At 60.4% G+C, this 54,596-nt stretch carries 45 protein-coding genes; 28 read left to right on the plus strand and 17 right to left on the minus strand.

Annotated elements, in window-relative coordinates:
- From ACQ5SP_RS11645 to ACQ5SP_RS11685, 9 genes are all read left to right on the plus strand, one after another.
- On the plus strand, positions 1–236 hold a 236-nt coding region (locus ACQ5SP_RS11645; protein WP_430938548.1), incomplete at its 5' end, for a hypothetical protein.
- An 8-nt stretch (positions 237–244) separates the two neighbouring features.
- A complete protein-coding gene (locus tag ACQ5SP_RS11650) occupies positions 245–1,066 on the plus strand; it encodes a sulfotransferase family protein (protein ID WP_430938549.1) in 822 nt (273 codons plus the stop codon).
- A gap of 334 nt (positions 1,067–1,400) precedes the next feature.
- Entirely contained in the window at positions 1,401–2,465 is a 1,065-nt protein-coding gene (locus tag ACQ5SP_RS11655) for a glycosyltransferase family 2 protein (RefSeq protein WP_430938550.1), read from the plus strand.
- 245 nt (positions 2,466–2,710) lie between these two features.
- Complete coding sequence (locus ACQ5SP_RS11660) at positions 2,711–3,670, plus strand: glycosyltransferase family 2 protein (protein ID WP_430938551.1); 960 nt, start codon at positions 2,711–2,713, stop codon at positions 3,668–3,670.
- Between the two features lie 250 nt (positions 3,671–3,920).
- Positions 3,921–4,682, plus strand: a complete 762-nt coding sequence (locus ACQ5SP_RS11665; RefSeq protein WP_430938552.1) for a glycosyltransferase family 2 protein — start codon at positions 3,921–3,923, stop codon at positions 4,680–4,682.
- 30 nt (positions 4,683–4,712) lie between these two features.
- On the plus strand, positions 4,713–5,834 hold the full coding sequence (gmd, locus tag ACQ5SP_RS11670; protein ID WP_430938833.1) for a GDP-mannose 4,6-dehydratase: 1,122 nt from the start codon (positions 4,713–4,715) through the stop codon (positions 5,832–5,834).
- A 10-nt stretch (positions 5,835–5,844) separates the two neighbouring features.
- Positions 5,845–6,807 (plus strand): GDP-L-fucose synthase, encoded by a 963-nt coding sequence (gene fcl / locus ACQ5SP_RS11675; protein WP_430938553.1) that lies wholly within the window; start codon positions 5,845–5,847, stop codon positions 6,805–6,807.
- A gap of 103 nt (positions 6,808–6,910) precedes the next feature.
- Positions 6,911–8,326: a mannose-1-phosphate guanylyltransferase/mannose-6-phosphate isomerase gene (locus ACQ5SP_RS11680; RefSeq protein WP_430938554.1), complete on the plus strand. Its 1,416-nt coding sequence runs from the start codon at positions 6,911–6,913 to the stop codon at positions 8,324–8,326.
- Positions 8,327–8,495: 169 nt separating this feature from the next.
- Positions 8,496–9,320 (plus strand): class I SAM-dependent methyltransferase, encoded by an 825-nt coding sequence (locus ACQ5SP_RS11685; RefSeq protein ID WP_430938555.1) that lies wholly within the window; start codon positions 8,496–8,498, stop codon positions 9,318–9,320.
- A 364-nt stretch (positions 9,321–9,684) separates the two neighbouring features.
- On the opposite strand, the gene ACQ5SP_RS11690 is transcribed toward ACQ5SP_RS11685, so the two are convergent.
- Positions 9,685–10,596: a tyrosine-type recombinase/integrase gene (locus ACQ5SP_RS11690; RefSeq protein ID WP_430938556.1), complete on the minus strand. Its 912-nt coding sequence runs from the start codon at positions 10,594–10,596 to the stop codon at positions 9,685–9,687.
- A gap of 1,228 nt (positions 10,597–11,824) precedes the next feature.
- On the opposite strand from ACQ5SP_RS11690, the gene ACQ5SP_RS11695 reads away from it, so the two are divergent.
- From ACQ5SP_RS11695 to ACQ5SP_RS11735, 9 genes are all read left to right on the plus strand, one after another.
- Complete coding sequence (locus ACQ5SP_RS11695) at positions 11,825–12,085, plus strand: Flp family type IVb pilin (RefSeq protein ID WP_430938557.1); 261 nt, start codon at positions 11,825–11,827, stop codon at positions 12,083–12,085.
- Positions 12,033–12,629, plus strand: a complete 597-nt coding sequence (locus ACQ5SP_RS11700; protein ID WP_430938558.1) for a VanZ family protein — start codon at positions 12,033–12,035, stop codon at positions 12,627–12,629. The genes ACQ5SP_RS11695 and ACQ5SP_RS11700 overlap by 53 nt, the downstream gene beginning before the upstream one ends.
- Positions 12,630–12,672: 43 nt before the next feature.
- Positions 12,673–13,488 carry a YdcF family protein gene (locus ACQ5SP_RS11705; RefSeq protein WP_430938559.1) on the plus strand — a complete coding sequence of 272 codons (816 nt, stop codon included), beginning with the start codon at positions 12,673–12,675 and terminating at the stop codon, positions 13,486–13,488.
- Between the two features lie 417 nt (positions 13,489–13,905).
- Entirely contained in the window at positions 13,906–15,009 is a 1,104-nt protein-coding gene (locus ACQ5SP_RS11710; RefSeq protein WP_430938560.1) for a S8/S53 family peptidase, read from the plus strand.
- A 113-nt stretch (positions 15,010–15,122) separates the two neighbouring features.
- Positions 15,123–15,749: a hypothetical protein gene (locus ACQ5SP_RS11715; protein ID WP_430938561.1), complete on the plus strand. Its 627-nt coding sequence runs from the start codon at positions 15,123–15,125 to the stop codon at positions 15,747–15,749.
- Positions 15,750–16,104: 355 nt separating this feature from the next.
- Complete coding sequence (locus ACQ5SP_RS11720) at positions 16,105–17,646, plus strand: hypothetical protein (protein ID WP_430938562.1); 1,542 nt, start codon at positions 16,105–16,107, stop codon at positions 17,644–17,646.
- Between the two features lie 253 nt (positions 17,647–17,899).
- Positions 17,900–19,600 (plus strand): TadE/TadG family type IV pilus assembly protein, encoded by a 1,701-nt coding sequence (locus tag ACQ5SP_RS11725; protein WP_430938563.1) that lies wholly within the window; start codon positions 17,900–17,902, stop codon positions 19,598–19,600.
- A gap of 59 nt (positions 19,601–19,659) precedes the next feature.
- Entirely contained in the window at positions 19,660–19,935 is a 276-nt protein-coding gene (locus ACQ5SP_RS11730) for a hypothetical protein (protein ID WP_430938564.1), read from the plus strand.
- Positions 19,932–21,287, plus strand: a complete 1,356-nt coding sequence (locus ACQ5SP_RS11735; protein ID WP_430938565.1) for an O-antigen ligase family protein — start codon at positions 19,932–19,934, stop codon at positions 21,285–21,287. Before ACQ5SP_RS11730 ends, ACQ5SP_RS11735 begins: the two co-directional genes overlap by 4 nt.
- A 126-nt stretch (positions 21,288–21,413) precedes the next feature.
- Here ACQ5SP_RS11735 and ACQ5SP_RS11740 read toward each other — a convergent pair whose 3' ends face one another.
- Entirely contained in the window at positions 21,414–22,640 is a 1,227-nt protein-coding gene (locus ACQ5SP_RS11740) for a glycosyltransferase family 87 protein (RefSeq protein WP_430938566.1), read from the minus strand.
- Between the two features lie 238 nt (positions 22,641–22,878).
- Positions 22,879–24,126, minus strand: a complete 1,248-nt coding sequence (locus tag ACQ5SP_RS11745) for an O-antigen ligase family protein (protein ID WP_430938567.1) — start codon at positions 24,124–24,126, stop codon at positions 22,879–22,881.
- 462 nt (positions 24,127–24,588) lie between these two features.
- On the opposite strand from ACQ5SP_RS11745, the gene ACQ5SP_RS11750 reads away from it, so the two are divergent.
- A complete protein-coding gene (locus ACQ5SP_RS11750) occupies positions 24,589–25,473 on the plus strand; it encodes a hypothetical protein (protein WP_430938568.1) in 885 nt (294 codons plus the stop codon).
- Between the two features lie 117 nt (positions 25,474–25,590).
- Here ACQ5SP_RS11750 and terL read toward each other — a convergent pair whose 3' ends face one another.
- The 10 genes from terL to ACQ5SP_RS11800 all read right to left on the minus strand — a co-directional run bounded on the left by terL (position 25,591) and on the right by ACQ5SP_RS11800 (position 34,418).
- Positions 25,591–27,009: a phage terminase large subunit gene (gene terL / locus ACQ5SP_RS11755; protein ID WP_430938569.1), complete on the minus strand. Its 1,419-nt coding sequence runs from the start codon at positions 27,007–27,009 to the stop codon at positions 25,591–25,593.
- Entirely contained in the window at positions 26,996–27,421 is a 426-nt protein-coding gene (locus tag ACQ5SP_RS11760) for a DUF5681 domain-containing protein (RefSeq protein WP_430938570.1), read from the minus strand. The genes terL and ACQ5SP_RS11760 overlap by 14 nt, the downstream gene beginning before the upstream one ends.
- A complete protein-coding gene (locus ACQ5SP_RS11765) occupies positions 27,418–27,687 on the minus strand; it encodes a hypothetical protein (protein ID WP_430938571.1) in 270 nt (89 codons plus the stop codon). Before ACQ5SP_RS11765 ends, ACQ5SP_RS11760 begins: the two co-directional genes overlap by 4 nt.
- 467 nt (positions 27,688–28,154) lie before the next feature.
- Positions 28,155–28,961: a hypothetical protein gene (locus tag ACQ5SP_RS11770; protein ID WP_430938572.1), complete on the minus strand. Its 807-nt coding sequence runs from the start codon at positions 28,959–28,961 to the stop codon at positions 28,155–28,157.
- Between the two features lie 312 nt (positions 28,962–29,273).
- Positions 29,274–29,471, minus strand: a complete 198-nt coding sequence (locus ACQ5SP_RS11775) for a Flp family type IVb pilin (RefSeq protein WP_430938573.1) — start codon at positions 29,469–29,471, stop codon at positions 29,274–29,276.
- A 285-nt stretch (positions 29,472–29,756) separates the two neighbouring features.
- Positions 29,757–30,539 (minus strand): glycosyltransferase family 25 protein, encoded by a 783-nt coding sequence (locus ACQ5SP_RS11780; protein WP_430938574.1) that lies wholly within the window; start codon positions 30,537–30,539, stop codon positions 29,757–29,759.
- Positions 30,536–31,594, minus strand: coding sequence for a glycosyltransferase (locus ACQ5SP_RS11785; protein WP_430938575.1), 1,059 nt, complete (start codon positions 31,592–31,594; stop codon positions 30,536–30,538). Before ACQ5SP_RS11785 ends, ACQ5SP_RS11780 begins: the two co-directional genes overlap by 4 nt.
- Positions 31,591–32,343 carry a glycosyltransferase family 25 protein gene (locus ACQ5SP_RS11790; protein WP_430938576.1) on the minus strand — a complete coding sequence of 251 codons (753 nt, stop codon included), beginning with the start codon at positions 32,341–32,343 and terminating at the stop codon, positions 31,591–31,593. Before ACQ5SP_RS11790 ends, ACQ5SP_RS11785 begins: the two co-directional genes overlap by 4 nt.
- 147 nt (positions 32,344–32,490) lie before the next feature.
- Entirely contained in the window at positions 32,491–33,204 is a 714-nt protein-coding gene (locus tag ACQ5SP_RS11795) for an FkbM family methyltransferase (RefSeq protein WP_430938577.1), read from the minus strand.
- A gap of 185 nt (positions 33,205–33,389) precedes the next feature.
- On the minus strand, positions 33,390–34,418 hold the full coding sequence (locus ACQ5SP_RS11800; RefSeq protein ID WP_430938578.1) for a hypothetical protein: 1,029 nt from the start codon (positions 34,416–34,418) through the stop codon (positions 33,390–33,392).
- A gap of 792 nt (positions 34,419–35,210) precedes the next feature.
- On the opposite strand from ACQ5SP_RS11800, the gene ACQ5SP_RS11805 reads away from it, so the two are divergent.
- Entirely contained in the window at positions 35,211–36,344 is a 1,134-nt protein-coding gene (locus tag ACQ5SP_RS11805) for a glycosyltransferase family 4 protein (protein ID WP_430938579.1), read from the plus strand.
- Between the two features lie 74 nt (positions 36,345–36,418).
- Here the strand turns inward: ACQ5SP_RS11805 and ACQ5SP_RS11810 are convergent, their stop codons facing one another.
- Together ACQ5SP_RS11810 and ACQ5SP_RS11815 are read right to left on the minus strand one after the other, a co-directional pair.
- Positions 36,419–38,140 carry a polysaccharide biosynthesis/export family protein gene (locus ACQ5SP_RS11810; protein ID WP_430938580.1) on the minus strand — a complete coding sequence of 574 codons (1,722 nt, stop codon included), beginning with the start codon at positions 38,138–38,140 and terminating at the stop codon, positions 36,419–36,421.
- 17 nt (positions 38,141–38,157) lie between these two features.
- Positions 38,158–40,113 (minus strand): GumC family protein, encoded by a 1,956-nt coding sequence (locus ACQ5SP_RS11815; protein ID WP_430938581.1) that lies wholly within the window; start codon positions 40,111–40,113, stop codon positions 38,158–38,160.
- A 376-nt stretch (positions 40,114–40,489) separates the two neighbouring features.
- On the opposite strand from ACQ5SP_RS11815, the gene ACQ5SP_RS11820 reads away from it, so the two are divergent.
- From ACQ5SP_RS11820 to ACQ5SP_RS11840, 5 genes are all read left to right on the plus strand, one after another.
- Positions 40,490–42,112: a hypothetical protein gene (locus ACQ5SP_RS11820; RefSeq protein ID WP_430938582.1), complete on the plus strand. Its 1,623-nt coding sequence runs from the start codon at positions 40,490–40,492 to the stop codon at positions 42,110–42,112.
- A gap of 264 nt (positions 42,113–42,376) precedes the next feature.
- The gene (locus tag ACQ5SP_RS11825; protein ID WP_430938583.1) at positions 42,377–44,332 is read left to right on the plus strand and encodes a GumC family protein; all 1,956 of its coding nucleotides are present in this window, start codon (positions 42,377–42,379) and stop codon (positions 44,330–44,332) included.
- Positions 44,333–44,391: 59 nt separating this feature from the next.
- On the plus strand, positions 44,392–45,501 hold the full coding sequence (locus ACQ5SP_RS11830; protein WP_430938584.1) for a polysaccharide biosynthesis/export family protein: 1,110 nt from the start codon (positions 44,392–44,394) through the stop codon (positions 45,499–45,501).
- A gap of 64 nt (positions 45,502–45,565) precedes the next feature.
- On the plus strand, positions 45,566–46,579 hold the full coding sequence (locus ACQ5SP_RS11835) for an SDR family NAD(P)-dependent oxidoreductase (RefSeq protein WP_430938585.1): 1,014 nt from the start codon (positions 45,566–45,568) through the stop codon (positions 46,577–46,579).
- A 206-nt stretch (positions 46,580–46,785) separates the two neighbouring features.
- A complete protein-coding gene (locus tag ACQ5SP_RS11840) occupies positions 46,786–47,004 on the plus strand; it encodes a hypothetical protein (protein WP_430938586.1) in 219 nt (72 codons plus the stop codon).
- Positions 47,005–47,012: 8 nt separating this feature from the next.
- Here the strand turns inward: ACQ5SP_RS11840 and ACQ5SP_RS11845 are convergent, their stop codons facing one another.
- Positions 47,013–48,572, minus strand: a complete 1,560-nt coding sequence (locus ACQ5SP_RS11845; RefSeq protein WP_430938587.1) for a pilus assembly protein TadG-related protein — start codon at positions 48,570–48,572, stop codon at positions 47,013–47,015.
- The gene (locus ACQ5SP_RS11850) at positions 48,572–48,982 is read right to left on the minus strand and encodes a TadE/TadG family type IV pilus assembly protein (RefSeq protein WP_430938588.1); all 411 of its coding nucleotides are present in this window, start codon (positions 48,980–48,982) and stop codon (positions 48,572–48,574) included. Before ACQ5SP_RS11850 ends, ACQ5SP_RS11845 begins: the two co-directional genes overlap by 1 nt.
- 366 nt (positions 48,983–49,348) lie before the next feature.
- Between ACQ5SP_RS11850 and ACQ5SP_RS11855 the strand changes: the two genes are divergently transcribed.
- The 3 genes from ACQ5SP_RS11855 to ACQ5SP_RS11865 all read left to right on the plus strand — a co-directional run.
- Complete coding sequence (locus ACQ5SP_RS11855) at positions 49,349–50,305, plus strand: efflux RND transporter periplasmic adaptor subunit (protein ID WP_430938834.1); 957 nt, start codon at positions 49,349–49,351, stop codon at positions 50,303–50,305.
- The gene (locus ACQ5SP_RS11860; RefSeq protein ID WP_430938589.1) at positions 50,298–53,522 is read left to right on the plus strand and encodes an efflux RND transporter permease subunit; all 3,225 of its coding nucleotides are present in this window, start codon (positions 50,298–50,300) and stop codon (positions 53,520–53,522) included. The genes ACQ5SP_RS11855 and ACQ5SP_RS11860 overlap by 8 nt, the downstream gene beginning before the upstream one ends.
- Positions 53,523–53,893: 371 nt before the next feature.
- Positions 53,894–54,596, plus strand: a 703-nt coding sequence (locus tag ACQ5SP_RS11865; RefSeq protein ID WP_430938590.1) for a hypothetical protein, incomplete at its 3' end; no start/stop codon positions are given.

Genomic DNA, 54,596 nt, shown 5'->3' on the forward strand with positions numbered 1-54,596 from the left:
CATCATTCCCCCATTCGCTTGGGAGCTTGAATCATGCAGACAGTGCAGCCTCAAACGGGTTTACGGGTCCTGACCCTGATCTATTTCAACAAAAATCGACGCAGAAAATTTTTAAGGCCGAACGACTTAGTGCGGCCGGCCAAAAACTGAAATCCGAAGTTATTACCTTTCATAGTCTATGCCGTATTTGCACCACCAAAAAAACCGGGTTCTTACTTGGATTTTTCAATTTTTAGGGGAAAAGATGTATTATAATACTATCGCGGCATCGCTAAAGAAACAGCTTCCAGCCGCCTTCCTTAGATTATTCTACGAAATAAAATGGAGGGCGCAGTTAGGGGTGCGTTCATCGAGGGAATATCTTTACAGGTTCAAGTTCCGAAATATACCTAAAGATAAAAGAACTCCATTTGTAATATACATGACAGGCATGCCGCGAACGGGATCTAGTTTTTTGAAAAATTACCTCGGAGATTACCCGGGGCTTAAAATAATGCCTTTTGAAAGACGAGGTTTTTTCATTAGTTGGGAAAAAAGCTTTGAAATGGAGGAAATATTGGTCGATAAATCAACTCATTATATTAGGCATATAGAGAAAATTATTGCCACGTGTGGGGATAAAGTGGCTTTCTGCTGCATTGTAAGGGATCCGAGAGACCAATTAGTCAGTCTATTCGAGTTCGATCGGCACCCGGAGCTAGAAAGGGATGAGAGGTTTTGGAAGAAATGGGTTACTCAATATGAAAGGTATATGGATTTATCGAATAAAAACAAAAATTTTTACCTTATAAGGTATGAAGATCTAGTAAAAAATTCTTGTGTGGAAAAGATTAAATTTCTTAAGTGGTTAAACATACCTTTAAGTCGACCAGTTAAAAGCTCATATAAGGTTGCATACAAAAACGATATACAGGATGAAAAAGTAAGTGAGAAGAATGAACCCACACAAAATTCGATTGGCAGGTACCGGTCGGCTCGTGACACTAGGCATATTGAAATTTTGAATTATTATAAAAGATATGATGCTGCAAAAAAATTGATGGAAAAATTAGGGTATATTGAATAGTTTAATTTCATTTTTGGGATTTTCTGGCTCAATCCAGAAACATTTAAAACGCGAAGATATTATCATTCAAAATGAACTGAAATTCAGGTTGTTTGCTTTTAATAAAGGTTAAAAATCTTGGTTCGAGTTTTTCCATAGGGTTGGTAAAGTATGTGCTTGGATTTCCTATTTTTTTGTCAGGTGATGGCTTTGGATACACGACGATCATGGCAGGCTTCGAAGAATATCGCCATTTATTTTGGAAGATAGGCTATTTTAATTTGAAGCAATGTAAAACAGCTAGATCCTACTCCCATCGCCGTCAAAAATGTTTATATTTCATATTTTTTGTATTATGTTTTTCGACCGTGCCTATGATTTCGTAATTATCTGGCATATAAAATTAATCTTGGAGCGAAAAATGGTAGTTGAAATGAATGATCGATCGGAAAAACCGCTACTGACTGTTGCTGTCAACACTTACAACAGATGGGATGGATGTACTGAGGCAGTCTTGGCACTGCTTCGTACTTGGGATGAACGTGTCGAAATTATCGTGGTAGATGATTGCTCGAAATCATCTCCACCATTAGATTTACTAGGAATTTTTGAACGGTACGGTATTCGTTATTATCGGCACAAGGAAAACCGTGGGCTGGCAGCTGCTCGAAACACGGCAATTGGGCTAGCGCGGGGAAAGTTTTTTTCCTTTTGCGACGATGATGATGTTTGGACAGAAGACATGATCCCAAGGTTTCTTGAAGCCTGCGAGAGCGCCGGAGACGCGGGCGAAGATGTTGATATAATAATTGGTTATCCGCAATCTCGTCAACGCTGCTGCGACAGTCTGCGCGAACCGCAATCCCTTATCAATTTTATGGTAGCGGGCGTTACACCGCCAGTGGCGGCTCAAGTTTACCGACTGACGGTTTTGCTCCGCGTTGGCGGGTACCGTGAATGTGTCCGAACTGGAGTGGACCATGACTTATGGATAACTCTTTCCGGGACAGGGTGCCGGTGCCAGGTGCTTTTCGATGTGAAGCCGCGCATTAATAAGAATCTACTCGCGGATAGAATGACAACAAATGAGGAAATGCGTCGTTTGGGTATTGAACGGACGCTTGAGGTCTGGGAGCCTGAGGTGAAACGTGTGTTCGGAGAGGAATTTTTTGATCATTTACGCGATAGTTATCGTATGCATTTAAACTATAAATTCTTTAAGAAGTCGTTTTCGGCAATGAATTTTCGAGAGCTTCCTGAGCGAATGATTGCCCGTGGTGTTGTATGGTCAATTGTACGAAAACTATTTCAGGAAATTGGGTTCTTAAGATATTGTGGCGCGTTTCCGTGCTTTCATGGAAGACTAGAAAATCACGCATCTAGACCCGACAAAGACATCAATTCGAAAATTTTTTTTTAAATTTGTTTTGAGTAATTAAGTCGATGGCTTAAGGCGAAAATTTTTTGCCCCTGGCCATCCTGATTTATCTCGACTTAGTCAGTTTCTTTGAAGAAAAAGAATTCTTTGCGCCTCCAGCACAGACAAATTTTTTTCGTCGCGATGTGGTATAAATTTTCGGGTTAATTTCAACAATAATATACTTGAGCTGATTTGTGTTTTGTATATTCGTTGGTCGTTGAAAAATATTTTACGGACGCAAATTTTTGGAAAGCTTTTACCTTGAGCCAAGAGACGCAAATAAAAAGGGCACTACCAAAATGAGATTTCATCGCCAGAAACTTCGGATGGCGCTAGTTTTTACGGCACATAATCGAAAAGAAAAAACCAAGAAATTTCTGGATTTTTGGAGCAGCTTTGCCCATCCGTTTGTGGAGATTTCTATTTTTGCATGCGATGATGGAAGTGTCGATGGCACGAGAGATTTGATGGAAGAGTATTGTCAAAATTATAGCATTGGAAGCGGAGCGCTTTTTTGGGCTGGGGGAATGAGGCGTGCTTATGAGCTTATTGATATTGAGAAGTTTGATGCTCTAATCGTCGCAAACGACGATATATACCTAAAGGCCTCTGAGGTAAGGGCTATAATAGATCAATTTTGCAATGACATGCTAAGCATTCATATTGGAAAATTTGTTGATGAGAAAGGGCTGTATTCATATGGCGGACTTAGGCAAAATAAGTTTTTTAGAGCATCGTTTAAACTTTCGGAAAATGATGAGGAAGTAGACACATTCAATATGAATTTTGCCATTATTCCAACCCAACTTATAAAGAGGATTGGTTTTTTATCAAAGAGCTATACCCACTCAAAGGCCGATATTGATTTTGGTCTTCGAGCAAAAGTTGACGGTGTTAATTTCCGAGTATATCCTGTGCCGCTTGGTATTTGCAATCGGAATTCCGATTATCGAACCAGTAAAGATAGGTCTCTTGGTTTCGTCCAGCGATGGCGACTTTTACTGTCGACTAAAGAGCAACCAATTAAGGAGCGGATTGTTTTTTGCTCGAAACATGGCGGGTGGTTTTGGCCATTACTCGTGGTACAGCCGTACTTGGAACTGATTATTGATACAGCTTTCATGAAATCTGTAAGCTGGTGGCGTTGGTTAAAACATGCTTTTAGCTCAGTCCGAGCGTCACTAAAATTATTTTGGGGAGATTAAATTTCTTGCCCGGTTTGGAGTTTTATCGGTGGTATTGATAGTGTTAGTGTGCAATCGTTTTTTTATACGAGTTTATGGGGCAGCGAATAATCACGCTAAGGGTAATTTGTTGGCTTGGGGTAAAACGAGCTGTTATGAAATTAAATCTTGCTGAAGGTTAGGGTTGGTGAAGTGCGGAGGCGGTGTGAGGGATATTGTCAAAATTTTTGTTTAAGTAGGACGCGTTTTTTATAATTACCTTGGAGGACTCGTGACACCAAAAGTTTCAATAGTTACGCCATGCTTTAACTCTGATAGATTTCTGCGCCAAACTTATCGTTCGGTTCTGGAGCAAGATTATCCAAACTGGGAATGGATTATTCATGATGATGGATCGAGTGATGAAAGCGCTCGTATATTAGTAGAGATTGCGGATAGTGATGAGCGTGTAAAAATTTCTTTTGGCAAGGAAAATCGGGGGCCTGGGTGCTCAAGAAATATTTGCATCGATCGGGCTGAAGGTGAGTTTATCGCTTTTTTGGATGCTGACGACCTATGGCTAAGTAATAAAGTTAGTTCGCAGCTTGAGTTTATGGGTAACGAGTGTCTATTTTCTTTTTCTCCATATATGGTTATTCCAGAACATGCAGGGGGGGCTGACGATTTTGTTAGAGTTGTTGATGCGCACTCTCCTAAGTCAGTTTCCTATAATGACATGCTTAAAAAGAAGGCCACGTTGGGCTGTTCTACGGTTATGCTTCACCGTTCGGCGATTGGGGCTAGCCGAATGCCGAATATCCCTCGAGGACAAGACTACGCATTTTGGCTTTCCGTCCTAAAGCGTGGTATTGTTGCGAAGAGAATGGACAAGCCCCTTACTAGGTACAGAGTTGTTTCGGGTTCAGTTTCTAGGAATAAAGTTAGAAAGGCCTTGAGTCAATGGCAAATCTTACGAAATTCCGAGCGTATTGGTTTTTTCCGCTCGATTTATTTATTTTCGTTTTATGCAAAGAATGCGGTTTTTCGCCGTTGAGTTTAAATATGTAGCAAAATGGGGGGTGACATGCAAAAATGCGCGTTGATTTCAGGAATCACTGGACAGGATGGCTCATATCTAGCGGAACTCTTGTTGAAAAAAGGGTATGAGGTTCATGGAATTAAGCGTCGTGCATCGCAGTTTAACACTCAACGGATCGACCATATTTACCAGGACCCGCACGAACCAAACTCACAGCTACATCTGCACTATGGTGACTTGACAGATACATCTAACCTGACCCGTATCCTGCAGGAGGTGCAACCCGACGAGGTCTATAATCTTGGGGCTCAGAGCCACGTCGCGGTGAGTTTTGAGGCGCCCGAATATACGGCGGACGTCGACGGGATCGGAACGCTGCGATTGTTGGAAGCCATTCGCTTTCTCGGGCTCGATAAAAAGACCCGCTTTTACCAGGCCTCAACCTCGGAGCTTTATGGTCTCGTGCAGGAAACGCCGCAGTCCGAGACAACGTCTTTTCACCCGCGTTCGCCTTACGCCGTTGCTAAGCTCTACTCCTATTGGATGACGGTAAATTACCGTGAGGCCTATGGCATGTATGCCTGCAACGGGATCCTCTTCAATCACGAGAGCCCGCGGCGGGGCGAAACCTTCGTGACACGCAAGATTACGCGAGGACTCGCAAATATCGCCCAGGGTCTCGAGGAGTGTCTCTACATGGGCAATATCGATGCGCTTCGGGACTGGGGGCATGCGAAGGACTACGTTTGCATGCAGTGGATGATGCTCCAGCAGGACTCCCCTGAGGACTACGTGATCGCGACGGGTCAGCAGTACTCCGTTCGTGAGTTCATTCGCTGGGCGGCGGAAGACCTAGGCATTAATTTGCGCTTCGAAGGCAGCGGGCTTGAAGAGCGGGCCGTCGTTGAAGCCGTTACCAGCAACCAGGCGCCGGCGGTATCGGAAGGCGATGTCATCATGCGGATCGACCCGCGGTATTTCCGCCCGGCCGAGGTCGAAACACTTCTGGGCGATCCTTCGAAGGCCAAGCGCGAGCTTGGATGGGAGCCGCAGATCACCGCACGGGAGATGTGCGCCGAGATGGTGCGGGAAGACCTGAGGACCGCCCGGCGCCATGCGCTCCTGAAAGAGCACGGGATGGAGCTTCCCGTCTCGATCGAGACCTGAGCGAGGGGTGATGAAGTACTACGTAGCAGGCCATCGCGGAATGGTGGGATCGGCCATCCTGCGGCAGCTGAAAGGACGCGAGTGTGGCGACGTCGAAATCGTCACCAGGACGCATGCCGAGCTCGACCTGACAGATCAGGCCGCGGTGCGCGCCTTCATGGCCGATGAAACGCCCGGTGTCGTGATCCTCGCAGCGGCCAAAGTTGGCGGCATCCAGGCCAACAACACCTATCCGGCAGAGTTCATCTACGAGAACCTGATGATGGAGGCGAATATCATTCACCAGGCCTTCGCGTCCGGGGTGGAACGCCTCCTGTTTCTTGGCAGCTCCTGCATCTATCCAAAGCTCGCTCCTCAGCCGATGGCGGAAGACACGCTCCTGACCGGGACGCTGGAGCCCACGAACGAGCCTTACGCCATCGCGAAGATTGCCGGGATCAAGCTCTGTGAGAGCTATAACCGGCAATACGGGGTCGATTACCGGAGCGTCATGCCGACGAACCTCTACGGGCCGGGAGACAACTTTCACCCGGAAAATTCGCACGTTCTACCGGCGCTCCTGAGGCGTTTTCATGAGGCGGTTGAAACCGGCGCGGAAGAGGTCGTGATCTGGGGCAGTGGCACGCCACGCCGTGAGTTCCTGCATGTCGATGATATGGCCGAAGCCGCGCTCTTCGTGCTCGATTTGCCAAAGGAACGCTACGATGCTGAGACTGAGCCGATGCTTTCCCACGTGAATATCGGGACGGGCACCGATGTCAGTATCCGCGAGCTGGCCGAACTGATTGCGGAGGTTACAGGTTTCGAGGGACGGATCGTTTGCGACACGTCCAAGCCCGATGGCACACCTCGAAAGCTGATGGATGTAAGCCGTCTTAATGGGATGGGCTGGGAAGCAAGTATTCCACTCGAAGAGGGGGTACGAAAAACCTATGACTGGTTCCTGGAAAATCGCGAGAGACTAAGGGCTTGAAACCTGCCGGTGGAGCGCTGCGTAAGCCTTGCCCAATATGTGAGGTGGCCGTGCTAAGTGGTCCGTACAAAAATATGTTTCTGCCCTTTATGAGGAGTTTCCAATGATTTATCCCGTTATCCTCTGTGGCGGTTCCGGTACGCGGCTCTGGCCGCTCTCGCGGAAGAGCTATCCCAAGCAATTCACTGAGCTTGTCTCGGATGGCACCCTCTTCCAGGCGACCGCGCGGCGGCTGAGCGGTAAGGGTTACGCCGCACCTGTCGTGATCACGGGCTCCGATTTCCGGTTCATCGCGACACAGCAGCTGGCGGAAGTCGGCATCGACCCGGGTGCTGTGCTGATCGAGCCAGAGGGGCGCAACACGGCGCCGGCGGTTCTGGCGGCGGCGCTTCATCTCCAGGCGCAGAATCCAGATGCGCTGATGCTGGTCGCGCCGTCCGATCACGTCATCCCGGATGCCGCGGCGTTTCGTAGTGCGGTCGAGAAGGGATGCATGCCGGTTTCTGAAGGCGACCTCGTCACCTTCGGAATTCGCCCGGATCGTCCGGAAACCGGCTACGGCTATCTCGAACTGGACGCCCATGAGGCAGGTGACACACCCGTCCGGCTCAAACGGTTCGTCGAAAAGCCGGATGCAGTAAACGCCGCGGAGATGCTGTCCGCGGGCAATTTCCTTTGGAATGCCGGTATCTTTCTCTTCGCCGTGAAAGACATCATCGCGGCCTTCGAGACCCATGCGCGCGACCTGGTGCCGCCTGTCTCAAAGGCGGTCGACAAAGCGAAAGCGGATCTCGGGTTTTTGCGTTTGGATCCGGAGGCCTGGGCCGCCGCCGAGGACATATCCATCGACTACGCGGTCATGGAGAAGGCGGAGAACCTGACCGCGGTCCCCTTCGCAGAACGCTGGTCCGATCTCGGCGGCTGGGATGCCGTCTGGCGCGAGGAAGGTCCGAATGAGTCCGGGGTTGTGCAATCGGGACCAACAACGGCAATCGATTGCCAGAACACATTGCTCCGGTCTGAAGATCCGGACCTGGAGCTCGTCGGTCTCGGGCTCGAGAACATCATAGCCGTGGCGACCTCGGACGGGGTACTCGTCGCTGACATGGATCGCGCACAGGACGTCAAGACGGTCGTGAAAGCCCTGAAAGAGAAGGGGGCGCGGCAAGCGGAGTTGTTCCCGAAGGACCATCGGCCCTGGGGGTGGTTCCAGTCGCTCGCCATGGGCGATCGCTTCCAGGTCAAGCGGATCGTGGTCGAGCCCGGCGCGGCGCTGAGCCTGCAGAGCCATTTCCATCGCTCCGAGCACTGGATCGTTGTCGAGGGCTCTGCGCTGGTCACTGTCGGCGACGAGAAAACCCTGGTGACTGAGAACCAGTCGATCTACGTGCCCGTCGGGACGGTCCATCGGCTGGAAAACCCGGGCAAGGTGCCGATGGTACTGATCGAGGTGCAGACCGGGACGTATCTCGGCGAGGACGACATCGTGCGCCACGAGGATGTCTACGCGCGCACGTAAGACGACAACTAATCTACTCCAAGTGAAGAGCCTCTTTTTGCGTGCTCAAAGTAGTGTTTGAAGATGTTAAGGGATTTCCAGCTATTGGTGCATACGATCACTGGGTTATCTTGGCTAAACGTCAGAAGGCTCTTGTTTTCCAAGATGCAGAGCGAATGCGACTGAAATTTTGGACGGCGTAAAGATTGAAACTTTCACGCGGGATATCGCCACAAGGATCAAACCCTCAATTGAACTGACTCATAAGCGCGGATCAAAAATTGAGGAGTGCATCCGTTTGGGAAATTTTGAAACTCTGTGTAAGAGAGGTGAAATGACTGTTGACCATTCTAAGAGTTATAAAGGTTATGGGGTTCGTGCTATTGGCCATCGTCATAGGCTAGTGACAATTTTCAAAGAGTTAGAGGCTTTTGAGATTTATAAAAACGGCACCTTTTGCGATTTGGGGTGTTCGAACGGCTATATAACAGAAAAAATACGCCACCATTTTGATCTGGAAGCGTTCGGTTTTGATCGCAATAGCGAAAATATTGAAATTGGAACGTTGAAATATCCAAATGTCAAATTTGGTCAAGTTGATCTAAACCAACCTTATGGAGGCAGTCAAACTTTCGATCTTGTGACCTGTTTTGAGACCTTGGAGCACGTCGGAAACTTAAAAGCTGCAGTGCAAAATATCTTGAAACGGATCGCGCCCGGTGGCAAGGCTCTGATCTCAGTTCCAATCGAGCGCGGAATGAGAGGAATATTTAAATATACAATAAAAAAGATTATATTTGGATATTCTGTATCAGAGCTAGGCATATCTGAAGCCGAATATTTTCGTATTCTTTTTTCGGGACGGAGGCTCTCCAATGCACGTCCACCTGCTGATGGATACGGGACGCACTTCGGTTTTGATTATAAAGACATCGATGACGCCTTATTAGAATATGAGGCAAACTATACTGCACGTAATAGTGGAATGACGCGATTTTATAAAATCTTTGGGTAACAATGTATTGATTTTGGAAAATTTGAGCACTATGAGCAGGCCTCAAAGAATACCTATCTGGAGGTTGCGGAGTATTATTAGTCGATATGATGAGGTTCATCATTAGAAAGACGTTGAAAAGTTGATCGACAGGGATTGGAATCGTAGTGCAAATCAATTCAAAATTATGATTAAAAGGGGTGCAGCCGTATAAAGATCATTGTCGATAACCTCCAGAATCAGAAGTGCGTACTGACCCGCTGCGACTGATTTCCAATGGTTTCCCTCTCTACTGTAGTGACCGCGGAGATGTTTATTGATTGGCTATGTGTCTAGCTATTTTTGCTGCACAAAGCCGACAAGTCCGGGATGTTAACTCTATGACCTAAGTCCAGACATTGTGCTCGGCCATTTCGAGGTAGCGCGCCAGGACGTTGATGGATTTCCAGCCGCCTGCGCGCATTATGGCCGCGGTGTCGTGGCCCATCTTCAGGAGATCCTGGGCAGCGCCGACGCGGAGCGAGTGGCCGCTGAACTCCCCGACGGTGTCGGGATCGAGACCTTCCCGTTTCGTGGCGGTCTTGATGATGCGCTTGACCGTCGTGGTGCTGAGATCTCGCTCGATCGCCTTTCCCTGGTAGATGGGGCAGAACAGCCAGGAAATATGCGGCCCGCGCCAGTCGAGCCAGGCCTCGACAAGCGCCGCAGTACGCCGGGAGGTAAAGGCGAGCCGTCCCTGACCAAACGGGTCCGACTTGCTGCGGCGGACAATTACCTGGAGCGTTCCGTCATTGCGCGGGAAAATATCCTCGCTCCGCAAGGCCACGAGCTCGGAGCGCCGCGTCAGTAACTCGTAGCCAAGCCCGAGCATGGCCTTGTTGCGAAGCCCCCAGGGCGTGTCCGGCTCGCCCGCGATGAACCGGTCGAGGAAATCCCGGGTCAGCCCCTTAGCCTGTTTTGGGCGGGTGAGCTTGGCGCGCCGAACGCGGCGCAGGGAGAGATTGATATCTTCGTCGTAAGTGGGATCCAGTAGCCGCAACAGGCGGTGGACCTTCCGGATCGCATAGAGGCGGCGTCGCACGGTCGACGCCGCCTTTTCTTTGCCCTGCGCCTCGATGAAGGCGCAGACCGTCTCGACATCGGAGGGGAAGGGGGCCTGCCCACGGCTCTCGCACCAGTCGACAAAAGCCTGCACGTCCGAATAGTATGAGCGCATTGTCCCGGGGGCATAGGCGCCTTCGAGACGCTCAAACTCAGACCGCCAGTCCGGTGCTCTGGGGCTTTCCATAGATGCCATAAATGGCACTATAGGGCCAATAATTCGAGAGTTCAATGCTTACAGGCAATCAAATTCGCATAGCGCGCTTTGCACTTCGGCTGTCTGTCAAAGAGCTATCAGACAGGACCGGCGTTCCGGTTCGAACTCTTAAGCGTATTGAGGCATCGGATCACGTTCCTTCTTCGAGTGCGGCGACTATTGGGACCCTCAAAGACTGCTTGGAAAGGGAAGGCATCGAGTTTGTCGGCGCGCCTGATGACGCCCCCGGGATTCGAATTCATCCACCTGCTCTCAGCGGTGACGCGGGGTCCTGAGTCAGCTTCCAGGTATTCGTTTGGCGGGGCAGGGGGCGCCGCCGTGCGGCATCTGCGTCTACCTCCACGCCGCGCGAAACCGGCAACTTCCGCGCGTTTGATCGGCGAGACCCGATGATGGAGACCGGTGACCTTGGCTGACCTTGGCCCTCGTCGCGGTACACTCGACGCCTGAACTGCTTTCTCAGGCGAGCCGACACGGGCAGACCCAAGGACCCGGACTCCGGGCGCAATCCGCTCCTTTTTTTATAGAGGTCGGAAAAGTTCCCGGCGATCTCCCTGAAAACCAAGGAAAACCCGGGGAATTTTTTCCTTTTCGGGGCGGGTGGCACGAGGGCGACGCAAATGCCCGAAGATAAGCCCTGCCGGGCGTTTGTCCGGAGAGTTGGCGGTGGCGAAATTCTTCCCGCGGAGAAGCGCCTGAAAGGGCTCGGTTCGTGTCGGAGCGGGCAAGCCGCTTCTCTGTCGCTGATGGGCTACAGTCTCTCGCGCGCAGCAAGTGATGTCTTCAAAATGCGCCTGTCGCGCGCACAACCGCACGGAAAAGCCCCGCCAATAGCACGATCATAAAAAGCGGCTGACCGGGGGGTTCGAGCAATCGCGCTCGTACTGCGTGTTTCTGCCGTTTGCCTGGCGGACCGGGCGTGAGCAGTCGGCATCGTGTTATCAACGACCAGCGAATTCCTGCCTCCAGAAGAATGGCGCCAGTATCTCCATCACCTGGTCCATATGAGCTCCTCTGCGAATTGTACGGTAGGAGTGGCTTCGACCGGGTAGGACCAGCCCGCGACCCCGACTTTCGTCACGAGATAGCATCTGCGCGGGAGGGCCCGGCGGTTCGTTTAGATCATTGCGGGCGAGGCGACTCCTTAAAAATCGGGCAATGGTCAGTGGTTTGACAGCCGGAGATGGCGAGATGTTAGCGAAATTAGTTGACCGAGGGGCTGTTGCGACGGACGTTGTACACCTACAAGTTAAGCCTGTCGGAGGGATTGAATTTGCGTCTCAATATTTTGCATCGCGCACGTGGATTTTTTCGGGATGACGATGGCTTGGCGTTAACCGAATATGTGGTCCTTTTGGGCGTTTTGACCGCTATTGTTGTTATTGCGGTGCAGGCATTCGGAGTGTCGGTGGCGGATGTTTGGGTTGCCTGGGCTTCCTGGATTTCAGATATCCCTACGCCAACCTGAAAAAGACCACAGCCGGCGGTATTCAAAAGTGCCATCCGTTTCTCATAGCGCCCGTTACTTCCGACTAGGTCCTTTTCTGACCGTTGGTTTGTTTCTGATTCTGGCTGTCTTGGGTGGTGTCATGGCTATCCTCGGGCCTCCGCTAGCCGGCAATCATCTCGGTCTCGGCGACAAGACCGTCCACATGCTGGTATTCGGCTTGGCGGCCTTTCTGGCAGCCCTGTTCCGTCCGCAGAGCATATGGGTCATCGCACCGCTCGGAATTCTCTACGGAGGCGGAATCGAGCTCATACAGCCTGCCTTCGGACGCTCCGCAGATTGGATAGACTTCGGTGCAAACGGGCTCGGTATCGCTCTGGGCATGACGGTCGCCTTTGGCGTTCAAATGGTCCGCGCGCGGCTTGTTTTTCCGCGGCCCTCTCCAGAATCTCCCCATCCGCCTTATGCAGGGCGACGCATCAAGAGGGGGCAACCTGCAAGGTTTGCCGGCGGGGCGCACCGGTTTAAGCAGGGTAAATTGAGACATCCGGTGAGGCACGGATAGAAGTGCCACCGGCCCTGAAACGAGGCAGCTGAGAGCTACCCGAATGGACACGTTGTTCTTCATTGCCGCGAAACTTGGCTGGGCACTTATCCGGCCCGAGACGCTTCTCGTTTTCCTCGTCGCACTAGGCCTCTATGCCCTGCATCGCCTTCGACTGGGTTTGGCCAAGCTATGCCTCACGCTCGGCCTCGCAGGCTTGCTCGGGGTCGCTGTATTTCCCCTCGGTGACGTCGTGCTGGGCCCGCTCGAGGCCCGCTACCCGGCGAATCCGGACCTGGGAGATGTGGCGGGGATCCTCGTGCTCGGGGGCGGGGAGGAGGAGCTGGTTTCAGCGGCGAAGGGGCAGCCAACGACGAACAACGAGGCGGATCGCTTTCTCGCTGCCATCGCCCTTGCTGAGCGCTTCCCGAATGCCCCCCTGATCTTCACCGGCGGGAGCGCGCGCGTCCGCGGCGGGCCATCCGGCGCGCTCATCGCAGAAGAGATTTTCATCGATGCGGGGATTGCACCAGAGCGCCTCGGTCTTGAGAGTGCGTCGCGGAACACGGCTGAGAACGCCACCTTCTCCCGGGATCTGATCATCGATTACGGCGAAGGCAGCTGGCTCCTCGTGACCAGCGCCTTCCACATGCCGCGTGCAGTCGGCAGCTTTTGTGCGGCCGGCTGGCAGAATATCCGGCCCTGGCCGGCAGGTTTTCGAAGCGGGGCGTTCCGGCAACGGATCGGCTGGGATCTGGCCCGTAACCTCGATGATCTCAACACGGGCGTGAAGGAATGGATCGGGCTCATGGCCTACTGGGTCAGCGGGCGGGTCCTGTCACCCGAGGCTGCGCCGGGCTGTCTCGTGGAGGAAGACTGAGGCAGGGAGACGTCTGGCGAACCGCCAGGTTTTAACCAACCAGTTTCTTGAAGTTAGCGCGCCGCCCTCACTGCGCCCCCACGCTCGTCCGGCGTACGGCTAGCAGCCGCAACGAAAAGTGGTGTCATCGCAGCGTCGCCATGGCACGAGCAGGCCCGCCTGGGAACTCGACACCCCGACAACTGATGCGATGGGCAACGACCGGCCATCCGTCGCGCTGTGTCCGGCACCCGAAACCGTCCCGCGAGCGCGTGACGGCGTTCGAGGCAGGTGAAACTCTTCAATTCCGTAAGAATCTAGCAACAGGCCCGCTAAAATTATTTTATTGTTTCGCGTTTGGTCGATATATCGCAACTTTTTTGATTAAGGAAAAGCTTTGGGCTATGCTTTCTGCATGGACCCACGGAGGGCTTGAGAATGACTTGTACGGCAACATCCCTCGTCACCATCATGTCGATTTGCACGTCCTGGGCACAGGGCGGTGTCGATGAAACCTGGTGGATGACGGGCCGCGATCTGGGCTTCGCAGATGCGGTGCAGACACTTCCCCCGCTTGAGACCTACAAGCCGCCCGCATGGGCCGGTGGTCCTGGTGGCGGGGACGAAGACGATGGTGGCGGCGGTGGCGGATCTACTGACCCAACTATTCCGACCTATTACGGCTGGATGAGCCCGGGCCTCGAAGGCGCGTGGACTTTTGAAGGCAACAGTTATCTCGGGCAGGGCGCAACGATTACAGTCGTCGACGATTTCTCAAGCCGTGACAAGATCAGAGCCAATCTCGGAGATGGCAAGGATCGGCTTCGGCACGGCGAGTGGACGCTCAAGCAAGCCGGCATGGTCGCGCCGAAAGCAACGATGGTAGAAGACGATTTCTACAACGGCAGCGCAATAACACTGACAGACGGCTTTGATATCCTGAACCTGAGCTATGGCTACACCGCGCCTTTGGACCGCGAACTTGAATTCTCGATCGTGGAGGCAGCCAGGGAAGGGACGGCATTGATCGCAAAATCTGCGGGCAACAATAAGGGCTCGGAAGTTGGATACAACGGCGGGGAAGTCTACGACTACCTTTCCCTCGCTCTCATCAACGATCTTGAAGCCGTAACCTTTGGTGAAAATGGCGAGTATATCAACTTCGACCCGGTAATTTTTGCGGGTGCGATGGACTGGAACATGGTGGGGACGGGCGATCCGGACTCGGCGATCGCGTACTATTCGAGCGTTGCCGGTAGCGATCCGCGCGTACAACGGCAATTCCTGGTCGTCGGCGTTGAAGCCGCGTCGAACGCTTACAGCTTTGGGACAGGCCTTGCCGGCACCTCTTTCGCCGCCCCCGTCATTGCGGGCTATGGCGCCGTTCTGAGCAGCAAATTCCAGGACACGGCAACACCGACACTTGTCGCAAAGCGTCTGCTTGAGACGGCGCATAGTAATTTCAGCGGGTATAATATTGCTGTGCACGGGCAGGGCGAGGCTGACATTCTCGCGGCAATAGCGCCTGACGCGCTAGACTGAGGCGAACACTCTGTCTCACTGAGGGGTGTGAACGCCCCGTATTAAGCATTTGCGAGGATCGCACGACGCGTGACTGGAAGATCCCGAAACCGGGAGAGGATGCGCCCGGATCGATGTGGGTGCTGGCGCCCGCTCGCGTGGTGACCGTGTCGAGGCGGGCCATGGCTGGCTTTAAAGCTCTGCTGCGAGGCGGAATTCTTTTTGCGTGGATCTTGATGCCGGAGGCCCCCGCCGTGGCCCAGGCGTTCCTCGAGGATACCGTGCTCGCCGATATCGGCATCAGCCGCAGGTCAGAGAGTGCCCGTTCACTCAGCTGGGGCGAGACACAGCTCTCGGACGGCACGTCCGTCCCCTTCGAGCCCTGGTATTCGAGTGACTGGAGAGACCTCCGGGTCACGCTCCTGACCCTGGTCGATGAGAATTTCGGAATCCTTTGGGGCCTTGGTACCGGAGAGCGCGGTGAAAAATATGAAATCGAGCCGAGCGTTACGCTCGGCTTTATTCGCCGCTTCGACCTGTCCCGGAACAGCAGCCTGACGCTGAGGCTCTCCTACACGCACGGGGGCGATCTGCAGGAGAAGACCTGCAGGGCGGATTATGGCGATATCGGGGGCATTCAGACGGTGAACTGTCGGCTGGCCGCGACGCCTCTGCCGCCACGCGATACGCTGCAATACCTTGTCGACGAGCCACCGGGCGACCAGCTCGAAGCGGCGATCAATTACGTCATCCGGTTTTGATCACAGATCGCGCGGTGCGTTTCGTTGCGCCCATCCGGTCACCTTCAGCTTCGGATCTGGCCACGGCTTCCTTTGGCATGATCTTCAAAGGCTCGATAACGCCAGACCCCAGCCCCTGAGACGCTTTGGATCCAATCTGAAAGCGGTGGCGACAGAGCGAAGGACCCCCAGAAGGATAAGCGCCGGTCGCCTTCTGGCCCCCTTCGGGCGAAACTAATTTTAATTGACGGGTGTGTCTGGAAATCGCCTTAAAGGCGTATTACGATCGAAAATTATTGCGCATCTGATTTCGAGACCAGGATATTCATTTTTGCCCGACACTGCCGCCCGAACCCGTTTTGCCCTTGCATGCGTCATGATCTTCGCGCTCGGCGCTGCACTCGTCCTCCGGGCCGCGCTCGATGCGACTTTCGGCAGGCTCATCTACGTCCTCGATGATCCCTATATCCATCTAGCGCTTGCCGAGAACATTGCCCGGGGGCATTACGGGATCAACCTCAGCGAACCGTCCTCTCCGTCTTCGTCCGTCCTCTACCCGTTCCTGCTCGCGCCCTTCTTCGCGCTGGGCCTGCGCGAGGTCCCGCCGCTCCTGATCGCGCTTCTCGCGCAAGGTGTCGCCGTCTTCGTCCTCGCCCGGTTTCTCTGGGACGAGCTTCTCACCGGGATCGGGATGCCGAGGACAAGACTGGTGATCGCCGCGCTCGCGGCCCTGCTCCTGCCTCTTGCGATCAATTCCTGGGGGCTGCCCTTCACCGGCATGGAGCATTCGATCCATGTGCTGACGACGGTGCTGGTCCTGGTCGGCCTTCACGCCACGTCGCAGGGTGACCGGACGCTCTACCTGGTCCCGGCGATCTGGCTTAACGCGATGATCCGCTTCGAAGGCTTCGCGCTCAGCACTGCTGCCATCCTTGCGCTTTTCTTCCTCCGCCGTCCCCGGGAGGCCGGTGCCGCGCTGGGCCTGACCGGGATGTCGGTCCTCGCCTATGCGGGCTTCATGAAAAGCCTCGGGCTGCCGCTTCTGCCGAGCTCCGTCATGGTCAAGTCGGATGCCTCGGCCAATCTCGTTGGCGGAGATCTCCTGCCGATCGTCGCGGCGCTGGGCGAGACGATCGCGACAAGCCTTGGGAAATACTGGGGTGTGCTTTTCGCGGTCGTGGGGCTCGCCGGTCTGCCCCTCGCGCTCCGCCCGTCCGCCTCGCAGGCCTATCGCGTGCTATACCTCGTCGGGGCCTCGGCGCTGCTCGCCCATCTCGCCCTCGGGAAATACGGCGGGATCGGGCGCTACGAGAGCTACGGGGCGGCGATCGCGGTCATCCTCGTGACGCTCGTCGTCCGCGAGGCGTTATCCGCACCGCGCCTCCGCCACGGCGTCGTTTTCAGTCTTCTCGTGATCTGCGCGATCCCCTTCTCCGGCACGGCGGTCTTGGTCCCCGCTGCCGCGCGCAACATCTACGACCAGCAATACCAGATGCATCGCTTCGCAACCGAGTTCTTTCCCGAACGGGTCGCGGTCAACGATCTTGGCTGGGTGAGTTTCGAGAACGATACCTACGTTCTCGATCTCCACGGCCTCGGCTCGGAGGTCTCGCGCAGGATCCAGGCGGAAACCGGCGGGCACACGGCTGACACGCTCCGCCGTTTGACCGAGCGCCATGATGTCGAGTTCGTGATGATCTATGACCAGTGGTTTGAGGAGGTCGCGGAAAAGCCCTGGTGTCTTGTCGGGGTTCTCGGGACGAGTGCGGTGATCGCGGCAGGGTCCGAGGTCAGCATCTACGTGGTCGATCCCGCGAAAATGCCGGAGATCCAGGCCGCGCTGCGCGACTGGCGTTCGAGCTTGCCTGAAACTGCCGGGCTGGAGCTTTTTGATTGTGACCGGCGGGCTCCCTTGTGATCAGGGCTCCCGATGTCCGACGAGATTGGCTTTTCGCTGCATAGTAAGACGTATGACCAAAGACCGGTAAGCCAGCAGTCTCTTACGGGTCCAATCTGACCAGGCAAAGCCAGAAAAGCGCCCACACGCACGTGACGAAGAGGAAAAGTGTCGCGTGTGATGCACTCACGGCATGATTGTCAATTGGCAGGTCCCGATATAAACTTCGCGAGACTGATAGGCGTCCTGTCAGATAGCATGTCGCGAGAGACCGATGCATAAATTTTTCAAGAGCGAAGACGGTTACGTCGCCGTGCTCGGCGTTATTTCCCTGATCGCGTTCGTCGGAATGGGGCTTCTCATTATCGATGTCTCGCGTGGCAACAATGCCCACTCGGATCTTCAGGCTGCTGCGGACTCCCTGGCGCTTGCCGGCGCCCGCGAGCTGGATGGAACGCCTGCCTTCGATGGCGACATAGGAGCCATCGCGCGTGCAAAGAATGCAATGGCCGAGCTCACGAACAGCGTCTCTCTCCTGGAGCCGGGGGGCGACGGACTGTTTATTGAACTGGAATACCAGGAAGGGAGCACGGCGCAGTTCAGGGTGGAGTTCCTGTCAGCGATTCCAGGAAGCACTGCGGATACCGATGTCTACCCGTTGCCGAGCGGAGACGGTGAGACGGACAGTGACAAGGACCCGATTACCGAAGCCTGGCTGACCACCTACAGTACGACGGACGACACTCAAGCACGGTATGTCTACGTGCGCGCTGAGCCCGTGGGCACGCCTCTTCTGACCTTTTTCATCAACCCCGCGACTGGTGGTCGGGAAACCGTTCCGGTGGCCGCTGAAGCTGTGGCCACTTTTGACTTGGGTGTTTGTAAGGTGCCCCCAGTTTATATCTGTAATCCTGAAAATGAAATTTTGCCGGATGGCAGCAATTCCGATCCAGCTGGCACCTTATTTCTGGAAGCATGGGAAAAAGGGGAATATCACGGCAAGTCGTTTGAGCTCCTCCTTACGCAGAACCCTGCGGGTCCTGGAAATTTTGGCCTCCTTTCGGTCGACGGGAAGGGCCTCAATAGTCTACGTGACTTTATTGCGGATTCACGTCCGCCCATTTGCTTTGACCAGACCCCGGGTGACGATACGGACAACGATACAAAACCTGGCGTAAACGCGGCAGTCCGCCAGGGATTCAATGTAATGTTTGATGAGTATCAAGCCGTTCAGCCAAAAGAACCATTCTGGCCAGCTCCGAACGTTCGGCGGACGGATAGGCCGACAGGTTCCATTGGTTTTACGGCGAATACCGGTACGCCAATTGAAAAAAATGGCGGCATTATAGGCACGGGCGAATGGGATTTGGATACCTATTGGCGGACCAATTTCCCCCAATACTCGGATCCCGATCCCACATACGATCCTGATATCGATGATGGTAAAACTGAAGCAGAGGAGGAAACAGAGAAGCGGTTAGAGGAATACGAGTCTTTGCTTAAGCCCTCTTCTTATGCGGATATGAATCGCTGGTTGGATAGCCCGATTTATCCGATTTTTACCGATTTCGACCCGGATACACAGGCCTTCCTGGACCTGCAGCCGTCTCGCCATGATGTCTATCTCTATGAGCTCGAAGTGTTTTCCGTTACTCATAGTGATGACGGAAGCGTCACCATTTCGCTTGCGGATGAAGGAGCGGTCCCTGATACGGATGCCAGACCTGACTTAAACCACACGCCAGACGGCACCCTGAATAGTCTCAATATTGATCGAAGAATAATCACTACAGCGGTTGCGAACTGCCCTGTGGATCCGGGCCGCGGGACGATCGACACTCTGGCTTATACCGACGCTTTCGTGACAAATTACATGCCGCCGGGCAATAGCTCAATCAAGCTAGAAATCCAGGAGGTCTATCGCGCCGGAGAGGTCAATACGTTCCAACGCCCGAGCACTGATCTGGTTCGGTAAGTTGGAACTTGTGAGCTCACCAGGATTGTAAATCAGTTGCGGCGTTGAAACTACGAATAATGTTTTGGCATCTGTGGCGCCAGTGCGATGAAATCATTTTCAAAAATCCGGCCAAATTATGGATTGAAATAGTGAATCGCTATCTGGAGTTCTCGATGCAGCCAAAACTCTTGAACTTTCATTTCTTATGTTTGGTGTTTGTAAAAAAATATGATCAAGGTTTTTCCTGCCTGTCATCGTGGAAATGTTCTGAACAAGCTCTTTCTAACGCACCTGCAGATAGGTGGCGCTCACAGCATCCGGTTCTCAGCGGTCTGCCAGCCAATCTTGAATGAACCAGTTTCAACAAAAAAATGTGATGCAGAGGAAGGATTTGCCACCCGGGCCGCCATACTTCGAAAGCTGTTCCAGCTCGGCCGGGTCAGGGCGCGGGATGCTTCTGGTCAACGTGGCGTCCGTTATTCTCGCACTTTGCCCTGTTTTGGCACTGCTTCTTGACGTCTCGAGCCCGGAACTTTCCGAAGCCCATGCGCGCATATATGTCGTGTACCTCATCGCGCTGCTGCTCGTTGTCTTTCTCGGAGTTGCGGCACGGCTGAGCCTCGATCGAAAAAGACTGGCCGCAATCGCTTCCGAGCCTGGCCGCCTTCTTGGAGTAAGAACCAACTGGCTCTTCCTCGTGATAATCACATGGATGCTCGCCACGACCTTGCTGATTGGACCTGAAAAGGGCAGGGGGCTCTTCAAGATCGGCGAAATCTGCCTCGTCGTGGCATTCGGCCTCGCAATCTCGGATCTCTCAAAGGCTGGCGGTCCGCACGCCATGGCCAGGCTCTGGTGGGTTCTGGCGCTGGGCTTCACAATCGCAGCAGTTGCATCTGTCGCCGTGCAATTGGAATCCCCTGAACGGTATGGCTCCGGCGGCAGCGCGGGCTTTATCCACATTCGAATGTTCGGGTTTTCGCTTGCGGCTGCCATTGCGATTTTGACTGGTTTTCTGGCGCACAGTCGAGGCTTGCGCCGTAGGTATGCGGTTTGCCTGGCTGGCTTGACCGTCCTCTGGTGTGTCCTGTTCTGGACGGCCAGTCGCGGCGGAATTGCTACAACGATCTTCGCAACACTTCTTTGCGCAATGTTCTTCGTGCAACTGCGCGAGGTGCTGGTTCCCTGGGTGGCGGCTATAGTTGTTGGGTTCCTGTTGTCGCTTCCGATCCCAGGATATTTCAGCACGGGAACGTTGACGGCGATCGATCACGAGATGACGGTTGAAAGCCTTGGTGCCGGGCGGCTCAATATCTGGTCGAACGTGCTTACCCTGATCGGTCAGAGCCCCTGGACCGGACACGGCTACGCACAGTTCCCGGCCTTGATGGAAGTTCATAACCCTGACCTCGTGCGAGTAGCCCATGCACACAATATCGTCCTGGAAAGCCTGCTCGCAGTCGGCATTCCCGGCACGCTCATCCTTGCGGCAGCAGCTATTGTGGTCTGGTTCCGCTGGATATTTGATGTCAGGAAGGACAACACTGTTGACCGTCTCGCCGCATTTCTCGTGATAACGGTCTTGTACGGGTATTCCTTTGTCGATGCCGTTTATTACTATCCACAGTCGCTTCTGTTCTTTGCGGTGGCGGTCGGAATTCTGGGAAGCAGGCAGGCGCAGCGCCCTCCAAAAGAGATCGATTAAAGAGTATCCAGAAAAAGAGAATGCGGCTTCCATAGTGATCAATCATCTGGGTCCGCGATCACAAACCCGTGCTCATGGACTGACAGGTGGCGGTTGATGCGGAGATGACTGGCCTGCATCTTTTTTCTAATCATTTCGGACTGCCTCGCGCCAGCAGATCAATGTCAGGAGGCCGAGGAGCGGTAAGAAGAACAGAAATCCGAACGACAGGTTTTGCCCTAGCGGGACAAAGATCATCAAGAAGGGAAACAGGTACAGCGTGAGGATGACACCAGTCTTGATAAGCCTGCCGACTCGGGGCTCATAAGCGAGCCGGAGCAACGGCAGGACGAGCAAGACCCAGTCATAGGCAAAGTTGTAGGGCGTGGCCGGCACGGCCGCGGCCATGCTGAGTGTAGCAACGGAGCGTAGCGACGCGCCCTTGACCAGAAGGAAGACAATCAGTCCGCATAGCAGCACGGAGAAAGCGACCTGTAGTGCCATCGCGGTTTCGCGTGCAGCGCCCAGGGAAAGTGCGAAGGTGAATGGCGAGGACATCAGTCGCCAGTTTACATACCCGCCGGCCACCACCTCCGAGACGATTCCCGGGTTCTCGCTCAGGAAAATCTTCCAGGGATCGAGGCCATAGAGAAGGATCGAAAAAGCGACAAGCGCGCCGGCTGAAACACAGGCTGTGACCAGCGCTCTCCATTTCCTGGAGGCGAGTACCAAGATTGGGAACAGGAATGTGAGATGCGGCTTGACGCAGACCAGCCCTAGCGCGATTCCGGCACGTGCAGGCTTGTCATCCAGCAGGCGTATGAACAAGACTATCAGCCCAGCAACGAGGAACGACGCCTGGCCGGTTATCACGGTATAGACGACGGCCGGCGCCGCGGCGATGAGCCATCCCTCCGCACCTGATCGTACGACTGGACGCAAGGTTATTGCGAAGAAGACAGCCGTTCCCGTCATCCATACCGTGTAGGCGAGCGCGAAAGGTAGCTTGGCCAGCGCGTGAAAGAGCGGGAGAATAACCGGCGGATAGGCCCAGCCGACCACGTAATCGACGCTCGGAAGGACTTCCCGATAGGCATCGAACAGGATGCGGGCGTCGTACGCCTCGGCAGACATGCCTTGAGCGGCGAGGAGCCCGGCTCCATACATTGCCACAAAGTCTGTTCCGAGCCGGGGGAATGGCAGGCGGTCAGTGCCGAGAAAGAGCGCAATGATTGCCGCTGAAAGGAGATAGGAAGCGATCAGGATCTTAGGGTAGGCGCGGAGCCGATGTTCTGTCAGGAAGACCCGTCGTCCCTGGAGGACATGTGTCGGACCTGGGCCGACCTTTCCGGTGATTTGCCTGTCTTTACCCATGTCGGTCGATATCCGATAGACACACACTTGAGATCCTCCCCGCAGGGACTGGTTTTCCTTGCGGTCGTTTCAGAAACCCGCTGCGATCTTGCCGTGCCTGATCAAGCTGCACAACCTCGCAGCCTTGTCCGATCGGCCTCTCGGTCCGGGCCTGACATGGAAGAGGTTTCCCGCCCGGATGGCGGTCTCGTTCCCCTTTCCGGAGGTGGTGGCGACCTGGCGGCGCAAAAGTCGCAATTCAGCACGTTCGGCCATTCCATTCCGTTCGGTCGATGTCTCGGCGGGCCACCAATATCCCGGCCATCACCGCGAAGGGCAGGGCAGCCTCGGGATAGAAATACACCCCGTCCAACAAGGCGTAGGCAAGAAGCGTGGTGACACCCAGAAGGCTGCCGATTCCGGCTTCGCTCGAGGCAGCGCGTTCTGACCGGAGCCATCCCAGCCAGGACCAGAGAACAAGCCCGGCGAGCAGGAATGTAGCCAGCCCGCCGATCGCCAGCCAGGCTTCGAGAACGATGTTGTGCACGTGTGGCATGGCACGTTCAGGCGCGTCGCCAGCCTCGACGGCTAGGGCGTAGTACTGGGCATATCCATGACCCGTGAGCGGGCGCTCCTGGATGAACCCGATGACGCGTTGCCAGAGCACCCATCTCCCTGATGAGAGGCTGTTGATCTCCAGGTCATGCGCCAGAATCGTGGTGGCGCCGGAATTGCCGAGGCCGGGGAGGACGAGGGCTGCGGCAAAGCCGATAGCCATTGCGGTCAAAACATGGAGCCAGACACTGCGTAGCGGTGTGATCAGCGTCGCGAGTAACGCGAAGGCAAGCAAAACGGATATGATTCCGCCACGGCTTGCACTCCAGAAAAGGACGGTCCAGCCTGAACAGAGGAGAACATATCCCCGGGCGCTCTGTCGGTCAAAAGAGGGGGAGCCGGCAATCCAGCCTATCGACAGAGCGATCGCGATCGCGGCTGAGAACCCAAAAATCCTGATATGGATGAAGCCGGGTATCCGGGTCCCTTCGAAAGCGTCTCGAAAGACAAGATCAGCCGTCATCGACAGGAGCAGTGCAAGAATGAGCCCGGTTGCGAGTGCCCGCAAAAGGCGGGCAGCAAAGGCGTCACCAACTCTGTAGTAGAGACGTGTTGCGGCGAGACCCGCGAGGATAAAACCGCTCAGCTCGACGAGTTTCAGAAGCCCGTAAATCCTGTTCTCTGCGAAGATCAGTGTAACAAGGGCCGCCCAGAGAAGGAGGCCACAGAGGATCAGGACGGCTGGGCGCTTCGTCGGAGACCTCGGGGACGCAGAGTGGGTAGCCAGGAGCCACAAGATCAGTAGTCCCAGGACCGCGTAATGAATGCCCAAGATGGCGATGATGGTGCCATTCTGGCCGGGAGCGATCAGCTCGGGCAGCAACGCGAAGAGGGGCCATGCACCGAAAACCAGGGGCAGGATATCGGCAAGACGTCGTGTTTGTGCGACCATAAGATACCCTTCCTGTAGGTCCTGACCCGGTGTGAGGTGATCGCGGCTTCGGGCCCAAAACCCCTCTGGACTGGGTACACTGTCACATATCTCACCTGATCGGTGAATCTGGAAAGCCGTGCCTTGATATGCTCGGTCGATGCCCCTGACCAGATCACGCATTTTCCCGGCGACAGCTTTGAGGTCCCGGGGCATCGGGGCTTGGTTTTTAACGAACCTGATATCAACAGGCGCAGACAGCCCTTTAACGGCAGACACACTGCCCGCGCGTCACGGTCCCAAATCGACCCCTCGGCGCAACGGCGGCCGCCGGCGGTGATCTGCTGAGCGGGGGATTGCCGGTCCCGACCCGGGCGCCGCGCTGCCCTTTTTTTCGCCGCATTCCCGAAATAGCCCCGTGGAGAAGATCTCCTGACGCGGGGGATCGGGATACCCTCAAACCACTCTGCGAGGACCGTTTCGATGAAGAGCAACCTGAAGAAGTCCGTGGCTGTCATCGCACTTACCGCCATGACGGCGATGCCGATCGCAACCGGAGTCAGCCTTTTGATGGCCGATACCGCACAGGCGAAGGGCAATGGCGGCCAGGGCAACGGGAACGGCGGCCAGGGCAATGGGAGCAGCCAGGGTCGTGGCGACGCCGACGCCGCGGAGCGCGGTGGTCCGCCCGAGGGACGCGGCCAGGGCCGCGCCAAGGCGCGCGGGCCCGGCGCCGCTGACGAGGAGAGCGGCAGCCGTGGTCGAGGCGCGATGGCCTCCGCGCTCGGCTACCTGAACGCGGCCCATGCCAGCCCGACGGGGCGCGCGAACGCCGCGCCGAACAGCATGCCGGGGATGCTCTACAGCTACGAGCAGACAGGCGGCGTGACCGCTGTTCAGATCGCGTTTCTGAACGATCTGAAAAGCCAGATCGTCGGTGATCTCGAAACGGGCCTGCAAGATCTCGTCGAACAGCAGCAAGACCTCGAAGCTCTCCTAAGTGATCGCGTGCGTCTCGCTGAACTGGTCGGAAACCTCGAAGACGGTGAGGCTCTCGAGCCGGGAGATGATGGGTTCGCTCCTGAGCTCGATATCAATGGTGATGGGGTTCTGGATCAGCGCGACATTTCCGAGATTGATGACAATGACCTCGATGCCGACGGGGACCTCGATCAGGCAGACCTCGACATTTTCGACGCGTATGACGTCGATGCGGACGGGGACCTGGACGCAGACGACGTTGCCGCGCTAGAGAATCTGGAGGCTGCCTATGCTGCCCTCGGCGCGATCGGCGATGGCCGGGCGCTGACCCTGACCGCGGATGAGCTTGACGAGCTGAACCGGCTTCTCGATCTCGACGAGAGCTGAGCGAGGCAAACGGCGAGACACGCGTGGTCCCGGCGCAGGCGGGCGCCGGGCGATATGTGCGGAAACCCGTGCCTGAACCGCCTGCCTGGTGGCCTGGATGGCCGAGCGCCGAGCCTGTTAGCGTTGTGTTCCGGACAAGGCGGTCGGTCTTGAGATCACAAGCCAGTTCAGGAACTGCGAGACGCTGTCCACCTGGTCGTCGTGGCGCCCATTTGGAAACAGGGCCAGCTCGCGCCGGAGCTCGGCCAGCCAGGGTGCATCCCGCGGCAGGGCGATGCGCCCGGCCTCGATGACCGGGGTCACCGCCATGAGGCGGGTTTGTTTGTCGTACCGCGGCACGATCCCGCGGATGTTGAACCGCGTTGTCTGCTTCAGGTCCTGGATCAGCTGTACACCCGACCCGGCGCTCTCGATCAGGATGAGGCTCGGGCTCCAATACCCGGCATGCGTAATGAGCTGCCTTCGAAGCTCAGGGAACTCCAGCTTTCGCCGGAACACGTCGAGCAGCCAGGCCTCATGGTTCCGCCTGACCAGCCACGTGGTGCACACGGAGTAGTCATTCGCTTCCTCTGCCTTCGAGGCCGTGTCCCAACTGTGAACCAGCTGGTCGCCGGGGCCGCGCTCAGGCGGCGTATCGTAGCTCGGAAACCATTCCCACTTGACGAGGCCGCCGCCCAGCGGCGCCGGGCGTTGCTGGTACTGGGCCGCGAAGACGTAAGAGCCCAGTTCCGCGCGCCGACGGTCCAGCAGTTCCTGAGGCAGCCGCTCGGGGTGCAGGAGATCTCCTTCCCGGCGCATGATCCGCCGCCCCTCACCTAGAGCGATCACGGTCGGCTCTTCCGCGATCGCCTGGAGGTCGAGGTGCACCCAGCCGCCCTGTGCCAAAAGGACCCCCGCGAGGTCCTCCTCGTGGACTCTTTGCTGGATCAGGATGATCGGGCCGGTCTTCGGATCGTTCAGCCGGCTCAGCAGGGTAGAGCGGAACCACTCGATGACGGCCTGCCGCTTTACCTCCGAGGCGGCGTCCTCCGGCTTGTGCGGATCGTCGATCACGATGATGTCGCCCCCGCGCCCGGTCAGCGCGCCCCCGACCGAGGTCGAATAGCGCCCGCCCCCGAGCGTGGTCTCGAAGTCGCTCCGCGCACTGCGCCCTTTCGCGATCCGCGTGCCTCGAAAGCAGGACCGGTACCAGCCCGACTGCATGATTTTTTGGGAGTCGAGAGCGAACTTTTCCGCGAGGCTGTCGGCGTAGGACACCGCAAGCACTCGTTTCCTGGGGTTGCGTCCGAGAAGCCAGGCCGGGAAAGCCACCGAGGCCGAGATCGATTTCAGGCACCTGGGCGGCATGGTGATGACCAACCGCGTGATCTCGCCGCGCTCGACCTGCGCGAGGCGATGCGCGATTGCGTCGATGTGCCAGTTGTGAAGATACGTGCTGCCCGGGTCGACGGCCTCGAAGCTTTTCTGGATGAAGCTCGAGAGGTCGTTGCGCAGAAGCGCGCCGAAGACGTCATGGAGGGTCTCATCCGGCGTCATGGCCGCCCCCGTCATCAGCAGGGCCACCGGCCTCGGTCTGCCCGCACCCCTGCCTCTGCCTGAACCGTTCCAGGATCTCGTGGTCGGTGGATGTCAGGCTGCGTGCTTCGGTGACCAGGTCTTCGTCGTCCAGCTGATGGGCAAACTGAAGGAATCGATCGATTGCGCGCGGGTCGCCTTCGAGAGCCTTTTCGCGGAGTCGCAGTAACGCTGCCATCCGCGCCGTCACCTTTCGGGGTCTGGCCCCCTGGGTCACGGTCGTTTTTTCGGTGAGCGCCTCGCGGAGCTCGGTCTTGAAGTTTCGTGCACCCTTGGGACGGCCCTTCCTGTTGCCGGACTGCCCCTTCCGGAAACGCGTGTGTTTCGGTGGCCGGCCGTAGCCGATCTTGTATTCATCATCCCCATCGCTCATTGGGGCGTCTCCCCGTTCTTCTCGAGCTCGGAGAGCTGGCTGCGGCGGAGGGTCGGAAGATTTTCCCGTCCGAGCCGCTCCGGGGTCGCCCGCCGGCCACTGCCGGCAATGACGCTGCTCTCCTCATGGACGAGTCCCGGGCCTGGAAACCCGAAAAACTGGATGCTTTGCACGAGCCTCCGGATCTGGCGGTCATCACGGGTCAGCGTGTTGCGGGAGGATTGTTTGCGGTCGCGGAGGGCGACGCTTTCGAACCTGGTAGCCATGGGTAGTTTTCCTTCGGCCGAGCGCGCAGGGAACTGCACGCGCATGTGACGGCGACAACCGTTCAACTTCGGGTTTTAGGTTTGTCCGCAGCCGCCTTTTCCCAGGCTTGCTGCCTTGCTCCTTCCGGAGCTTGCCGCCACGGGCCCATCCAGGCTGTGGACTTGCGCAAGTGTGCACGGTGGCCATCCAGCCTGTCTCCCCGGCGCACTTGCACATCCGGAAGACCTCCCGCAACTACATGGTGCGGAAACCTGGCATCGAACGTCAACATCTTTCTTCAGTATCCAGCGCCGAGCCTTTGGGTCGAGCGCATGGCGCTTCGGTCGTCGCGCCTCTCGCGCCCGATGGCGCGGCAGGCGAACGGAGCTACGATGACAGTCTTGGAACGGCGTGCAGCTCATCCAAAGCCTTGGCACCAGGCCTGGGCCTTGTCGCCCGCTTGCTCTCCCGCAGCGGCCGGAGGAGCCTAGGGTCCCGGCACCTCGGGCATGATGTCGACCGGCGTGACGGTCATGTTATCGATCGACCAGCCTTCGCCCGGGTATGGGGAATCGCCGCCGCGCCCGAACCCGATCCGCGTCTCGGGCGTGGGATTGCGCACGACGACCTGCATCCGGTAGGTGCTCTGCCGGTCGACGTTCGAGCGAAGCGCATCGCGCCCGGTCGTCGCGCCGTTCTCAGCGGTCGTGTTGGCCGTCTCGATGCGCTGCTGGATCGCGGCATCGTCGGAGATCCGTTCGTGATCCATGAACTGGTAGGCGACCCGCCCGGCTTCGTGGTCGTTGACCAGCGTCCCGTCGATCCGGCCATCGCGGATAGAGGTGGCATCGAGCATCTCGCCGTTCACGAACACCCGGAAATCGTCGTGGCGCTCCATCTTGCCGATCGCGGTCATGTCGAACTCGACGACGGCGAATTCCGTTCCCGGCTCGAAGGCGAAGGTGTTCGAGAGCACCTCTTCGCCGCTCTGGTCGTAGAACGGGCCGAGCGCGTCGGAGATGAGCGGATCCGTGTAGGAGGTGATCGCGGTGCCCCAGCTTGCGAACCCGTTCGAGAAATCGAACGCGGTCTCGCTGGAAGGTTCCGCCGGCACGACCACCTGCTCGGACATGGAGGTATCGATGTCCGTGGTCAGGCTGCCGATACCGGGCGTGACCGCGGCGAGCACGGCCATGCCAAGCCCAACCACGCTGGCCGAGAGCACCACCCAGTCGGCGGTGATCGAGCCGTCTTCGGCACGCACGAACTTGATGACCGCGGTCTTTAAACTCAATGATCTTCTCCGTTAGCGGCGAATTCATCGGTCAAGTTTGCAGAAAATTATGCGTTTTTAGTGGAACGGATGTGACGGCCTTGACGCGATCGGCCGAATGTCAGCCATTCCCTTGGGGGCGCATCGGGGGTGTGGACCGAAAGTGACCGCCTTGCCGGCCCCGGTCGGGGGCGATGGCAATGCAGGCTGCGTATGAACAGGAGGGGGCGCGTGGTGTCACGCGGGCCCCCTCCTTGGTCTACGCACGGAGGACTGGTACAAGGCCCCGCGCGCGGGCAGCGGCCCGCACACGGACAGGGTCAGGGAACGCCGTCAGAAGGAGTAGGCCGTCGTCCCGAAGCCCGAAAGCGCGCTGTCGATGTCGGTCGACAGGTTGCCGACGCCACCGGATACAGCGGCAAGAACGGCGATCCCGAGGCCCACGATTGCCGCGGTCAGAACGACCCAGTCGACCGTTACGGCGCCGGACTCGTCATTGTTGAAGGTCTTGATCAACCGGATCAGTTTCATGTTCGTCTCCATTGCAGCAGGACAGGCTTTCCTGTCGGCACGGAACAAGCAATGACAGCAGTTTGTGACCGGAAAAGGGCACCAAGCGTTCTTCTTTAAGTGGAATCATGGGCAATATGGACACGGACCCCCGGCGTCGTCCTTGCCCGGGGCAGGTATGGGCCATGCCTTTTGGGAAGGGTTGCAGAATTCCCCGCGGTTCGCCTTTGCGTCCAGGGGGGCGGGAACCCGCACTTGTGGCGCCCGTGCCTTGGCGGGGACGACTCGAAGGCTCGATAACGCAGGTCACCGCTCCTCTGCCGCGGCAATCTCCACGATCCGCCGCTGGCTTCCCCGGGCATGGCGGGCCTGTCGCAAGCCCATCCGTATTTGCGAGACAAGCCGACGCAGGCGGTATCGGCGGCGCTGGGCGGCTGGCAGGTCCGACATGCTCGGCCGGTCGACCTGGCCTATGGATGAGGAGACCGCGATCGGCGAGGTCATCCCGTGGCGTTCGCATTGGTCGAGCTGGATCGCCAGCGCCGGATCGGCCTGCCAGGACGTCAGCTCGTAGGCCGCGCAGATGACGGCGTCCGCGAGGCCGGGCGCGAGATCCGTTCGTGCCAGCAACTTTGCAGCGCCGGAGGGCCGCAGCACATAGGCCGCGGCGCCGGTCCGATCCTGCCAGAGCCGCCGCATCGGTGCCGCGGGGTGCGGGGAGCGGGCCATCAGCTTCTTGCGGCCGCGTTCCTCGAGCGTGACGTGCTCGGCCTCCTCCAGCGAGGCGACAGCGTCGAGAAAGCGGGGCACGCGAGGCATGAGCAAGGCATCGTCTTCCAGGACCAGGTGCGGGGCGCCGCTGTGCAGAACCTGCCGCCAGGCCGCGCGATGGGAGGCCAGCGCCGCCATCTCGGTGACGCGCATCGGGCGTTCCCACCGCGTCCAATAGGGATCGTCGGCAGGTGGCAACAGGGTCTCGGCCGTGACCGCCGGCAGGCGCTCCCAGCCGATGCTCAGTCGGTCGAGCTGCCCTGCCATGAAGTCCATGCGGGCCTGCGCATCGTCGAGATTTATGACGAGGGCCTTCATCCCTTGCGCGCCAGCGGATCGCGCAGGTCACCGGCAAAAACCGCCAGGTAGTCGTTGACGATCTGCTCTTCGCTGAAGAGCTCCGCGAGGCGCCGGTGACCGCCGGCGACCAGGCGCTCGGCCAGCGCGCGATCGTCGCGCAGCCGGATCAGGGCTGCCGTGAACGTATCGAGATCGTCGATATCGGTCATCAGCCCGTTCCGCTCGTCCTGCATGAACCACGACGGCCCCTCGCTCCGTGTCGAGACGACCGGGACGCCGGCCTGCCAGCCTTCGAGCACGACGTTCCCGAGTGGTTCGTGACGTGACGGCATGCCCAGGGCATCGGCGGCCGCGATATGGTGGATGGGCTCGTCGACCCAGCCGATGAAACGGGTGCGGTCGGCCACGCCCTCGGCGGCGGCCAGCTCCTCGAGCGCCGGGCGCTCTTTCCCGTCGCCGATCAGCCAGAGCCATGCCCCGGGTATCCGCGCCGTCGCGCGGATCAGCATGTCCATCCCCTTGCGCCGCACGAAGCGTCCGGCGCCACATATCAGGAAGGCGTCCTCGGGGGTGTCATGGGCTGCCCGCGCGACGGGGGCCGGCGTCACGGGCCTGGCGAAGTTCGAAATCGTCAGCATCGGTTTCGTCCAGCCCATCTCGCGGCAATGACGGCCGATGTCCGGGGTATTGCCGATCAGCGCGTCGCAGCGCTGGAAGTGGCGCAGATGACGCGGGAAGTCGCCGAGACGCGCGATCTTGACCGCGCCCTCCCAGTCGGGGATCAGCCGCGCCGCCCGCGGCATCCAGGCCATGATCCCGTCCGGTTGCCACTCCCGGCAGAGCCGCCGCACGCGCCATTCCAGAAGCGGTGCGGAGAGCGAAAGACGCCGGTAGTCATTCAGGATCACCGGGCCGAGCGCGGCGACCGCCTCCCCCCAGCTTCGGTTCGGGCGGATCACGAAACGCTGATTGACCCCGCGGCGCGCGAAGGCCGTGGCGAGGTTCACGAAGAAGCGCTCCGCGCCGCCTTCCTTGCCGAAGTGCAGGTGCAGGATCTTCGGTGCGCCGCTCATTGCCCATGCCCCCGGGCGCGGTGCCAGTGAAGCGCCGCGCGATACCGCAGCTGGTAGCCGAGACCGCGGACGAGCCGGGCAAGCCCGCCGCCCCCGGCCGCGCGCCGGGCCGTGCCGATCGTGCCCGTCGCGGCCTGCTGGTCGCCCACCGTGATCGGCGGAGGCAGGACGAGCGCGACGCGCAGCCCGGTCTCCCAAAAGAATTTCTGATCCTCGTCGACGGGCCGGAAGAAGGGGACAGCGCGGCGCGCGAGATGCGCCGCCGCCGCCCGGGTCAAGGCATAGCCGATCATGCAGGTGGGGACGCGGTAGGGGATGACGAGGTCATGGTTCGGGCCGTGTGGGCGATGCCGCACTGTCTTCGGGGAAGCATCGAAGGAAAAGAGCTTCACCATGTCCCAGTCACGTCCGCCATCTGCGGACAGCAGCTCCAGCACCCGGCCGAGGTCGTCCGCCGCCTCGAAATCATCCTCGAAGACGATCCCTCCGGGCGCATCGCCGGCCGCGATCCGCTCCCACGCGGCGATGTGGCTGAGATAACACCCGATCTCCGGGCGCACCAGCGGGTGGCGCGCGCGCCTGCGATTTGTCTCGGCGTCGTAGACGCGGGCGATTTCGTCCTCCGGCAACTCCCAGCCATTGACCGCCTCGATCCGCTCATGGGCGATGCCCTGCGCGGCCAACGCCGCGGCACTGTTCTGCATGCGCGCCGTGTTGGCGGCGAGGTTAATGACGTAGGAGGGCCACATGGGGTTGCCTTGTCTGCGAGACCGGTTTGCGTGTCACGGAATATTCGTCGCCGCCTGCCGCATAAACTAGCGGGAGTGCAAGCTCAGCACCTGAACATCCAAAAAGGGAACGGAGCCTCAGCCGGTGGTATCTCTCTCGAAATCGGATTAGCCGCTCACCTTGTTGACAGCATCTGGGAGAGCTGTGTCGTGTTTTTGATATCCGGTCCGGACCATGAGGACATTCTTGAAGCGTTCTCCGGCTTTCTCATACCCTTCGCTTACCAGGTATTCGATTAGTTCGGCGATCTTTGGCGCGCCGACAATATGTGGGTGCAGTTCCACAAGGATTGCCCGAACCTTCGCGAGATCAGCGGCCGGCAGCAAATCTGTTTCGGCGCCCTCGACATCCATGACAATGATGTCCGGTTCATGACGCATAATCACGTCGTTAATCGCGTCACTCTCAACTTCGATCTCGGAAGCCTCCAGATCCCGATCGATGAGCGAGGATGAGATGATGTTTTCGTTCTTGAAGAAACGAATTGGTGTGCCATCGACGGTGACGGCTTTCATCTCCAGCCTGGGCTCGAGTCCGTTCAGCGCGTAATTTCCATGGATAATGTCCTTCAGAACTGGATTGGCTTCATAGGACAGCACCTGGCCCTCGCCCGCCAAGCGAGTACACAGCAAGCTTATGAAGCCGATGCCGGTTCCGATTTCCAGGACACGGCTATGCGGACGAACCACCTCGCGCACGAGCTCTCGCTCGCCTTGTTCGTAGGTGCCTTTGAAAAGCATGTTTCGGACGAACTCGGGCAACGTATCCGCGCGCGAGTTCAACTTGATACCGTCGAGCTCGACGACCCTCGTGCCTATCATGCTGTGCCAGAAACGTCTGGCCGATCTGAAAGAAAGCCTAATCTTACTGCTCCTGTCTTTGCTTGCGAAGCTGTCCTGGATACCGTTAGCACTCTTTCTTAGGTGATGCATCACTGTAAAAAATTTTCTCAATTGCAGCCAAGCTTATAATCCTTGGGGTAATTGTGCTTCCAGAATAATACGCTTCAACTATTGGGCATCAAATATCCATAGGACTCTAAATGATAATCTGTCATCTCCTGAAGGCGTACATTATCCTTTGAGACATTTTCTTGAATTTGTTCTTCAATAAACTTCAGGTCCTTATGCAAAATCCTATTCTTAACCGTTCTCGGAAGGAGTTTTGAAAGAGAAATCCGCACTACCTCGCGGAGGCCGGGCACGCCAAGTGCAGCGTATGCATTTCCTGGCAGGGGCTTGCCTAGTAAATTGAGCCTACGGAAGAGCCTATGTACACAATATAAATCATACCTACCGGTGTTCAAATTAGCTTTCTCGTTCTCTATATCCATTTTCGAAATTCCCATAAATGAAAAAATTTCATTTAAAGCTGTATTTGTATTTCTGAATATATTTTCAGCTGGCATGACGAGGACACGGTCTTTTCCAAAGCTTTTCTTGTACCAATCCACTAAGGCAGAAAAGCAATAGTATTCGATTTGATGCTGTGAAAATTGATCTGGATTTCGCGGAATTAGAAAGTCCTCTAAGCGCGCAGTTCCAGCGTATCTGACTAAATAATCAGAATATGTCGAAAGTATCATTTTTCGCTGCTCTCTGATTATAATTAAAATCCTGGCATTGGGAAACGACTTGTGAATACGGTTGGCGATTATCGAGCCCTGTATGCCCCCACTGAAGGGATGTCCAGCCCAAGACTCGTTAGAAATCGCAAGCTTCTTACCAATTTTCTTAGAATAATTATTGCTAGAAAATTTCTTGAGATCTCTTTCCTCAGTTGCAAAGGGGCAAACTGACCAGCCGCTAGCCATTTTATCATTAAAAATCCAACTTCCAGATTTAAAGTAATAGTTTTCCCCAGTGCCGTGATACTGAGATATGGATCTGTCGCGTATTACTTCAATTTCTGGATGATTGCCTGAGAATAGGGCGGACTGCAAAAGAGAACTGGCCGCTTTAGCATACCCGATATGAATGAGCAAATTGTCATCAAAAATATCGCCTCTGGATCCTTCGTTGGCGGCAGTGTTCATGATCATACATATTTCCAGTCGTTGACGGCCTCTACTATTAGTCTTACCCCCTCCTCTTAGTTCATGACGGGTCTCAAAGCCACAGCCAGTCTAGGCGGCCACAAACGGAAGCATCGGCCTCATTTAGCGATGACTGTTGAAGACGGTGGTTATGTATGTCTTCACGCGAAAGAGTTCCTGTGCTCTCTTTCCGAAGAGACAATGGATTCCGGTAATCAATTAGGCTCAAAATGATCGCAAGAACGGGAAGGTTACGGCGACCGCGACGGGAGTGGGGAAGGGTTGCCAATGTCATTTGTGGCGTCAAGGCGCCTCTTTTGGCTCGTCGCTCCGACCGCAGTTGCCCACTTGATAGAATGTCTCTCCTCACACCGAAGTCGGCTTCAAGTCTACAGGGTCAAATACTTAATAACGCTCGCGCCTACCAGCCCCGAACGGGTCCCGGAACGAATCCGCAGGGGCTCAGATGCGCACAGACCGCGTAGCATGCTGGCTTCCCTCGCAGCCCCCCCGGCGGGCTTCGATGCAGGCGACGGTCACGTGTGCCTGCTCTGATGCCGGGTTGGCCTTGCGCCCGGGCGCGATATGGCCACTGTTCTGACGCCGGTTCCCGGGGCGGGGGGAGTGTCCCGAGACCATGCGCGGACCGGCAGCGGGGGCGCTTGGCGGCGCTGTCAATCGGCGGGTTTGCGCCGCCGCAGCATATTCTATTTCCGGGGGTGGACCTGTCCTGTGTCTCCGCGTTACTTAACTTCAGCTAAAGCCGTCCGTCACGAGAGGTAGGGTACTGTCATGTTTCTGGTGTTGTCCTACCTGCTGATCTTCGCCGGCTCGGCGCTGATATGTGCGGTGGTGATCCAGAAGGGCAAGCGCCACAGGGTGCTGTCTGGGCGGGCAACGGACATATCGGCGGTTCAGGCCGCGCATACCGCGCCGACGCCGCGCGTCGGGGGGCTGGGCCTGCTGGCGGGGGTGCTCATATCGATCCCGCTGGCACCGGCGCCGCTGCGCGAGAACTACACGCTGTTCGCGGTTTCGCTGGGTCCGGTCTTCGCGGCCGGCTTCGCCGAGGACCTACGCTTCGCGGTCAAGCCCGCTTGGCGGCTGGCCGCGGCTGTGCTCTCGAGCGTCTTGGCGATCGGCTTGCTCGGCATGTGGATCCCGCGTGTCGGGATCCCGGGGCTTGACGTGCTCGTGGCCTGGGCGCCCGTCGGGATCCTCTTCACCCTGTTCGCGGCGGCCGGGGTCTGTAACGCGTTCAACCTGATCGATGGCCTCAACGGGCTTGCCGCCGGGACCGGCGTGGTCACCGCGGTCGGGCTCGCCGTGATCGCCCGCGCCGCCGGTGACCCCATGATGGCGGAACTGACACTGATGCTTGTCGCCGCCCTGATGGGCTTTCTCGTGTTCAATTTCCCGAAGGGCAGGATTTTCCTTGGTGATGCCGGGGCCTATTCGCTCGGGCACATGCTCGCCTGGTTCGCGATCGTACTGATGGTGCGCGTCGAGACGCTGAGCCCGTGGGCGGTTGTCCTGGTCTTTTTCTGGCCGATCGCGGATACGTTCCTGGCAATCTACCGGCGGCGCCGGGGGCAGCGTCCGGCCGATCAGCCGGACCGGCTCCACTATCACCAGCTGGTCATGCGCGCGCTCGAGATACTCTGGCTTGGGCGTGACAAGCGTCACCTTGCCAACCCGTTGGCCACGGTCGTGATGATGCCGCTCATCATCGCGCCGGTGGCCTCGGGCGTCATCCTCTGGGACAGTCCGCTTGCCGCGTTCCTGGCATTTGTCGGCTATGCGGTTTCCTTCGCGCTCAGCTATGTTCTTGGCCTGCGCCTCGCGCAGTCGCGGCTGTTCCGGCCCGGTGACGGGGCAAATGGCCAAGGCCGCGCTGGCGAGGGGCTGCACGGCAGTTCGGCCTGAGGCGGCAGCGACGCCGCCGGGCCGCGGTTGCGCCCCGCATATCCATCCGCCAGAGAGATCGCCGGGATCCCGGCTCACTCGGACCCGGCGTCTCCGATATCCTCGGCTACGGTCTGCAAGCCGCTGGCGGCGGTCGTGAGTCCCAGGGCCATGCGGAGAACCTCGTTGAACTGCGAGATCGGGCGCTTGCGGATGAAGACGATATCCCCCGGCCGCAACTCGAAGCTCTCGGCCAGCGCGGCGCGCAGCACGTCCCGCATGTCGAGATGGTAGGCGGTAAAGACCCGTCCCGCGCCCCGCAGGACGTAGATGTGGCCGAAATCCGCTTCGTTCGTGGGACGCGCGGCATTGTCGAAGAGCGCTTCGGACAGGGTGGTGCGCTGCACCGGTTGAACCTCGACCCGCGCCGGACGGCCGACCGTGCCGATGACGAGGGCCGTGTTCCGCGCATAGACGAGATCGTCCACGATCACGTGGTCGCCGGGTTTGAGCCAGTACTGGCGGCCGGGCGCATCCAGCAGCACGTCCTGCGCCGAGAGCCGGTATGCGCGGCCATCGCGGTGGAGCCGCACAAGCATGTCCCGGTTGCGGTCGGCCTCCAGCCCCTGCTGGCTGAGGAGACGTCGCAAGTCGAGGCCCTGATCGGTTAGGGTAATTTCGCCGACGCCGGTTGCGCCGACTCGTGTGAAGGTCACGAATTGCGAGTCGAACCGCTCGACCGTGAGTTGGAATGCCGGTTGGCGGGACAGGCGCTCGACGATGATCCGGTCGCCGTCCAGAACAGGGAAGTTGTCGCGGTTCGCGTCCAGCAGCACGCTTCGGGCCCGCATCTGGTAAATCTCGGCGCCACGCTCCAGCCGGACCAGGTAGTCACGGTCGCGGCTCAGGCCCGGGTTGAGCTGTGCCAGCAGCCGGTCCATGGTCAATGGGTCCGTCGTGATCGGCACGAGCCGTGAGCCCAGATCCCCGGTGACCAGTGCGCTCCGCGCCTTGAAGCCGGTCACGTCGACGAGGATCTCGGTGGTCAGCCCGGCACGCAAGGCCTCTTGCGCTATGCGTGGTTGCAGATCGGTCACGGCCAGCCCTGCCACCTCGACCGCGCCGATGTTGAGCAGGGTAACCGTGCCGTCGGTCTTGACCTCGGCCTGGCGGGTCACGAGGCGCTCGGTGGTCATGCCGTCCTCGCTGACCGGGACCATGCGGCTGATCGCAAGGACGTCGCCGGCCCCGATGCGGTAGTCCGGGGAAGCGATCCTGGGGAAAGGACGTTCCATCACCTCGCTGGCCAGGCGGTCCGATGTGCTGACAAGGGCGGCCTCGATCGCGTTGCGCGCGGCCAGCACCGTGCGGCCCGCGACGGTCACCTGCTGACCTTCGGCCAGTTCCACATACCCGCCTTCCGCGACCGTCAGGCTGCGCGAGATCACCTGTTCGCGTTCGATGCCGTCGGCGTCGATCTCGAAGGTCAGGCGATCGAGCCGCAGAACGTCGCCGATCCCGAGCACGTAGTCGAAACGCCTGTTGGCAGGCGGCGGCGCCGGGCGAATGGCATCATCCTCGTTGACGATCCGGGCCGCGCCGCCGTTTGGGCCGGCGAGAACGACCCGGTTTTCGAAGGGGGTGGCGTTGGCGCGGCGCAGGACCTCCGGGGTTATGGCCAGCGCGGTCACCGCGTAATCGGCCTGAACCGTCTCACCGGTCGGGCTGGGACCCTTGAAGCTGGGCTGACGCAGCACGAGATCGCTACATCCCGCCATCAGGACTCCGCTGACCGACAGCACAACAAATATGCGCAACTTCGTCTCCTTCGTCGTCAGGCCAGCACCAGGCCGCCTGGAATTTCGGGGTGGCGGGCGCGAAGCGTGGCGACCGTGGCGGCGTCGTTGCGGGTCGTTTGGCCTGTCTGCGCCAGCACCACGAAACCGGCGCACTCCGCCAGCAGGCTCTCGGTGATCGCGGTGCCCTCTGACGGCGGCGGGCAGAACAGGACCAGCCGGCCGTAATGCGATGCCAGCGTGTGCAGCCTTTTGCGAAGACCGTCGGTTTCGCCCGGCCGGGCCGGCGGATCGGGCCATGCCAGGTCTGGCCCGTCGCCGAGGCTGCAGACCGTCCAACCGGGGCCGTGCGATTGCCGGTCGCCGGGGGGGCTGCCCAGGACGCGCTCCGCGGAGAGGTCGACGAGACAGACGCCGCCCGCCTCTGTGTGCAGGATATCGGCCAGCCCGAGCGCGGCGTTTTTGGCGAGCGGATGAATCCCTGCCGGGATGAGCGCGAGATGTTGCCCCGCCGCCGGGGCGTGCCGGGCCGCCATGTCTGCCAGACCGTGCCGCGGGCAGCCGCGCACCCTGTCGAGCCAGGCGTCGGGGCCGGGGCCGCGAAGCCTTCGGAACCCCGCGTCGAGGTGGACAACATCCGGCATGCCGGTCGCGTCCGCGACCGCCCGCGCCGAGTGCAGGGTGCCTTGCCGCACCGACAGGAGCAGCGCCGCCCCGGTACCGCCGACCGTCCCGAGCACGAGGCCAAGGGCCGCGATGAGCGCCGTGCGCGGTGCGGCCGGTTCGATCGGGGGTATGGCAGTCTCGATCATTTCGCCACTTTCCACGGCAAAGCCCGACGAAAAGGACTCGGTCTCGAACTGCTTGATCATCGCCTCGTAGATCGCCTCGTTGACCTTCAGTTCCCGGCGCAGCTCTTCCAGCTCGGTTGCCGCTTCGGCGTTGTCGCGCGCGTCCTGCTCGAGGCGCGAGATCGAGCGCTCGATCACCTGGTCGCGCGCGGCGAGATCCCGGCGCAGCGCCGCGATCTCAGGCTGCGCGGGCAACCGCCAGCCGGCCTCGTCATTGGGCCAGCCGAGACGGCGGCGAAACTCCAGCGAGGCCGCGATGGGATGAAGTTTCATGAATGCGTCTCGCGCCGCGTTGTCGAAGGTCGCGCCGGATTCGGCCATGCCGGCCAGCGCGGTCAGCGCCGCGCCGGTCTGGGCGATGTCCTCCCGCGTCTTGCGCAGCGAGACGAGTTGCGCGGAGGATTGCGCCAGCTCTTCGGTCGAGCGCAGGTTGTTGGCAAGCGAATAATCCTTCAGCGCCTGGGCTGAGCCGTCGAGCGCGACGCGAACTTCGTAGAGTTCCTGTGCAAAGTAGTCGAGCTTCTCACGCGCCTCCTCGCGGCGCATGCGGAAGAGATCCTCGAGCACCTGCCGCACGACGAGATTCGCGATCTCGGCGGCGCGGTCCGGGTCGGGATGGACGACCGTCAGCGTGATCACCCCGTTATCCTTGAGCTCGATCGTGAGGGCGTCGGCAAATCGAGCCGCGACGGCGGCCGTGATCCGGGCCGGGCCGGGTGGCGGCCCCGGGTCGAGCCCGAGCAGGTCCTTGGCCTGCGCTCGCAGCCCGGGAGGCGCAAGTGTGGGGTTGAAGACCGGGTCCTGATAGAGCCCGGCTGGCGCCGCGATCTTGTCGAGAAACGGCCGCGACAGAATCCGGTCTTCCAGCTTATCGGCCTCTGACGTGCCGCCGCGGCCGACATTGATACCGGCGAGCGAGGCCAATCCGCCAAGATCCCCGAGCGTTGCCGGCTCGGCCTCGTTCAGTTCGAAGCGGGCGCTGGCCTCGAAGACAGGTGTCGCGATCTGCGTCGCGTAGACGATGGCCGCCAGGAAAGAGGCAGAAGCGATCGCCATGACCTTTCCCTTCCGCGCCCAGATGGCGGCGAAGAGTTCGACCAGATCGATTTCGTCATCTGCCTGGGCTGGGGGGATTGATGTCACGACCGCGGCCGTCCTGTACCATTTACGCGCATACCGACTACAGGCCTGTTTCTGCCGTCCGGACCCCGCGATTGCAAGGCATAGTTGCCCCGCTGTACGCGCTGTCGCATGGCGCGATCCGGCAGGCGCCGCTTGCGACGCCGCGGCGCAATGGGGCGGAACGCTGCGTCACGCAATCCTTGCCATGCGTCATGGCCGGGGAATGCCGGAGCCCGCGAAGCGTGCATCGATGCGGTGCATCACTGCATCATGGGGTGTCAACGCTGCGCTTGCCGGTTTCCATCACCGCGCTGGCACATTACTGTGCCACGGTAAGTGGCCCCGCGATCTGCGGGCGGGATTGGCGGGCAGGGTCCGCCGGGGAAGGAGTGCAAGGATGCGCGCATTCGGCTCGCGTATGAAGAGGGTCTGGCTTGGCAGTTCCCTGGCGGTCGCCATGGCCGTCGGAGCCTTCACCGATGCGGCTTCGGCCGACCCGGTGGTCGAGAGTATCGCCCCGCGCCATGCGAATCTCGACACCGGCTACCTTTTGCCCGCGGGCAGTCTCGTGCTGGAATTCGGGTCGCATCAGACGGCGCCGGACACGGGGGCCGGGACCGGAACACAGCTTTACCACGGCGGTATCGACTGGCGCGGTGCGGGACCGTTCCAGTTCGGCGTCGACGCGCAGGTCTTCGACGATCCGCCGATCTCCGCGATCCGGGGATCCACGGAAAACGTCACCTTGCTCGGCTTCGGGGCCAACGTGAAGTACCAAATCCGCGGCGATGCGCGGATGAGCGTCTCGGCGCTCGCCGGGCTGGAATATTTCGCGATCGAGCCGGACGCGACCGCGGGGGATGACTGGGTGCACGGGGCGGCGGCGACGCTGAAACTGCCGGCGAGTTTCCAGCTCAGCCCGGAGCTGCATCTTCACCTTGTCCCCGGTGTCACGTTTTTCCCGGACAGCCTCGAGGGCTACGAATTCTTCGGCACCAACGCGCATATGGGCGCCGGTCTCACCTGGCAGCCGACCCCGCGGCTCCAGGCTTATGGCGGCGTCACGGGCAGTTTCGGGCCGGGCGGCAATACGGTGACCGCCAACGGCGGCATCGACCGCACGCCCGTCTGGACGGCGGGGCTGCGCTATGCCGTGACGCCGCGTGTCGCGCTCGACGCCTTTGCGACGAACGGGCTCGGGATGTCTCCGGCCACCGATCTGGTGACGCTCTTTCCGGGTGGTGACGAGGCTCTCTTCGGCCTGAAACTCACCTATGCACCCGGCGCCCAGGGCAGCCAGCGCCAGGCCTACGGGGCCGATCCGCTGGCGCCGGTGACGCCGCGCGACCGCCAGCTGGCGCGTGACGGCTTCACCCTGTCGAGCGCCGATACGCTGAGCCCGGGCGAGGCCCGGGCCGCGCTCGGCGGCGGGACGGATGACAATGCCGCACTCGCCCTGCAATTCAGCCCGGATCACGCGATCCAGCTCGAGGCGCTGGTCGAGGACTACGCCGAGGATGGCAGCGTCGGGCCGGACCGCAACCCGAGCGAGGATGCCCGCTACATGTTCGGCGGGCGACTGCAGCTTCTGGACCAGAATAACGGGGACGCGGTTTCGCTCTCGGCGCGGCTCCTGGCCGGGCGCGATATCGAGCGGCCGACGACCGGCGTGCTGTTCGGCGGCCTCTCCGCCAGCCGCGAGATCGGCGCGGCGACGGCGGTCACGGTCAACCCGCGCTTTGCCGTCTTCGGCGACGAGGAAATCGGCGGCCTCGGGTTGGGCCTGAATCACGTCATTGGCCGAAACTGGCAACTGATCGGCGAGATCACCCCCGTCACGGGCGGGGAAGAGGCGGTCTGGGCCGCGGGCGCGCGCTATGCGCTGGACGGCATGCCGGCGAGCCTCGATCTTTTCGCGACCAATGCCATCGGACGCCACGGACTCGGCACGCTCGTCGCGCAGGACAGCACCCGCATCGGCCTCGGCGTAAGCTTCGAGACCCGGCTTTTCAGGAACTGAAGCCTGCGTTTCATGGATCGCGCCCTTCTGCGGGCGTGGCCGGGACGGAATGACCGGGGTGTCATCTCTGCCCCGATGAAGGATTCGACAGGCTGACGTGTGACGCGGTCCCGTGGTGCCGGTCCTTTCAATTCGCAAATGCATGGAAATCCAGTCCAATCGTCCTGAAATGGAGGCACGGTCATTTCGAAATCTGACTGATTAGGATTGTTCCGAATAGTTAATGCGGGTAGGACCTTCAGGAAAATCCAGAGGCTGCCGGGCATGAACGAGATCCAGAATACGGACGACGACGAAATCGATCTGGTGGAGCTTTTCGCGGCGCTGGCCGCGCAGAAACTGCTGATCGCCGCGATCGCTTTGGTCGCCGTTCTCCTGTCCGGGGTCTATGCATTCCGGATTGCCGAACCGGAATACACCGCGGAAACGGTCTTCTCGGTCGCACGCGAGAGCGGCCCTTCGCTGCCGTCTTCGGCCCAGGGCCTGGCGGCGCTGGCCGGCCTAAATGTCGGCGGCGGCGAGAACACGCTGGTGTTCGAACGGCTCGAAGGGCGCGATTTCATTCTCGCCTCGGCTGAACCCCTCGGGCTCTACCAGGACCCGGTTTTCAATCCCGCGCTCACGCCGCCCGGCCTGAAATCGCGGATAATCGCGGGTATTCTCGGGAACGAACTGGAAACCCCTACGGCTGCCAAGATCGACGAGGCTTTGGTCAGCCGTTTCCGCGAGCGGGTGGTGGCCAGCGAAACGGAAAACGGCGCCACCGAACTGACCGTCACGCATCCGGATGCAGAACGTGCGGCGCTTATCGCGAACATGACCGCCGAGCGGCTGTTCGAGGCGATCGAAGCCGATGAGCTGGCGCGGGCCCGGCGGCAGCTGGACTATTTTTCCGATCAGCTGCTCGAGGTGCAATCCGATCTCGACGCGGCACTCGCGGCGGCGCAGGACTTCGCGGTGCGCTCAAACATCGCCTCTGAAGAGGAACTGGCGCGGAAATCCTCGCAATTGGTGAATCTGCGCGAGAACCGCAGCACCGTGCGCGCGCAACTTGCCGCGCTCGACGAGTTCAGCGCGATGTTGGCGGGGGGCGATGCCTTGTCCGAAATGCAGGTGCGCCGCCTCCAGGAACGCCTGCCCGTCGCCGAAAGCGCCGAGTTCCTGCGCACGCTTGGCGACGACGCGATCCGGGGTGATTGGCCGCGCGTCTCGGCCGAGGACGTGGAAGTGGCACGATCTGCGCTGTCGGAGCGTCTGCAGCGGATCGAGCGCAGTATCGGCGCGCTCCGCAAGGAGGCCGAGCAGGCGGCGGAGGAAGCCGCCGAAAGCACCCGGCTCGAGCGGGACGTCAAAATCGAAGAGACGACCTACGAGCTGGTGCTGGAGCAGTTCCGCCGCGCCGATTTCGCCAGCGGGTTCGAGGACGCCACGGGCGAGGTCTACAGCCGGGCCGCGCCGCCGCTGGCGCCGTCGGAACCGCGCAAGGCCCTGATCCTGGCGCTCGGTATGGTGCTCGGACTTGTCTCGGGGTCGGGGATCGCGCTGGTGCGGATGAGCATGAGCGGCCGGCTCTACACGGGCCGCGCGCTGCGCGACAGCCTGTCCCGCGAGGTCTCGGTCGTGGGGGGGCAATTCCTGGCGCGCCTGAAGGGGCGCGGCTGGGCGCAACTGGCCCGCCGCGCCGCGCAGCTGGACGACGTCGAGGCGTCGGAGTTCTGTTTCTCTCTCCAGCAGCAGGAGGCGCGACGGATCATCGTCACCGCCCTCGATGGCCCGCGGCAGGGGGGCGGGCTGGCGGCGCTGCTGGCAGACCGGTTGCCCGCCCCGGGCGAGCGCACGCTGATTTTCGACACCGAGGGTGTGATCCGGGGCGATGACGCTGGGACGGCGACCGACCTGGAAGGCATCCGGCGCTACGGCCTGGCCGCGGACTGTGATCTCTACAGGATAGATGCCGGCGACCGCGACCCCGGCCGGGTGTTCCTCGATCCGGGATTCCGCGCCGCGCTGCCGGCCGCGGTTGCGGATTACGACCGCGTCATATTCCTCTTGCCGCCGCTGCGGCGGGGCAAGTTTTTCGTCGAGGCCCTAGCCGATCACGCCGATGCACTTGTTGCAGTCGCGCGACTGGGTGTGGCCCGTCGGCCCGAACTGGACAAATTGTCTTTGCTTGCGCGAGAGGCTTCGATGCATACCTACCTCGTCACCCAACGGAGGTAACCACCTTGTTGCGCGCGCTTTCGATCGGTCTCGTCTGTCTTGGGCTTCAGGGATGCGGTGTGCTTTACATACCGCAGGCGCTGGACACGTCCGAGGCCGATACCGCCGACGCAGTCGCCGTTGACGTTGATTTCGTGGCGCTGAGCGAAGACGTCGTGATGCAGGCCAACCAGACGCCCTTTGCACGGCGGATCGTGCAGGGTGGCGACCTGGCCGGGCCCGCCCGCTTCGTGACAGAGAGCCAGGCCATCCGCGAACGCATGCCCGTCGGCGCCGAGCCGGACGTCTACACGATCGGGGTTGGGGATGTGCTGACCTTCTCGCGCATCGGAGTCCGGGTCTCGGACCAAGGGCAGATGGTCGATACCGTGCTGACCCGCGAATTGCCCGTGCTGCCGGGGGGCTATATCAGCCTGCTCGAGGTCGGCCGCGTCTATGTCGAGGATCTCACTATCCGCGATGCCCAGGACAGCGTGAGCGAGGCGATCCTCCGCGCTGGCGAAGACCCGCGCTTCGAGCTTTCGATCACGGGCTTCAACTCTCAAAAGGTGCTCGTCGGTGGCGAGGTTTCGGAGCCGGGCGCGTACCCAGTGACCAGCCGGCCGCTGCGCCTGTCCGAACTTCTCCTGATTGCGGGTGTCGGGAACGGCGAGAAATCCGCGGATGGTGGCGAGACCAGCGCGCCCACCGCCAAGCCGACCTACCTGGTGCGGCTGCTGCGCGGGGACACGGAATACCGCAGCTCGGTGGAGCGGATCCTGCAGCGCCGCGGGACGGGTGCGGTCTATCTCAGGCCCGACGACAAGATCCTCGTCGAGCGGCTCACCTATCGTCCGGAACATGTTCTGATCGCCGGCGAGGTCAGCCAGCAGCAGATCTTCCCGATCAATGCCGATACACGTCCGAGCCTCGCGACGGCGCTTTACGCCACTGGGGCGATCGACCTCGAGAACTCGAACCCCGCGCAGATCTATCTGTTCCGGGGACGTGAGCCGGTCACGGCCTATCATCTCGACGCCTCGGACCCGCTGCGGCTCTCTCTCGCGTCGGAATTCGAGCTGCGGCCGGATGATATCGTCTTCATCGCCGCGCAACCGCTGACCAACTACAACCGTACGCTGCGCCGGCTTCTCGGGACCTACGAGCTGTCCAACGTGATCGAAGATTGATCTTCGGCCTGGCGGGCGCTAGGCCCTGATCCATCAGTATCTTGGTCAGGGCGGAACGGTCGGTATGCGCAGGATCTTCATCACCGGAACCGCAGGGTTCATCGGCTTCCATCTCGCGCGGCGCCTGCTGGAGCAGGGGCACCGGGTCTTCGGCTATGATGCGCTGACCGATTACTACGACGTCACGCTGAAAGAGCGGCGCCACGCCCTGCTCGACGGCCATGACGGGTTCTCGGCCACCGTGGCGCGGCTCGAGGACATGGAGGCGCTGTCCGGCGCGGTGGCGCAGGCCCGGCCGGACGTGATCGTGCATCTCGCCGCGCAGGCCGGGGTGCGCTACAGCCTCGAGAACCCGCGCGCCTATGTCGAGACCAACGTCACCGGCACCTTCAACCTGCTCGAATGCGCGCGCGAGCGCGGGGTCGACCACCTGCTCCTGGCCTCGACGTCCAGCGTCTACGGCGCCAATACCGAGATGCCCTTCGCCGAGACCGACAAGGCCGATACGCAGATGACGATCTACGCCGCCACCAAGAAGGCGACGGAATCCATGGGCCACGCCTATGCCCATCTCCACGGCATCCCCACGACGATGTTCCGCTTCTTCACGGTCTACGGGTCCTGGGGACGGCCGGACATGGCGCCGCACCGGTTCGCCTCTGGCATTTTCGCGGGGCGGCCGATCGACATCTACAATCACGGCGAGATGTACCGGGACTTCACCCATGTCGGCGATCTGGTGGAAGGCATCGACCGGCTGATCGACGCGATCCCCGAAGGCCCGGCCGGGCGCGACGCCATCGCGGCGGGTGACAGCCTCAGCCACGTGGCGCCCTTTCGCATCGTGAATATCGGCAATGCCGGCAAGGTGAAGCTGATGGATTTCGTGGCCGCGCTCGAAGAGGCCGCGGGCCGACCCGCGGTCAAGAACTTCATGGAGATGCAGAAGGGCGACGTGCCCGCGACCTGGGCGGACGTTTCGCTGCTGGAACGGCTGACCGGGTTCCGCCCCAACACCGATATCCGCGACGGCGCGGCCGAGTTCATCGCCTGGTACCGGGACTATTACGGGGTCTGACCGCCGCGCCCTGCGGGACAGCCCCGCGGCTTTCCCTTGAAATCGGGCGCCGTAACCGGGGCGGACATGCGGTGCGATTCCGCTCCCATTTCCCTTTCCGGTTTTCGAAATTCTTGGAAATCCCGAGATTTGGCGGGAAATCCTTTTGCGTTGACAGCCCGGAATACAACCTTAAGGTTATATTACAACCTAAGGGGGAATCGCGCATGCCGCTTTACAGAAAGATTGAAAGGGCTGCCCTGATCCTTTCCGCCTTTTTCAGCGGCTTTTTCCTGGGTGCGCTGGAATTCGAGGCGGCGTTGGCCGCGCTGGCGCTGCGCCCGGCGGTGTCGCTGGTGATTTCCGTGGCCGATACGTTCTGCGCGGCCTTCACGGGCCGCCACATCGTCGTCGTGCCGCCCAGCTACTGGCAGGGGGAGACCTGAGCCCGCCCTCAGTTCGTCGCGACCAGGGCGTTCCCGATCGGGGCGACGTGACGGATCACCAGGATTTGCGGCATGAGCCCGCTCGGCGGCTCGTTGCAGGGCGTGAAGGTATGCGAGGACGAGATGCTGATATTGCCACTGGCGTGGAAGCTGGTGCCGGCATGCTCGTAGACCGACGCCGAGGAGGACGCCGCGATGTTGATGTCGTTGTCCACCATGAACGCCACGTTCGAGGCGGTGAAGCTTGCCGGAACCTTCAGCGGGCTGACCGCCATGATATAGCTCTTGTTCGCGGCGGCGCAGGTATCGGCCTGGCCCGACAGGGTCCCGGCGCGCGCGCCCGAGTCCGCCGTGATGGTGGGATTCGAGCTGGCGCGGGTCGAGATGACGAGCGACCGGCTGACATCGGCATCCGACCCGAAATGCACCGCGCAATTGGTCACGATGGCCACGTTGCGCAACGCGTTGCCGCCGTTGGATGAATCGAGAACGATCTCGGAGTTGCCGCCCGAGCCGTTATCGATGCAGGAGACTTCATATGTAAGGCCTTGCGGGATATGCGTCATGCTCGTGAACTCGCTACGGGTCAAAGTGACCACGTCACCGACGTCCAGTGTCGAGCTGTCTATTCCCGTATCCGCCGTGAACTGGCTCAGCTCGGATGAGTTCAATGGCGCATCGCCCATCTTCTCGGCATAGAACGCGTCGCGGACCGGGTAGGTGACGGGCTCGCCGTCGACGAGCGGTGGGCCCGTGAATGCCTGTACCTTGTCCGCAATAAAGACGCCGAGATCCGGCAGCAGCAGATTGGTCTCGAAGGCCGCGGCTTCCGAGCCGGGGTTCGCCTCGTCGGTGCACTTGCTGCCGCAATCGTCGAGGTCCGGCATGCTCAGTCCGGCGCCGACCTCGAAGCTGTTCTGCTGCGGCATCCACACCTCGTCCTGGCTGTGCAGGCAGTAGCCGGCGCCGATGGTCTGTGAAGACGACAGGTGAATCTGGCCCTGGGCGTAAAACCCGTCGGTGCTGGAACATTTCCGGTGCGGGACGACCGCGGCGACGCCCGTCACCTGCATGTTCCAGGCCGGCACATCCGTATCGCCCTGCGTGGCGAGGGCCGCGACGCGAAGCATGAGCGTGCGCACGGCGTTGCCCACAAGACCGTCCCGATGCAGCGTGACGCCGACGGCATTGGTGGTGCCCCCGGTCTTGGCCGTGTTCGTGACGTCGTCGTATTCCAGCAGAACGACGTCTGAATTCGCATCGTAGATCAACGGCCCGAAAACGGATTGCGGCATGTTGTAGGCCACCGCGTCGACGGACGTCTGGTGCACGGTGGCGTTGTCCGCACCCCGCGCGATCTGCACGACCCCGGCATGCGCCGCCACGTCGGCCGTCTGCTGCAGCTGCTGCTGGTTGCGCCACGCGTTCGTTCCGTCGACGGCGAAGCCGGCCAGCACGAAGCAGAGGATCAGCCAGAAGAGCGCAAAAACGGTGCCGGCGCCCCGCTCGTCCGTTGCGAACCGTTCGACCGCGTGGGCGCCGCGGGAGGGAAGTGGGGAGGGTGTCATCAGAGAGGCTCCATGGCCTGCGAGACAACCGCGTTGATGTCGTAGTTGGTTGCCAGGCCGAATGCGTTGAAGGTGGCAATCTGGTTGGCCGGGACCGAGACGAGCACCGTCACGGTGTCCGTGCCGATCGTGACGTCCGTGGTCGGCGTCACCCCGGTCAGGCTGGCGCGCGCTGCCGCATAGGATTCCGCCGCGCTCTCGTCCATGGCGTGTCGCGCCACCAGCCGGGCGGTGTCGCGCGCGACGCTCCAGTAGTTCGACTGGGTCATGAACAGCATGCTGACATCGACCGTCAGCACCAGCAGCGCCGCGAAGAAGGGCAGCCAGAGTGCAAACTCGATCGTCACGCTGCCGTCGTCGTCGCGTTTCAGCGATCCGATCCGCGTTCGGAATTTCGTCAGGGCTTTCATTTTTTTCATCCCGCTGGACGCCCGGTTAGCAGGCCGCCCGGACCCCGGCGCCGCGTGGGGGCGCCGGCGCCCGCATCTTGGCAGCCTGCGGGTTCACCATCGGCTCTTGTCTCAGACCTTGATGGCAAAATTGGGGTGAAAGCGTGACCTTTCGCGCCCTTGCCGGGCGCGGCACCGCCCGGCGCGCGGCGATGCAGGGCGGGAAAACCGCCGTAGTTTCCGGTCGTTGCATGAATCGCTCCCCTTGACCTCGATCAATGACGGGCCCGGCGGGTTGCTGTTTTGTCGGGCTCTGAGAAGATGCGCCCATCCGCGCCTTCGACCCGGGAGAGAAACATGCGAGTCTGGACTCTGCTGGCGGCCGGCATGGCGGCTGCGCTGGGGCAGGTGGCTCAGGGCGAGACCCTGGCCGTCGCCCCGCAGGAAATCGTGGAATGGAAGGCCGTCTACGGCCAGGTGGAGACCCGCGACCGGGTGCCCGCACGTGCACGGATCGGCGGCACCGTCGTCACGCTGCAGGTGAGCGAGGGCGACACCGTCGAGGCCGGCGCGCGCATCGCCGTGGTCGAGGACGACAAGCTCGCCTTCCGGCTCGATTCCATCGATGCTCGCCTCGAGGCGCTGGAGGCCCGCCTCGAAACCGCGCGCGCGGACCTGGATCGCGGCGAACAGCTGCTGGAACGCGGTGTCATCACCAGCCAGCGTCTCGATCAGCTCCAGACCGAGGTCGACGTCATCGAGGGCGAGATCCGCAGCCTGGAATCCGACCGGCTCGTCGTCGAGCAACAAGTGGCGGAGGGCGCGGTCCTGTCGCCCGATGCCGGCGTGGTGCTGTCCGTTCCGCTGTCCCGCGGGTCGGTGGTCACGCCGGGCGAGGCCGTCGCCGAGATCGGCGGTGGCGGCGTTTTCCTGCGCCTGGCCGTCCCCGAACGCCACGCCGGCAGCCTGGCCGAGGGCGATCCGATCGAGATCGCGGCCGGGCCGAACGGCGCCAGCCGCACCGGCCGGCTGGCAAAGATCTATCCGCAGATCGAGGGCGGTCGCGTGCAGGCCGATGTTGAGGTCGAGGGCCTGGACGACCGCTTCATAGGCCGCCGTGTTCCGGTGCGCCTGCCGGTCGACAGCCGCATGGCGCTGCTGGTGCCCGAAGCCGCGCTGGGCCAACGCGGCGGGCTCGATTTCGTCACGGTCGAGACGGAGGCCGGGGCGCAGCTGCGCCGGACGGTGGTGCCCGGCGAGACGATCATGCAGGACGGCGCCGCGTGGCGCGAGATCCTGACCGGTCTCGCCGCCGGCGACCGCGTGGTGATCGACGATGAGTGAGACCGGGCAGGAATCGACCGGGCCGCTGGGACTCGCCGGGCATCTGACCCGCGCCTTCATCCGGTCGCCGCTGACGCCGCTTCTCCTGCTGGCCTCGCTGGCCGTGGGCATGATCGCGCTGGTCAGCCTCCCGCGCGAGGAGGAGCCGCAGATATCCGTGCCGCTCGTCGATATCCACGTCCGCGCCGACGGGCTGAAGGCCGAGGACGCGGTCAAGCTGGTAACCGAACCGCTGGAGACCATCGTCAAGGGGATCGACCAGGTCGAGCATGTCTATTCCGACACGCGCGATGATCAGGTGATGGTGACCGCGCGCTTCGAGGTGGGCCTGTCTTCGGATACGGCGATCCTGCGCGTGCGCGACAAGATCCTCTCGAACATGGACCGTATCCCGGTCGGCATCCCCGAGCCGCTCGTCGTCGGGCGGGGCATCAACGACGTCGCCATCGTGGCGCTGACCTTCGCGCCCGAGCCGGGGCAGGGCGCCATCGGTGCGGCAGACCTGACCCGCATCGCCCGCGAGGTGGAGGTCGAACTGGCCAAGATCCAGGATGTCGGTCTCACCTATCTCGTGGGCGCGACCGCCGAGGCGCTGCGGATCGCCCCCGACCCGGAGCGGCTGGCGCTCTACGGCGTGACGCTCCAGCAGCTTGCGGGCAAGGTGCAGGGGGCCAACAGCGCCGCGCCCGCGGGCGATCTGCGCGACGCGGGCGAACAGATCGGGCTGGTGATCGGCAAGACGCTCTCCACGCCGGCCCAGATCGGCAACCTGGAGCTGACCACCCGCGACGGGCGCACCGTCTATGTCCGTGACGTGGCCGATGTGGCCTTCGTCAGCGATCTCGACGAGCACCATGTCGCCACGCTGAGCCGGGGCGACGACGGCGAGATCACCCGCCGCCCCGCGGTGACGCTGGCCCTGGCCAAGCGCGCCGGCGCGAACGCCGTGACCGTGGCCGAGGAGATCCTGCACCGCGTCCACGAGATGGAAGGCGGGCTGATCCCCGACAGCATCGCGGTCGAGATCACCCGCGATTACGGCGAGACCGCGAACGAGAAGGCGAACGAGCTTCTCTTCCATCTCGGGCTGGCGACCGTGTCCATCGTGGGGCTGGTGCTGCTGGCGATCGGTTGGCGCGAGGCGGTGGTGGTCGCCATCGTCATCCCGGTCACCATCCTGCTGACGCTCTTCGCGGCCTGGGTCATGGGCTACACGCTCAACCGCGTGTCGCTGTTCGCGCTGATCTTCTCCATCGGGATCCTGGTCGACGACGCGATCGTGGTGATCGAGAACATCGCCCGCCACTGGGCCGAGAAGCGCGAAGGGCGCAGCGCCTTCGGCGCCGCCGTCGCGGCCGTCGCCGAAGTCGGCAACCCGACCATCGTGGCGACCCTGACGGTGGTGGTGGCGCTCTTGCCGATGCTCTTCGTCTCCGGCCTGATGGGCCCCTACATGAGCCCGATCCCGGCCAACGCCTCGGCGGCGATGATCTTTTCCTTCTTCGTGGCGGTGATGATCACGCCCTGGCTGATGCTCAAGATCGCGGGCCCCGCCCATGCCGCGCAGCATGCCGAGGGCGCGGGCGGGTTCCCCGGCGGGCGGCTCGGGCGCTTCTACGCGGCGCTGGCGCGGCCGCTGCTGAAGGGCAAGGGGCGCAGCGCGCTCTTCCTCGTCATTGTGGCGGTGCTGTCCTTCGGGGCGCTGGGCGCGCTTTATACCCGCGACGTGACGGTCAAGCTCCTGCCCTTCGACAACAAGTCCGAGCTGTCCGTGGTCATCGACCTGCCCGAGGGCGCCGCGGTCGAGGCGACGGACGCGGTGGCGCAGCAGGCCGCCCGCATCGCGCTCGACCTGCCGGAGGTCGTCTCGGCGCAGACCCATGCCGGCACCTCGGCGCCCTTCAACTTCAACGGGCTCGTGCGCCATTACTACCTGCGCCAGATGCCCGAGCAGGGCGAGGTCCAGGTGAATCTGGACGCCAAGCACCACCGTGACCGCACCAGCCACGAGATCGCGCTGGAACTGCGCGAGAAGCTCCGCGGGATCGACGTGCCGAAGGGCACCGTGCTCAAGGTGGTGGAGCCGCCCCCGGGCCCGCCGGTGATCTCCACCCTGCTGGCCGAGATCTACGGCCCCGACGCCGAGACGCGCCGCGCGGTCGCGCGCAAGGTGCGCGCGGCCTTCGAGGACGTGCCCTATGTCGTCGACGTGGACGACAGTTTCGGCGAGCGGCCGCGCCGGCTGCGCGCCGAGTTGAAGGCCAGCGATCTCGACTTTTTCCGGGTGCAGGAGCGCGACGCGCTGGAAACGCTGCGGCTGCTGAACGGCTCAAGCACGGTGGGCTATTCCCATCGCGGCGAGGGCCGGCGCCCGATCCCGATCGTGATGGCCCGCGCACGGGGCGCGCGGGTGATGGACGAGACCGCGCTCTCGACGCCGGTGCCGGCCAACGCGCTGCCCGGCGGGCGCGGGGTGGTCGAGCTGGGCGACGTGGTCGCCATCGCCGAGGAACGCGCCTCCTACCCGATCTTCCGCCACAACGGCTATAACGCGGTGATGGTCACGGGCGAGCTGGCCGGGGAGTTCGAGGCGCCGCTCTACGGCATGCTGGCCGTGGCCGACCGGCTCGACGCGATGGACTGGCCCGAAGGGCAGAAGCCGGAGATCCGGCTCAACGGCCAGCCCGAGAGCGTGGCCGCGCCGGTCCTGCTCTGGGACGGGGAATGGGAAGTGACCTGGGTCACGTTCCGCGACATGGGCGCGGCCTTCGCGGTGGCGCTGCTGGGCATCTACATCCTCGTCGTGGCGCAGTTCGGCTCCTTCCGGCTGCCGCTGGTGATCCTGACGCCGGTGCCGCTCACCTTTCTCGGGATCATGGGCGGGCACTGGCTCTTCGGGGCGCCGTTCTCGGCCACCTCGATGATCGGCTTCATCGCGCTGGCGGGCATCATCGTGCGGAACTCGATCCTGCTGGTCGATTTCATCCGCCATGCCGACCCCGAGCGCCGGGTCACGGTCGAGATCCTGATCGAGGCGGGCGCGACGCGGTTCAAGCCGATCCTGCTGACCGCCATCGCGGCGATGATCGGCGCGGCGGTGATCCTGGCCGACCCGATCTTCCAGGGGCTGGCGATCTCGCTCCTGTTCGGGCTGCTCTCCTCGACCGCGCTGACGGTCCTGGTGATCCCGGCGATCTACCGTCTCTTCAAGACCTGAGGGGCGGTGACGCAGCGCCACAATCGTGCTCCCCCGCCGGCCGGGTCCGGCGGGGGCTGCAGGCAGCGCCCAATTCCTGCCATATTTCGAATCGTTTCGGGGTGATTCTCTCCGTTTCAGGGGGCTAATTGCTTCCAGGGCAGGAATTTACCGTTCGCGCTTCGGAATTATATCAATAATACAATCTGTTTTGTTTCCTAAAGAGATCGAAATTCCACTTAAGATTGCCAATCTCGACAACTTTAACGCGAAATCTCAAGATCATTTAGACAGCCGATCCGAAAGTAGGCATAATTGTGGCGATTTCGGGTCAGAATTAGACATAAGTGTGACCCGATTGATTTCGAATTCTTTTCCAGAGAGGTGGAAAAATGGTCCGGTATAAACTTTTCGCTCTCGCGGCCTCCGCCGGATGCGCGGCCCTGATCGCGGGCACGACGCAAGCGCAGGCGCAGCAGCAATATAACCTTTGCGACATCGAGAACGTCCCGGCGGCCTTCATCGAGCGGCTCCGGGATCGCCCTGATTTCAATGCCATCGCACAGCGGGTGGCGAATAGCTGCCCAGGGAACCTCGAGGCGCTGACCGGTACGGCGACGGCCTCGATCGGCGGCGGCGCGGCCAGTGGTGGCGGCAGCGGCGACGAGTACAATCTCTGTGACATCGAGGAAGTTCCCGAGGACGTGCGTGCCCGCGTGCGCGGCCGTGCCGACTTCGACGAGATCCTGCTTCAGATGACCGAGGTCTGCGGCGACGCGGCCCTGATCTTGGCCGAGGGGCCGACGGCCTCCATCGCACAGGCCTTTTCCGGTCGCCGGACTCCGGAGCCAAACGAAAATATTGGCGGGATCGGCGTTCAGGCGAATGGCGGCGGTGGCAACGGCGGTCAGAGCGACGAGGGTGAAGGGCCTACCGGCGAAGATGACGTCGATATCGATATTGGTGGCGAAGACGACGTTCAGAGTGAGCAGTCTGAGCAGTCTGAGCAGTCTGAGCAGAGTGAGCAGTCTGAGCAGAGTGAGCAGTCTGAGCAGAGTGAGCAGAGTGAGCAGTCTGAGCAGAGTGAGCAGTCTG

Source organism: Rhodovulum sp. YNF3179 (genome assembly GCF_050586465.1).
Classification (GTDB): Bacteria; Pseudomonadota; Alphaproteobacteria; order Rhodobacterales; family Rhodobacteraceae; genus CAJXYS01.

Bases quoted from the DNA above. Each gene is read 5' to 3' on its own strand.
- ACQ5SP_RS11725 (WP_430938563.1), top strand. From the start codon at position 17,900: ATGCATAAATTTTTCAAGAGCGAAGACGGTTACGTCGCCGTGCTCGGC.
- ACQ5SP_RS11760 (WP_430938570.1), bottom strand. From the start codon at position 27,421: ATGAGCGATGGGGATGATGAATACAAGATCGGCTACGGCCGGCCACCG.
- ACQ5SP_RS11855 (WP_430938834.1), top strand. From the start codon at position 49,349: ATGGCGGCTGCGCTGGGGCAGGTGGCTCAGGGCGAGACCCTGGCCGTC.
- fcl (WP_430938553.1), top strand. From the start codon at position 5,845: ATGAAGTACTACGTAGCAGGCCATCGCGGAATGGTGGGATCGGCCATC.
- ACQ5SP_RS11765 (WP_430938571.1), bottom strand. From the start codon at position 27,687: ATGGCTACCAGGTTCGAAAGCGTCGCCCTCCGCGACCGCAAACAATCC.
- ACQ5SP_RS11690 (WP_430938556.1), bottom strand. From the start codon at position 10,596: ATGGCATCTATGGAAAGCCCCAGAGCACCGGACTGGCGGTCTGAGTTT.
- ACQ5SP_RS11650 (WP_430938549.1), top strand. From the start codon at position 245: ATGTATTATAATACTATCGCGGCATCGCTAAAGAAACAGCTTCCAGCC.
- ACQ5SP_RS11840 (WP_430938586.1), top strand. From the start codon at position 46,786: ATGCCGCTTTACAGAAAGATTGAAAGGGCTGCCCTGATCCTTTCCGCC.
- ACQ5SP_RS11700 (WP_430938558.1), top strand. From the start codon at position 12,033: ATGTTTGGGTTGCCTGGGCTTCCTGGATTTCAGATATCCCTACGCCAA.
- ACQ5SP_RS11745 (WP_430938567.1), bottom strand. From the start codon at position 24,126: ATGGTCGCACAAACACGACGTCTTGCCGATATCCTGCCCCTGGTTTTC.
- ACQ5SP_RS11715 (WP_430938561.1), top strand. From the start codon at position 15,123: ATGTGGGTGCTGGCGCCCGCTCGCGTGGTGACCGTGTCGAGGCGGGCC.
- terL (WP_430938569.1), bottom strand. From the start codon at position 27,009: ATGACGCCGGATGAGACCCTCCATGACGTCTTCGGCGCGCTTCTGCGC.
- ACQ5SP_RS11775 (WP_430938573.1), bottom strand. From the start codon at position 29,471: ATGAAACTGATCCGGTTGATCAAGACCTTCAACAATGACGAGTCCGGC.
- ACQ5SP_RS11800 (WP_430938578.1), bottom strand. From the start codon at position 34,418: ATGAACACTGCCGCCAACGAAGGATCCAGAGGCGATATTTTTGATGAC.
- ACQ5SP_RS11805 (WP_430938579.1), top strand. From the start codon at position 35,211: ATGTTTCTGGTGTTGTCCTACCTGCTGATCTTCGCCGGCTCGGCGCTG.
- ACQ5SP_RS11860 (WP_430938589.1), top strand. From the start codon at position 50,298: ATGAGTGAGACCGGGCAGGAATCGACCGGGCCGCTGGGACTCGCCGGG.
- ACQ5SP_RS11750 (WP_430938568.1), top strand. From the start codon at position 24,589: ATGAAGAGCAACCTGAAGAAGTCCGTGGCTGTCATCGCACTTACCGCC.
- gmd (WP_430938833.1), top strand. From the start codon at position 4,713: ATGCAAAAATGCGCGTTGATTTCAGGAATCACTGGACAGGATGGCTCA.
- ACQ5SP_RS11795 (WP_430938577.1), bottom strand. From the start codon at position 33,204: ATGATAGGCACGAGGGTCGTCGAGCTCGACGGTATCAAGTTGAACTCG.
- ACQ5SP_RS11790 (WP_430938576.1), bottom strand. From the start codon at position 32,343: ATGTGGCCCTCCTACGTCATTAACCTCGCCGCCAACACGGCGCGCATG.
- ACQ5SP_RS11780 (WP_430938574.1), bottom strand. From the start codon at position 30,539: ATGAAGGCCCTCGTCATAAATCTCGACGATGCGCAGGCCCGCATGGAC.
- ACQ5SP_RS11825 (WP_430938583.1), top strand. From the start codon at position 42,377: ATGAACGAGATCCAGAATACGGACGACGACGAAATCGATCTGGTGGAG.
- ACQ5SP_RS11710 (WP_430938560.1), top strand. From the start codon at position 13,906: ATGACTTGTACGGCAACATCCCTCGTCACCATCATGTCGATTTGCACG.
- ACQ5SP_RS11785 (WP_430938575.1), bottom strand. From the start codon at position 31,594: ATGAGCGGCGCACCGAAGATCCTGCACCTGCACTTCGGCAAGGAAGGC.
- ACQ5SP_RS11680 (WP_430938554.1), top strand. From the start codon at position 6,911: ATGATTTATCCCGTTATCCTCTGTGGCGGTTCCGGTACGCGGCTCTGG.
- ACQ5SP_RS11655 (WP_430938550.1), top strand. From the start codon at position 1,401: ATGTTTTTCGACCGTGCCTATGATTTCGTAATTATCTGGCATATAAAA.
- ACQ5SP_RS11835 (WP_430938585.1), top strand. From the start codon at position 45,566: ATGCGCAGGATCTTCATCACCGGAACCGCAGGGTTCATCGGCTTCCAT.
- ACQ5SP_RS11705 (WP_430938559.1), top strand. From the start codon at position 12,673: ATGGACACGTTGTTCTTCATTGCCGCGAAACTTGGCTGGGCACTTATC.
- ACQ5SP_RS11730 (WP_430938564.1), top strand. From the start codon at position 19,660: ATGTTTTGGCATCTGTGGCGCCAGTGCGATGAAATCATTTTCAAAAAT.
- ACQ5SP_RS11735 (WP_430938565.1), top strand. From the start codon at position 19,932: ATGAACCAGTTTCAACAAAAAAATGTGATGCAGAGGAAGGATTTGCCA.
- ACQ5SP_RS11820 (WP_430938582.1), top strand. From the start codon at position 40,490: ATGCGCGCATTCGGCTCGCGTATGAAGAGGGTCTGGCTTGGCAGTTCC.
- ACQ5SP_RS11720 (WP_430938562.1), top strand. From the start codon at position 16,105: ATGATCTTCGCGCTCGGCGCTGCACTCGTCCTCCGGGCCGCGCTCGAT.
- ACQ5SP_RS11850 (WP_430938588.1), bottom strand. From the start codon at position 48,982: ATGAAAGCCCTGACGAAATTCCGAACGCGGATCGGATCGCTGAAACGC.
- ACQ5SP_RS11740 (WP_430938566.1), bottom strand. From the start codon at position 22,640: ATGGGTAAAGACAGGCAAATCACCGGAAAGGTCGGCCCAGGTCCGACA.
- ACQ5SP_RS11845 (WP_430938587.1), bottom strand. From the start codon at position 48,572: ATGACACCCTCCCCACTTCCCTCCCGCGGCGCCCACGCGGTCGAACGG.